At 42.5% G+C, this 57,671-nt stretch carries 54 protein-coding genes and 3 rRNA genes (1 of these 57 running past the window's edge); 41 read left to right on the forward strand and 16 right to left on the reverse strand.

Going from position 1 to position 57,671, the window contains the following annotated elements; all coding sequences use genetic code 11:
* The 8 genes from BGP78_RS12765 to BGP78_RS12800 form a co-directional block, all read left to right on the forward strand.
* A 23S ribosomal RNA gene (locus BGP78_RS12765) occupies window positions 1–174 on the forward strand; the annotation flags it as partial.
* 143 nt (window positions 175–317) lie between these two features.
* Window positions 318–432 (forward strand): 5S ribosomal RNA (rrf, locus tag BGP78_RS12770).
* Between the two features lie 53 nt (window positions 433–485).
* Window positions 486–600 (forward strand): 5S ribosomal RNA (gene rrf, locus BGP78_RS12775).
* 444 nt (window positions 601–1,044) lie between these two features.
* Entirely contained in the window at window positions 1,045–1,662 is a 618-nt protein-coding gene (gene lexA / locus BGP78_RS12780) for a transcriptional repressor LexA (protein ID WP_119861728.1), read from the forward strand.
* Window positions 1,663–1,997: 335 nt separating this feature from the next.
* Window positions 1,998–3,101, forward strand: coding sequence for a cytochrome c oxidase subunit II (gene coxB, locus BGP78_RS12785; RefSeq protein ID WP_404936044.1), 1,104 nt, complete (start codon window positions 1,998–2,000; stop codon window positions 3,099–3,101).
* A complete protein-coding gene (gene ctaD, locus BGP78_RS12790) occupies window positions 3,098–4,684 on the forward strand; it encodes a cytochrome c oxidase subunit I (protein ID WP_119861730.1) in 1,587 nt (528 codons plus the stop codon). Before coxB ends, ctaD begins: the two co-directional genes overlap by 4 nt.
* Complete coding sequence (locus BGP78_RS12795) at window positions 4,684–5,241, forward strand: cytochrome c oxidase assembly protein (RefSeq protein WP_119861731.1); 558 nt, start codon at window positions 4,684–4,686, stop codon at window positions 5,239–5,241. Before ctaD ends, BGP78_RS12795 begins: the two co-directional genes overlap by 1 nt.
* 9 nt (window positions 5,242–5,250) lie before the next feature.
* Window positions 5,251–6,126 (forward strand): cytochrome c oxidase subunit 3, encoded by an 876-nt coding sequence (locus BGP78_RS12800; protein WP_119861732.1) that lies wholly within the window; start codon window positions 5,251–5,253, stop codon window positions 6,124–6,126.
* On the opposite strand, the gene BGP78_RS12805 is transcribed toward BGP78_RS12800, so the two are convergent.
* Window positions 6,014–6,334 carry a DUF2909 domain-containing protein gene (locus BGP78_RS12805; RefSeq protein ID WP_119861733.1) on the reverse strand — a complete coding sequence of 107 codons (321 nt, stop codon included), beginning with the start codon at window positions 6,332–6,334 and terminating at the stop codon, window positions 6,014–6,016. The genes BGP78_RS12800 and BGP78_RS12805 overlap by 113 nt on opposite strands.
* Window positions 6,335–6,346: 12 nt before the next feature.
* On the opposite strand from BGP78_RS12805, the gene BGP78_RS12810 reads away from it, so the two are divergent.
* The 13 genes from BGP78_RS12810 (at window position 6,347) to BGP78_RS12870 (ending at window position 18,731) form a co-directional block, all read left to right on the forward strand.
* Complete coding sequence (locus BGP78_RS12810) at window positions 6,347–7,069, forward strand: SURF1 family protein (RefSeq protein WP_119861734.1); 723 nt, start codon at window positions 6,347–6,349, stop codon at window positions 7,067–7,069.
* Between the two features lie 5 nt (window positions 7,070–7,074).
* Window positions 7,075–7,566 carry a transmembrane cytochrome oxidase associated protein gene (locus BGP78_RS12815; protein ID WP_119861786.1) on the forward strand — a complete coding sequence of 164 codons (492 nt, stop codon included), beginning with the start codon at window positions 7,075–7,077 and terminating at the stop codon, window positions 7,564–7,566.
* A gap of 11 nt (window positions 7,567–7,577) precedes the next feature.
* The gene (locus BGP78_RS12820; RefSeq protein ID WP_404936045.1) at window positions 7,578–8,570 is read left to right on the forward strand and encodes a COX15/CtaA family protein; all 993 of its coding nucleotides are present in this window, start codon (window positions 7,578–7,580) and stop codon (window positions 8,568–8,570) included.
* Window positions 8,567–9,469 (forward strand): heme o synthase, encoded by a 903-nt coding sequence (gene cyoE / locus BGP78_RS12825; RefSeq protein ID WP_119861736.1) that lies wholly within the window; start codon window positions 8,567–8,569, stop codon window positions 9,467–9,469. The genes BGP78_RS12820 and cyoE overlap by 4 nt, the downstream gene beginning before the upstream one ends.
* Window positions 9,469–10,062 (forward strand): SCO family protein, encoded by a 594-nt coding sequence (locus BGP78_RS12830; protein WP_119861737.1) that lies wholly within the window; start codon window positions 9,469–9,471, stop codon window positions 10,060–10,062. Before cyoE ends, BGP78_RS12830 begins: the two co-directional genes overlap by 1 nt.
* Before the next feature lie 171 nt (window positions 10,063–10,233).
* Window positions 10,234–10,506, forward strand: a complete 273-nt coding sequence (locus BGP78_RS12835) for a lipid asymmetry maintenance protein MlaB (protein ID WP_119861738.1) — start codon at window positions 10,234–10,236, stop codon at window positions 10,504–10,506.
* Window positions 10,507–10,515: 9 nt separating this feature from the next.
* The gene (locus tag BGP78_RS12840; RefSeq protein WP_010366363.1) at window positions 10,516–10,878 is read left to right on the forward strand and encodes a response regulator; all 363 of its coding nucleotides are present in this window, start codon (window positions 10,516–10,518) and stop codon (window positions 10,876–10,878) included.
* A 14-nt stretch (window positions 10,879–10,892) separates the two neighbouring features.
* The gene (locus BGP78_RS12845) at window positions 10,893–12,974 is read left to right on the forward strand and encodes a chemotaxis protein CheA (RefSeq protein WP_119861739.1); all 2,082 of its coding nucleotides are present in this window, start codon (window positions 10,893–10,895) and stop codon (window positions 12,972–12,974) included.
* Window positions 12,971–13,480 (forward strand): chemotaxis protein CheW, encoded by a 510-nt coding sequence (locus tag BGP78_RS12850; RefSeq protein ID WP_119861740.1) that lies wholly within the window; start codon window positions 12,971–12,973, stop codon window positions 13,478–13,480. Before BGP78_RS12845 ends, BGP78_RS12850 begins: the two co-directional genes overlap by 4 nt.
* Window positions 13,481–13,492: 12 nt before the next feature.
* Window positions 13,493–16,201, forward strand: coding sequence for a methyl-accepting chemotaxis protein (locus BGP78_RS12855; RefSeq protein ID WP_119861741.1), 2,709 nt, complete (start codon window positions 13,493–13,495; stop codon window positions 16,199–16,201).
* A gap of 46 nt (window positions 16,202–16,247) precedes the next feature.
* Window positions 16,248–17,069: a protein-glutamate O-methyltransferase CheR gene (locus BGP78_RS12860; protein ID WP_119861742.1), complete on the forward strand. Its 822-nt coding sequence runs from the start codon at window positions 16,248–16,250 to the stop codon at window positions 17,067–17,069.
* Entirely contained in the window at window positions 17,062–17,679 is a 618-nt protein-coding gene (gene cheD / locus BGP78_RS12865) for a chemoreceptor glutamine deamidase CheD (RefSeq protein ID WP_119861743.1), read from the forward strand. The genes BGP78_RS12860 and cheD overlap by 8 nt, the downstream gene beginning before the upstream one ends.
* An 8-nt stretch (window positions 17,680–17,687) precedes the next feature.
* Window positions 17,688–18,731: a chemotaxis response regulator protein-glutamate methylesterase gene (locus BGP78_RS12870; protein WP_119861744.1), complete on the forward strand. Its 1,044-nt coding sequence runs from the start codon at window positions 17,688–17,690 to the stop codon at window positions 18,729–18,731.
* 12 nt (window positions 18,732–18,743) lie between these two features.
* Here BGP78_RS12870 and BGP78_RS12875 read toward each other — a convergent pair whose 3' ends face one another.
* Complete coding sequence (locus tag BGP78_RS12875; RefSeq protein WP_119861745.1) at window positions 18,744–19,793, reverse strand: polysaccharide deacetylase family protein; 1,050 nt, start codon at window positions 19,791–19,793, stop codon at window positions 18,744–18,746.
* 39 nt (window positions 19,794–19,832) lie between these two features.
* On the opposite strand from BGP78_RS12875, the gene BGP78_RS12880 reads away from it, so the two are divergent.
* On the forward strand, window positions 19,833–21,101 hold the full coding sequence (locus BGP78_RS12880) for an MATE family efflux transporter (protein WP_119861746.1): 1,269 nt from the start codon (window positions 19,833–19,835) through the stop codon (window positions 21,099–21,101).
* Here the strand turns inward: BGP78_RS12880 and BGP78_RS12885 are convergent.
* Together BGP78_RS12885 and nfuA are read right to left on the reverse strand one after the other, a co-directional pair.
* Window positions 21,046–21,321 (reverse strand): hypothetical protein, encoded by a 276-nt coding sequence (locus tag BGP78_RS12885; protein WP_119861747.1) that lies wholly within the window; start codon window positions 21,319–21,321, stop codon window positions 21,046–21,048. The two genes, BGP78_RS12880 and BGP78_RS12885, sit on opposite strands and share 56 nt — an antisense overlap.
* 7 nt (window positions 21,322–21,328) lie before the next feature.
* Window positions 21,329–21,904 carry a Fe-S biogenesis protein NfuA gene (nfuA, locus tag BGP78_RS12890; RefSeq protein WP_119861748.1) on the reverse strand — a complete coding sequence of 192 codons (576 nt, stop codon included), beginning with the start codon at window positions 21,902–21,904 and terminating at the stop codon, window positions 21,329–21,331.
* A 146-nt stretch (window positions 21,905–22,050) separates the two neighbouring features.
* Between nfuA and BGP78_RS12895 the strand changes: the two genes are divergently transcribed.
* Window positions 22,051–24,603, forward strand: a complete 2,553-nt coding sequence (locus tag BGP78_RS12895; RefSeq protein WP_119861749.1) for a M14 metallopeptidase family protein — start codon at window positions 22,051–22,053, stop codon at window positions 24,601–24,603.
* Here the strand turns inward: BGP78_RS12895 and BGP78_RS12900 are convergent.
* Window positions 24,583–25,263, reverse strand: coding sequence for a ComF family protein (locus tag BGP78_RS12900; RefSeq protein WP_119861750.1), 681 nt, complete (start codon window positions 25,261–25,263; stop codon window positions 24,583–24,585). The genes BGP78_RS12895 and BGP78_RS12900 overlap by 21 nt on opposite strands.
* 63 nt (window positions 25,264–25,326) lie before the next feature.
* Here BGP78_RS12900 and bioH point away from each other — a divergent pair, with 63 nt between their 5' ends.
* The 3 genes from bioH (at window position 25,327) to BGP78_RS12915 (ending at window position 27,393) form a co-directional block, all read left to right on the forward strand.
* Entirely contained in the window at window positions 25,327–26,064 is a 738-nt protein-coding gene (gene bioH, locus BGP78_RS12905) for a pimeloyl-ACP methyl ester esterase BioH (RefSeq protein WP_119861751.1), read from the forward strand.
* A 101-nt stretch (window positions 26,065–26,165) separates the two neighbouring features.
* A complete protein-coding gene (locus tag BGP78_RS12910; protein ID WP_119861752.1) occupies window positions 26,166–26,474 on the forward strand; it encodes a hypothetical protein in 309 nt (102 codons plus the stop codon).
* Window positions 26,475–26,490: 16 nt separating this feature from the next.
* Window positions 26,491–27,393, forward strand: a complete 903-nt coding sequence (locus BGP78_RS12915) for a putative metalloprotease CJM1_0395 family protein (RefSeq protein WP_119861753.1) — start codon at window positions 26,491–26,493, stop codon at window positions 27,391–27,393.
* A gap of 100 nt (window positions 27,394–27,493) precedes the next feature.
* Here the strand turns inward: BGP78_RS12915 and BGP78_RS12920 are convergent, their stop codons facing one another.
* Window positions 27,494–29,815 carry a Tex family protein gene (locus tag BGP78_RS12920; protein ID WP_119861754.1) on the reverse strand — a complete coding sequence of 774 codons (2,322 nt, stop codon included), beginning with the start codon at window positions 29,813–29,815 and terminating at the stop codon, window positions 27,494–27,496.
* Between the two features lie 90 nt (window positions 29,816–29,905).
* Window positions 29,906–30,382 carry a transcription elongation factor GreB gene (greB, locus tag BGP78_RS12925; protein ID WP_119861755.1) on the reverse strand — a complete coding sequence of 159 codons (477 nt, stop codon included), beginning with the start codon at window positions 30,380–30,382 and terminating at the stop codon, window positions 29,906–29,908.
* A 194-nt stretch (window positions 30,383–30,576) separates the two neighbouring features.
* Here greB and ompR point away from each other — a divergent pair, with 194 nt between their 5' ends.
* From ompR to BGP78_RS12940, 3 genes are all read left to right on the forward strand, one after another.
* Window positions 30,577–31,296 carry a two-component system response regulator OmpR gene (gene ompR / locus BGP78_RS12930; RefSeq protein WP_119861756.1) on the forward strand — a complete coding sequence of 240 codons (720 nt, stop codon included), beginning with the start codon at window positions 30,577–30,579 and terminating at the stop codon, window positions 31,294–31,296.
* Window positions 31,297–31,304: 8 nt separating this feature from the next.
* Window positions 31,305–32,618 carry a two-component system sensor histidine kinase EnvZ gene (gene envZ / locus BGP78_RS12935; RefSeq protein ID WP_119861757.1) on the forward strand — a complete coding sequence of 438 codons (1,314 nt, stop codon included), beginning with the start codon at window positions 31,305–31,307 and terminating at the stop codon, window positions 32,616–32,618.
* A 121-nt stretch (window positions 32,619–32,739) separates the two neighbouring features.
* Complete coding sequence (locus BGP78_RS12940) at window positions 32,740–33,498, forward strand: NADP-binding protein (protein WP_119861758.1); 759 nt, start codon at window positions 32,740–32,742, stop codon at window positions 33,496–33,498.
* Here the strand turns inward: BGP78_RS12940 and hutC are convergent.
* The gene (gene hutC, locus BGP78_RS12945) at window positions 33,495–34,208 is read right to left on the reverse strand and encodes a histidine utilization repressor (protein ID WP_119861759.1); all 714 of its coding nucleotides are present in this window, start codon (window positions 34,206–34,208) and stop codon (window positions 33,495–33,497) included. The genes BGP78_RS12940 and hutC overlap by 4 nt on opposite strands.
* A 109-nt stretch (window positions 34,209–34,317) precedes the next feature.
* Here hutC and hutI point away from each other — a divergent pair, with 109 nt between their 5' ends.
* Both hutI and BGP78_RS12955 read left to right on the forward strand, forming a co-directional pair.
* Window positions 34,318–35,544, forward strand: a complete 1,227-nt coding sequence (hutI, locus tag BGP78_RS12950) for an imidazolonepropionase (RefSeq protein WP_119861760.1) — start codon at window positions 34,318–34,320, stop codon at window positions 35,542–35,544.
* A gap of 128 nt (window positions 35,545–35,672) precedes the next feature.
* Window positions 35,673–37,334 (forward strand): GGDEF domain-containing phosphodiesterase, encoded by a 1,662-nt coding sequence (locus BGP78_RS12955; protein ID WP_119861787.1) that lies wholly within the window; start codon window positions 35,673–35,675, stop codon window positions 37,332–37,334.
* Window positions 37,335–37,339: 5 nt separating this feature from the next.
* Here BGP78_RS12955 and BGP78_RS12960 read toward each other — a convergent pair whose 3' ends face one another.
* Both BGP78_RS12960 and rraA read right to left on the reverse strand, forming a co-directional pair.
* The gene (locus BGP78_RS12960; protein WP_119861761.1) at window positions 37,340–38,398 is read right to left on the reverse strand and encodes a formimidoylglutamase; all 1,059 of its coding nucleotides are present in this window, start codon (window positions 38,396–38,398) and stop codon (window positions 37,340–37,342) included.
* 3 nt (window positions 38,399–38,401) lie between these two features.
* A complete protein-coding gene (rraA, locus tag BGP78_RS12965; RefSeq protein WP_119861762.1) occupies window positions 38,402–38,908 on the reverse strand; it encodes a ribonuclease E activity regulator RraA in 507 nt (168 codons plus the stop codon).
* Window positions 38,909–39,074: 166 nt separating this feature from the next.
* On the opposite strand from rraA, the gene BGP78_RS12970 reads away from it, so the two are divergent.
* The 3 genes from BGP78_RS12970 (at window position 39,075) to BGP78_RS12980 (ending at window position 42,658) form a co-directional block, all read left to right on the forward strand.
* Window positions 39,075–39,596, forward strand: a complete 522-nt coding sequence (locus BGP78_RS12970) for a phosphatase PAP2 family protein (RefSeq protein ID WP_119861763.1) — start codon at window positions 39,075–39,077, stop codon at window positions 39,594–39,596.
* A complete protein-coding gene (locus BGP78_RS12975; RefSeq protein ID WP_119861764.1) occupies window positions 39,593–40,645 on the forward strand; it encodes an MJ1255/VC2487 family glycosyltransferase in 1,053 nt (350 codons plus the stop codon). Before BGP78_RS12970 ends, BGP78_RS12975 begins: the two co-directional genes overlap by 4 nt.
* 132 nt (window positions 40,646–40,777) lie before the next feature.
* Complete coding sequence (locus BGP78_RS12980) at window positions 40,778–42,658, forward strand: methyl-accepting chemotaxis protein (RefSeq protein ID WP_119861765.1); 1,881 nt, start codon at window positions 40,778–40,780, stop codon at window positions 42,656–42,658.
* Window positions 42,659–43,060: 402 nt separating this feature from the next.
* Here BGP78_RS12980 and BGP78_RS12985 read toward each other — a convergent pair whose 3' ends face one another.
* The 5 genes from BGP78_RS12985 to priA form a co-directional block, all read right to left on the reverse strand.
* Window positions 43,061–43,435 carry a gamma-butyrobetaine hydroxylase-like domain-containing protein gene (locus BGP78_RS12985; protein ID WP_119861766.1) on the reverse strand — a complete coding sequence of 125 codons (375 nt, stop codon included), beginning with the start codon at window positions 43,433–43,435 and terminating at the stop codon, window positions 43,061–43,063.
* A gap of 56 nt (window positions 43,436–43,491) precedes the next feature.
* Window positions 43,492–44,820: an HslU--HslV peptidase ATPase subunit gene (gene hslU, locus BGP78_RS12990; RefSeq protein ID WP_119861767.1), complete on the reverse strand. Its 1,329-nt coding sequence runs from the start codon at window positions 44,818–44,820 to the stop codon at window positions 43,492–43,494.
* An 11-nt stretch (window positions 44,821–44,831) separates the two neighbouring features.
* Window positions 44,832–45,350 (reverse strand): ATP-dependent protease subunit HslV, encoded by a 519-nt coding sequence (gene hslV, locus BGP78_RS12995; RefSeq protein ID WP_119861768.1) that lies wholly within the window; start codon window positions 45,348–45,350, stop codon window positions 44,832–44,834.
* Between the two features lie 78 nt (window positions 45,351–45,428).
* Complete coding sequence (locus BGP78_RS13000; RefSeq protein WP_119861769.1) at window positions 45,429–45,971, reverse strand: SPOR domain-containing protein; 543 nt, start codon at window positions 45,969–45,971, stop codon at window positions 45,429–45,431.
* Window positions 45,972–45,977: 6 nt separating this feature from the next.
* Window positions 45,978–48,149 carry a primosomal protein N' gene (gene priA, locus BGP78_RS13005; RefSeq protein WP_119861770.1) on the reverse strand — a complete coding sequence of 724 codons (2,172 nt, stop codon included), beginning with the start codon at window positions 48,147–48,149 and terminating at the stop codon, window positions 45,978–45,980.
* Between the two features lie 228 nt (window positions 48,150–48,377).
* On the opposite strand from priA, the gene rpmE reads away from it, so the two are divergent.
* The gene (gene rpmE / locus BGP78_RS13010) at window positions 48,378–48,590 is read left to right on the forward strand and encodes a 50S ribosomal protein L31 (protein ID WP_010366427.1); all 213 of its coding nucleotides are present in this window, start codon (window positions 48,378–48,380) and stop codon (window positions 48,588–48,590) included.
* 558 nt (window positions 48,591–49,148) lie between these two features.
* Window positions 49,149–50,396, forward strand: a complete 1,248-nt coding sequence (locus tag BGP78_RS13015; RefSeq protein WP_119861771.1) for a malic enzyme-like NAD(P)-binding protein — start codon at window positions 49,149–49,151, stop codon at window positions 50,394–50,396.
* Between the two features lie 114 nt (window positions 50,397–50,510).
* Here BGP78_RS13015 and BGP78_RS13020 read toward each other — a convergent pair whose 3' ends face one another.
* The gene (locus BGP78_RS13020) at window positions 50,511–52,961 is read right to left on the reverse strand and encodes a penicillin-binding protein 1A (protein WP_119861772.1); all 2,451 of its coding nucleotides are present in this window, start codon (window positions 52,959–52,961) and stop codon (window positions 50,511–50,513) included.
* 134 nt (window positions 52,962–53,095) lie between these two features.
* Here BGP78_RS13020 and BGP78_RS13025 point away from each other — a divergent pair, with 134 nt between their 5' ends.
* The 5 genes in view from BGP78_RS13025 to BGP78_RS13045 are tightly spaced (at most 19 nt apart) and all read left to right on the forward strand, a layout consistent with a single transcriptional unit that may run on beyond the window.
* A complete protein-coding gene (locus tag BGP78_RS13025; protein ID WP_119861773.1) occupies window positions 53,096–54,175 on the forward strand; it encodes a pilus assembly protein PilM in 1,080 nt (359 codons plus the stop codon).
* On the forward strand, window positions 54,163–54,735 hold the full coding sequence (locus BGP78_RS13030) for a PilN domain-containing protein (protein WP_119861774.1): 573 nt from the start codon (window positions 54,163–54,165) through the stop codon (window positions 54,733–54,735). Before BGP78_RS13025 ends, BGP78_RS13030 begins: the two co-directional genes overlap by 13 nt.
* Before the next feature lie 19 nt (window positions 54,736–54,754).
* Window positions 54,755–55,360 (forward strand): type 4a pilus biogenesis protein PilO, encoded by a 606-nt coding sequence (locus tag BGP78_RS13035; RefSeq protein WP_119861775.1) that lies wholly within the window; start codon window positions 54,755–54,757, stop codon window positions 55,358–55,360.
* Complete coding sequence (locus tag BGP78_RS13040) at window positions 55,360–55,899, forward strand: pilus assembly protein PilP (RefSeq protein WP_119861776.1); 540 nt, start codon at window positions 55,360–55,362, stop codon at window positions 55,897–55,899. The genes BGP78_RS13035 and BGP78_RS13040 overlap by 1 nt, the downstream gene beginning before the upstream one ends.
* A gap of 19 nt (window positions 55,900–55,918) precedes the next feature.
* On the forward strand, window positions 55,919–57,671 hold the 5' portion of the coding sequence (locus BGP78_RS13045; protein ID WP_119861777.1) for a type IV pilus secretin PilQ. It continues 293 nt past the right edge of the window; 1,753 of the gene's 2,046 nt are visible here — the first part of the coding sequence; its start codon is at window positions 55,919–55,921; its stop codon lies beyond the right edge, outside the window.

A 57,671-nucleotide genomic window follows, 5' to 3' on the forward strand; every position in this document is an offset into this window, starting at 1 on the left:
GGAACTGATAAGCGCTGAAAGCATCTAAGCGCGAAGCAGGCCTCGAGATGAGTTCTCACTAGAGCTATAAGCTCTCTGAAGGGCCGTTGGAGACTACAACGTTGATAGGCTGGGTGTGGAAGCATGGTGACATGTTAAGCTAACCAGTACTAATTACCCGTGAGGCTTAACCATACAACGCCAAAGTGGTTTTTTAAGCGACAGAAGTTAGTGTTTACTAAAGTAGCGTTTTACAAGAATTGGTCATAGATTGACTAATATTTATCAGAATTCCAGATTTAGTTGGCTTGCAGTAGCGAGTTAACACACCAGATTTGCTTGGTGACAATAGCGTTTTGGACCCACCTGACCCCATGCCGAACTCAGAAGTGAAACGAAACAGCGTCGATGATAGTGTGGCAGTTGCCATGTGAAAGTAGAACATTGCCAGGCACCTAATTTAGAAAATATATAAAAATAAAAATAAAAACAAAGCAAAGAATTTGCTTGGTGATAATAGCGTTTTGGACCCACCTGACCCCATGCCGAACTCAGAAGTGAAACGAAACAGCGTCGATGATAGTGTGGCAGTTGCCATGTGAAAGTAGAACATTGCCAGGCTCCTATTAAGAAAACCCGTTGCAGAAATGCAACGGGTTTTTTGCTATCTGGGGCTTGGATAAGCGGATTTAGAAAGGGTGTTTCAGGCCGTCATTAAAGAACAGTGAAGGGTAATGGACCCTGAAATGAATTCAGGGAGATGGAGGTTTTTATTTAGGGGCTGAGTTTTTATTTAGGGACTGAGTTTTGATTACGCTCACCTTGTTGTCTTCCTGACGCAGGTCAGGATCCAAGACACTCATGCTTACCGTTGTTATGATCACAGGTTTTTAGTTACTTCAAAATGTATTTTCTATTAAGGCCAGCCCGGTTCAAGGTAGCGACATAAGCAGAATAGCATCAACAGGTACTTTGTTATAAATATAGTTTTATGTGTGAAACGTTTGCGATTTTTATGTAACTGTATATACTCACAGTAAATGTACTGTATGGAAAACCAGTTGTATGCGACCTCTGACAAAGCGACAAGAACAAGTATTTGAACTAGTTAAAGTTTTTATTAAAGATACGGGTATGCCCCCAACGCGAGCAGAAATTGCAGATGCGTTAGGGTTTAAAAGTGCTAATGCAGCTGAAGAGCACTTGAAAGCCTTAGCAAAAAAAGGTGTCATCGAGATGGTACCTGGTGCTAGCAGAGGGATCCGTTTACCTGCAGAAGAAGAACCCGAACAATTAGGCTTACCTTTGATTGGTCGTGTGGCTGCTGGCGAGCCTATTTTGGCTGAGCAACATATTGAAAGCCACTGTCAGGTAGATGCTTCATTATTTAAACCTGCTGCTGATTATTTATTGCGTGTAAACGGTATGAGTATGAGAGATATTGGGATCATCGACGGAGATTTGTTAGCTGTACACCGTACTCAAGTCGCAGAAAATGGGCAAGTTGTTGTTGCCCGTGTCGAAGAAGATGTCACAGTTAAACGGTTAGAAAAAGCAGGTAAGCGTGTTTTTCTGCATGCCGAAAATGAAGAGTTTTCAGCAATCGAAGTAGACTTAGAACATGAGTCGTTTGCGATAGAAGGCTTAGCTGTCGGTGTGATCAGAAATGGTAACTGGATGTAATTATCCTGATTAGGCGCAACTTCATATAGTTAAAGGGCAAGTTCACGCATGAATTTGCCCTTTTCATTTTTAACATACCTAAATTCACTTACCTAAATTCAAGAACTTCCCCCCAATTCGTTTAAAAACACCCCAAAACTTGCTAATTGTTCAATTATTGACTAATTGGTTAATAGTCACGCAGTGTAGTGTTCGACCAAGGTCGTAGCTCATGACAGTCATCCGATAATAAAAACATGATGCGTAATTTTAGTGAAAGGGTCATTTGCTAGCGCAAAATAAAGGGGCGTCACATGAAAGCATACCATGCTGTTGTAAGCTTATTTGTCTTGTTTATGTCTTTTGGGGCAGCAAGTAACAGCGATTACAATATGCGTAAAGGAGTTACAGACATTAGTCAAAATGTCTACCAACTCCATATGACGATATTTCTGATTTGTTGTGTCATTGGCGTCATCGTTTTCGCGGTGATGTTTTGGGCGCTTATTCACCACCGAAAATCCAAGGGCGCGATTGCTGCCCAATTCCACGAAAGTACGAAAGTAGAAATTCTCTGGACGGCGATTCCATTCATCATTTTAGTCGTTATGGCTATCCCTGCAACGAAGACATTAATTGCGATGGAAGATGCAAGTAAGGCAGATCTCACTATCAAAGTGACGGGATCACAATGGAAGTGGCACTATGAATATATGGGACATGATGTAGATTTTTATTCTGTCCTGTCGACACCCCGTGAACAAATGAATGATCAAGAAGCGAAGGGTGAGCATTACTTACTCGAAGTGGATAGGGCATTGGTTATTCCGACTGGAAAAAAAGTGCGGTTTTTGATGACGTCAGATGATGTGATTCACTCATGGTGGGTGCCTGATTTCGCCGTTAAAAAAGATGCTAACCCTGGTTTCATTAATGAGGCTTGGACCAATGTTAATGAAGTTGGCATTTACCGTGGTCAGTGTGCTGAACTATGTGGCAAAGATCATGGCTTTATGCCAATTGTTGTTGATGCCAGATCTCCAGAGGCATTTGAATTATGGCTTACTGAGGCGAAAAAGGAAAAGCAACAGCAGGCAGAAGCCAGTGCGGCATTATTAGACAAAACATTGACTAAAGAGGAGTTAATGGCTGTAGGTGAACAGGTTTATATGGGGTACTGCGCAGCATGTCATCAGCCTACAGGGCTAGGCTTACCAGGCGTGTTTCCTGCGATGAAGGGGAGTGCGCTAGTTCAAGGTGATTTGAAGCCACACATTGACATTTTACTGAATGGCCGGCCCGGGACTGCGATGCAAGCCTTTGGTAAACAGCTGTCAATTAAACAAATTGCCGGTGTGATCACCTACAAGCGTAATAGCTGGGGTAATAATACTGGTGAAGTAATTCAACCTAGTCAAATACAAGCAGAAATAGACGCGACTAAGGAGAAAGAGCAATGAGTACATTGGTTGATTCTCAAGAACAAAATCACGAACATCATCATACTCCGAAAGGGTTTAAACGCTGGTTATATACAACAAATCATAAAGACATCGGTTCACTGTATTTAATATTTTCTTTAACGATGTTTATTGTTGGCGGAGCTATGGCAATGGTGATCCGCGCAGAGTTATTTCAGCCCGGGTTACAGCTAGTCGACCCACACTTCTTCAATCAGATGACAACTGTACATGGCTTAATCATGGTTTTTGGTGCTGTTATGCCAGCCTTTACTGGGTTGGCCAACTGGATGATACCTATGATGATAGGTGCACCAGATATGGCATTGCCTAGAATGAACAATTGGAGTTTTTGGATTTTACCATTCGCGTTTTCAATCTTGCTCATGTCGTTATTCATGGAAGGAGGGGGTCCTGCTTTTGGCTGGACATTTTATGCACCTTTATCCACTACTTACAGTAACGATAACACTGCCTTATTTGTATTTGCAGTCCATATTATGGGGATCAGTTCAATAATGGGTGCAATTAACGTGATTGTGACCATCGTGAATCTTAGGGCGCCGGGCATGACTTGGATGAAACTTCCGTTGTTTGTATGGACGTGGTTGATCACTGCTTTTCTATTAATTGCCGTGATGCCCGTACTGGCCGGCGCGGTGACGATGGTATTAACTGACAAATATTTTGGCACCAGCTTTTTCGATGCCGCCGGAGGGGGAGACCCCGTGATGTTTCAACATATATTCTGGTTCTTCGGACATCCAGAGGTATACATCATGATTTTGCCGGCTTTTGGTATCATTTCAACTATTGTCCCTACCTTTTCTCGCAAAAAACTATTTGGCTATGCCTCTATGGTCTATGCTACCTCTTCGATTGCATTGTTGTCTTTCGTTGTATGGGCACATCATATGTTTACGACGGGTATGCCATTGGCCGGTGAACTCTTTTTTATGTATGCGACGATGCTGATATCGGTGCCTACTGGAGTTAAAGTCTTTAACTGGGTGGCGACGATGTGGCGAGGCTCCATAACCTTTGAGATCCCCATGTTGTTTTCTATCGCTTTTATTGTGTTGTTCACCCTAGGCGGCTTTTCTGGGTTGATGTTGGCTATTACCCCTGCCGATTTCCAATATCATGATACGTATTTCGTGGTGGCACACTTTCACTATGTTTTGGTCACAGGCGCTGTCTTTTCAATTATGGCGGGTGCGTATTATTGGCTGCCTAAATGGACAGGGCATATGTTTAATATCACTTTGGCTAAATGGCACTTTTGGTTGTCGCTAGTGAGTGTGAATATTTTATTTTTCCCTATGCACTTTGTTGGCCTTGCGGGCATGCCGCGCCGAATTCCTGATTATGCTTTGCAGTTTGCTGACTTTAACGCAATTATCAGTATTGGCGGTTTTGCTTTTGGGTTATCGCAGTTGTTATTTGTGGTAGTGGTTTATAAATGTGCCCGTGGTGGTGAATCGGTTCCAAACAAGGTTTGGGATGGAGCTGAAGGTCTGGAGTGGGAGGTTGCTTCTCCTGCCCCGTATCATACGTTTAGCACACCGCCAGAGGTTAAGTAATGGAACACCATGCGTTGTTAAAGAAGTTGCTATTGAGTGCTGTCGCAATGTTTGCTTTTGCTTTCGCATTGGTACCCCTTTACGACGTTTTTTGTGATGTAACTGGACTTAATGGTAAACCAAGCATGGAAGCGGCCGAACAAAGCCAAGCAGTCATTAATTCAAGAACGGTTGATGTGAGTTTTACAACTCACGCTCAACAAAGTGCCCCTTTTGCTGTGAAATCGCAGCAATACATGGTGCAAGTGAAACCAGGTGAAATGACAGAAGTCACATTTTTTGCTCAAAATTTAAGTGGTAGTGCGCGAGTGATGCAAGCTGTCCCGTCGGTATCACCAGGGAAAGCTGCCAAGTATTTGCATAAAATGGCTTGCTTTTGTTTTGATAAACAAGCGTTTGCTCCCAGTGAACAACTTGAATTCAAGCTGTTGTTTTATGTAGATACTGAGCTGCCTGCTGATGTTAAAGAATTAACCCTGTCATATACCGTATTCGATATCAGTGATTCAGTACAAGCCAATATAAATGCTGCTACCGCAAACATCGGGGCAAGTTAGGAGAAAGTCGTGGAACAAAAATATGAAAACTACTTTGTGCCAGAGCAGAGCCAATGGCCAATCATAGGCGCAGTCGCCATGTTCTTCATTGCTGTAGGTGCGGGCTTAACGGTGATGCAAGTTGATTCTACAGCTTCAAGTGGCAGCTACATTTTGTATGGTGGTATTGGTATTTTGATATACATGTTATTTGGTTGGTTCAAACATGTGATTGAAGAGTCTCAAAAAGGATTGTATTCAGCGCAAATGGATCGCTCGTTTCGGCAAGGCATGAGTTGGTTTATTTTTTCTGAGGTTATGTTTTTTTTGGCATTTTTTGGCGCGCTATTTTACGCCAGAGTGCTATCGGTGCCATGGTTAGGTGGTGCTAGTAATAATGCTATGACTTACGAAGTGCTTTGGCCAAATTTTGAAGCTGTTTGGCCGCTCCTGACAACACCAGGCGGTGATACGACTAATGCTATGGGATGGCAGGGTTTACCACTAATTAATACCATTATTTTATTAACGTCTTCAGTGACAATGCATTTTGCACATGTGGCTATGGAGCGTGATGAACGTTTAAAGCTGAAAATGTTTTTAAGCCTAACTGTTTTGTTGGGGGTTGTGTTTTTGGGTTTGCAGGTTGAAGAATACAGACATGCCTACAACGATTTAAATTTAACGTTACAGTCCGGCCTTTATGGTAACACTTTTTATTTACTAACAGGCTTTCATGGCATGCATGTAACGCTAGGAACTCTAATGCTACTTATTGTGCTCCTACGTATTTTCAAAGGGCATTTGGACTCAAAGCAGCACTTTGCTTTTCAGGCGGCTGCGTGGTACTGGCATTTTGTAGATGTTGTTTGGCTGTGTTTGTTTGTATTTGTGTATGTTTTGTAATGACATGGCTGCTATTGAGGGGAATAAATCCAAGAAATGCGCTGGTTAAAATAAGCGCAATGACCAAGGCAGAGTAAAGTACTCTGCGGCCCAAATAATGTGACATTGGTTTGCCTGATTGGTTATTAGAAACCATTAAGTAAAGCGCTCTAAATAAGTTGAATAAGATAAATAACAATAAAAAAACGATAATAAATTTGATCAACATTTAGGAGCCTATATGCGAGAAGTAAGTAAATACAAGCTTAGTTCACTTTTGGCAATTATGGCTGTTTTTGTCATTGTTACCGTGTGTTTACTATTGGCGATGTGGCAATGGCAACGAGCTGAGAATAAAGCACTTTTGCTCGGTCAAGAAGGGATTATTTTGACGCAAGAAACGGCAAGCCTAGAGTCGGTATTTGCTGATTCAATCGATACTATCCATAGTGCTAAGTTCAAAGTGTCAGGGGCTTTTCTGACTGATCAAGTATGGTTTTTAGACAATAAAATAGTTGAAGGGAGACCGGGATATGACCTGATCACCCTGTTTCAAGCAAATCGGTTAGATGATGTACTGTTGGTGAATCTAGGCTTTATCGCCGCACCAGCACTGCGAACGCTACCGAGTATACGCTTGCCTGAAGAAGACGTTGAGCTTGAGCTACAAATCAAAAGTAAAGATATTAAAGGGTTCACGCTAGCCTCTGAGCCAGCAATGAATGCGAACTCTCATAATCTGCTGCAATACTTAGATTTATCCTACTTTACAACACTAACGGGTCTCACTATTTATCCGTTTGTAACTTATCAACTCGATAACACGATAACTGTGGCAATGCCTCATTATAAAGCCGTTGTAATGTCGCCGCAAAAACATCGCGCTTATGCATTACAGTGGTTACTCATAGGGCTATCGGCGGCAGTTATAGGGTACTTTTTATACCAAAGAAAGGAGCTGTAGTGATGATGAAAAATAAACCTATGTGGTTATTCCTCTTGTGTTGTGGGGTACCTCTCATACTTGCATACACTGCACTTTCTTTTAATTGGTTACCGCAAAGTGCAACAAATAGCGGCAAATTTGTTGATGAAGAAGTTACGATTTCTGATTGGCAGCAAACGCCGGGCGTTTTGTGGACTATTGCTTTAAATGCCCCAGTTTATTGCCAAGCAACATGTGAGCGGCAGTTGAACGATTTATCTAATATCCATACTGCTTTGGGCAAGAACCAAAGGCGTGTCAATTTAGCTGTATTTGGCAGGGAGTTTAAGTCTGGAAATACAGTGAGCTATCCAAATCAGCAGAACTTAGAACCAGGTAATTTATATTTGATTGATCATAGAGGATTAGTCGTACTTGAATACCAACCGAGCTTGGATGTTCAGGAAAATAGAATGCGTCACAAGGGAATGTTGAAAGATTTAAAGAAATTACTTAACTATGCGCGTAGTAGCTAAGGGGCAGGATGATGAACTATAGAAGAATTGCATTGTTTAGTTGTTTGCTGGCTGCACTTGTGGTCACTTTAGGTGCATATACACGTTTGAGTAACTCAGGACTTGGTTGCCCAGATTGGCCTGGTTGTTATGGTTTTATCTCGGTGCCTACACATGCGACAGATGTTTTACTTGCTGAGTCATTGTTTCCAGATAGCCAATTAGAGCCAAAGAAAGCGTGGATAGAAATGGTGCATCGCTATTTTGCTGGTTGTTTGGGGTTACTTATCGCGTTTCTTTGTATTATTGCTGTACGTAATAAAAAGCAAAGTGTGCTACCTGTGAGATTGGTGGTTCTTCTTGCTGTATTGATTGTGTTTCAGGGCGCTTTAGGTATGTGGACTGTGACACTGAATTTACAGCCGTTCGTTGTAATGGGGCACTTACTCGGCGGCTTTAGTATCTTAGCACTCTTGTCATTAATGTATTTTAGAGTGACGAATAGCCAAGAACGGCTTGAGGATCGAGTATCTCACTATTTTAATTTGGCGCTTGGGGTCTTGGTGATCTTGAGTATACAAATTGCGTTTGGAGGGTGGGTTGCCGCGAATTATGCTGCTCCTCACTGCACTGGCCTTCCTGTGTGTAACAATATAGAGCTGTTTTCTTTAGAGAGCTTGTTTCATTTACCTCTGGGTAAAGAAAACTATGAATATGGCGTACTACCATTTGATACTAGGCTGTCGATACACTTTGTTCATAGGCTGTGGGCACTCGTTACTGCGTTAGCCATTTTTGCAATGGCATGGAAGCTCTATCGAGTCGCAGTGAGTAAAACGTTTAAAAGTGCAGTGTTATGGGTGGTTATTCTCTTGCTCATTCAGTTAACTGTTGGCTCAGCCATTGTGCATTTACAATTTCCTTTGTTATTAACTCTCTTTCATAATTTTATGGCCGCGATGCTACTGGTGAGTATGGTTAGACTTTGCTTTTTAATAAAATATCGATGTCAGGAGGCTCTATGAAAACACTATCAATAAATCACATTGCCCCAGTTTCTTTATGGAGTATAACGCGTAACTATATTGCTATTTGTAAAGCAAAAGTAGTGTTAATGCTTGTGATCACCGCTTGGGTTGGAATAGCTCTTGCGCCAGAGACTGAAAGAACATGGTTTGCGCAGATTATGAGCCTGATTGGAATTGGGAGTTTGGCGGCAGCGGCGGCGGCGATTAATCATGTGGTCGATAGAGAGATAGATCAAAAAATGGCGCGAACACGACATCGACCTGTAGCAACCGAACGTTTATCAGTGAGGCATGCTTTGGTGTTTGCGTGTGTGTTGACGGTGGCAGGCATATCCGTATTGCTTGTTTGGAGTAATGTTTTATGTACGGTACTTACTTTTATGGCATTACTTGGGTATGCGGTTGTTTATACATTATTTCTTAAACGAGCAACGCCACAAAATATTGTTATTGGTGGGTTAGCTGGCGCTATGCCGCCATTATTGGGTTGGGTGAGTGAAACAGGTCAACTTGATGCCGAACCACTATTATTGGTGATGATTATTTTTGCTTGGACCCCCCCTCATTTTTGGGCGCTTGCCATTGCTCGTCGAAACGACTACAAACGCGCCAATGTTCCGATGTTACCAGTGACGCATGGTATTGAATTTACTCAGATTTGCATGATTGTGTATACCGTTATTTTGGCTCTCATTTGTGTTGTGCCTTATCTGATATCAATGTCAGGTTGGTTTTATTTAGTGTGTTCAAGCATTTTGAATATTTGGTTTATCATAAAGAGCTTAAGTTTGTATTTTTGGCCTTCTGATGAGAAAGCGATGGCACTTTTTCGTTTTTCAATTAGCCATTTACTGTTACTCTTTATCGCTCTTTTTGCTGATAAATGGATTGTTTAATGCGCTCTTTTTTATTGATTTCTATTATGTACTTGATGCTAGGGTGCGCTGAAGAGCCGCAAATATCGGATCTAGTGGTACAGTATCAAAATCCTAAAATAATTAAGCCGTTTGCATTAAATGATGAGAATGGCGAAATAACAACTGAACAAAGCTTACATGACCAATGGACGCTTCTTTTTTTGGGCTACACCAGCTGCCCAGATATATGCCCGATGACATTGGTTAAATTATCACAAGTTTATCAGCAACTCGAAAAAGATTACCCAATATCAGTATGGTTTGTGTCTGTTGATCCGCAACGAGATACACCCGCCAAGCGTCAAGCGTACATCAATTACTTTAATCATGAGTTTAAAGCATTAAGTGGTCCACATGCTCAGTTATTTCCATTTGTCCGAGATATTGGGCTGATATATGCGATCAATAACAGTACGGAGCAAGAGTATTATGTTGACCATAGCGCTTCTGTGGCTTTAATTAACCCTCGAGGTGAATTGGCTGCTATTTTTAAAGCAAAATATACGGCAAATGAAATCCCGCTAATCGACATTACTACCTTGGTACGCGATTTTAAAATAATCGCAATTTAGTGACCCGCCTGCTGGTATTTACACTTTAGATTAGCTGGTTATTTTCTTTCGAATTAACCTCTAACACGCTAATTATTTTTACCTTTTTTGTCTTAAGTTTTATGGCATTTTTTATATCTACGTCTAAGCTAAATTTATAAATATAAAATTTACAAGGACAGTGCTGCGCACATGTTAAAGCTTTCACCCGAATTGACAATCAGTCAAGTTGAAGATTTACATCAACAGCTTCGTCAAGAACTGCATGTGGAGCATGATATTTGTATTGATATATCGGAGGTAAGTAGAGCAGATACTGCCTCAATACAATTGCTATGTGCATTACAAAAGCATCTTCTGAATATTAATCATCAAATAGTTTGGCATGGGCAAAGTACTGCGTTTCGTAATGCGGTTGATGAGTTAGGTCTAGTAAAGTTTTTAGCCCTAGATAGCGTTAATTAAGAGGTCTGTATGAAAAAGATTTTGGCTGTAGACGATTCAGCATCTATGCGACAAATGGTCGGGTTTACATTAAAAAAGGCAGGGTTTGATGTCACTGAGGCAAAGGATGGCAGTGAAGCATTGGCAATTGCAAAACAGCAAGGGTTTGATGCAGTCATTTCTGATGTAAATATGCCGGTGATGGATGGGATTACCCTGATCCGTGAATTGCGTTCATTACCCAATTACAAGTTTACCCCATTATTGATGCTGACGACTGAATCTGGTTTAGATAAGAAAACAGAAGGCAAAGCCGCAGGCGCAACGGGTTGGATTGTTAAACCCTTTAATCCTGAGCAGTTACTCGCCGTGTTGAAAAAGGTTATTCGTTGAGCTAGGAGTGCCTTATGAGTATTGATTTAAGCCAATTTTTTGAGGTTTTCTTTGAGGAAAGCTTTGAAGGATTAGACGCAATGGAAGCTGAGCTGCTGAACTTAGAGCCAGGCACCGAAGACTCGGAAACAATCAATACCATTTTCAGAGCTGCGCACTCTATTAAAGGCGGCAGTGGTACATTTGGTTTCACGTCTGTTTCCGATTTTACGCATGTGCTTGAGACGTTATTAGATCAGATAAGAGACGGGCAGCGTCAGCTTACCGCAGAACATGTTAATTTATTATTGAAGTCAGTTGATTGTTTACGAGCCCTCTTAAGTGCACTTCAAGCAGAACAGACACCAGATCTGAGCGATGCGAATGATTTGCGACAAAAGTTTGAAGTTATTCTTGGTATGAGTGAAGGTTCTGACAGTCAAAATATACAAGAAACTGTGCAAGTAGAAAGCGAATCTACCTTTCAAATCGATTTTAAACCCCATCCCCATTTGTTTAAAACGGGTAACGAACCACTCTATATGATCAGTGAATTGGCAGAGCTTGGGGAATTAGAAACCAATGTATTTTATGATGCGATCCCTGACTTTGAAAATTTAAGCCCAGATGAGTGCTTTTTAAGTTGGCGGTTTTTCTTAACAACAGCTCGCCCTGAAAGCGCAATCAAAGAAATATTTGAATGGGTAGAAGATGATGCGCATATTGAAATTACTGTGTGTGGCGGACTGTTTGAATCTGAAGGGCGCAGTGGTATAAATTTAACCGAAGAGAGTTCAAGCGCTAATACGGCGGCTAGCGTGCCTTCTTCCTCACCTGCTCCAAAGGCAGCAACCTCTGTAAAAAAAGTCGAAACTAAAAAGCCTGCTGAGCAAAGCACAACATCAATTCGGGTTGGAATTGATAAAGTTGACTCTTTGATCAATATGGTTGGCGAGCTGGTCATAACGCAAGCAATGCTTAGTCAAATTGGCGAGCAAGAGATAAGCGAAACTACAATTACTTCTTTACAAGAAGGGCTTGCGCAGTTGGCGCATAATACGCGTGATTTACAAGAAAATGTCATGCGGATCAGAATGCTCCCTATCAGTTTTGTATTTAGTCGGTTCCCAAGGTTAGTGAGAGACATATCACAAAAGTTAAATAAGCAAGTTGAACTTAAACTAGTTGGAGAGCAAACCGAGTTAGATAAAACTGTGATGGAGAAAATTTCAGATCCTATGGTGCACTTGGTTAGGAACTCATTGGATCATGGTTTAGAAACTCCGGAAGAACGTGTTGCTGCAGGTAAAGACCCTGTAGGTATTGTTACGCTTAACGCTTTTCACCAAGGTGGCAACATTGTGATTGAGATTATGGATGATGGACAAGGGCTCAATACACAGAGAATAAAAGAAAAAGCCATTGCTAATGGGTTGGTACAGCCTGGAGATGAACTAACTGCCGATGAAATTAATGAGCTTATTTTTATGCCGGGTTTTTCAACCGCCGATGAAGTGAGTGATATTTCAGGGCGTGGCGTAGGGATGGACGTTGTACGACGTAATATTCAGGCACTAAACGGTTCGGTGGAAGTGTCCTCTGCACCTGGGGTTGGCTCTACGTTTACTATTCGTTTGCCATTAACATTGGCAATACTGGATGGTCAATTAGTTAAAGTTGCGCAGCATACCTATATTATTCCTTTGATTTCAATTGTCGAATCGTTACAGATTGATATTACTAAAGTGAGCAGAGTAGGCAAAGACCTAGATGTGCTGCGGCTGCGAGATGAATATATTCCTATCTTAAGACTTTACGACATCTTTACCCACCAAGGAGCAATAGAAGAGCTCGACAAAACGCTGCTAGTGGTTGTCGAAAGTGATAATCATAAAGTTGGTTTACTGGTTGATGATTTACTGGCACAGCAGCAAGTGGTGATCAAAAGCTTAGAAGCGAATTATCAAAAGGTGGATGGCATTTCTGGCGCGACAATTTTGGGTGATGGGCGGGTATCGTTGATCATTGATATAAGCGGTCTTATAAAGCTCAGTGGCCTCAAGCGCCCTGGCTCTCAAGAGCTGTTAGTTGAAGCTAAAGCGATAGAGGTTGCATGATGAGTAAGCAAGCAGAGCTAAATCAGCAATTGATATTAGGTGGGCAGCAAGACGAAAATCAATATCTCACGTTCATGATGGCTGGTGAAGAATATGGCATGGATATTTTAGCGGTGCAGGAAATTCGAGGATGGGAAGATGCCACGGTGATCCCGAACGCGCCAACCTTTGTTAAAGGTGCTATTAATTTACGGGGCACCATAGTCCCCATTGTGGATTTACGGCTAAGGTTTGGTATTGATAGTGTCGCTTACAGTCCTTTGACGGTTGTAATAGTGGTGTCTGTTGAGATTAAAGAACAGCATAAAGTGATGGGGCTAGTCGTAGATGCTGTTTCTGATGTTTATAGTATTTCTGAGGAAACTGCGAAAGATGTGCCTGACTTTCAAGATTCAGATAATGCGCAGTATGTGCATGGTTTGGTGAATGTGGGTGAAAAAATGGTCGTGTTATTAAATTTGGCTAGGGTGTTAGATTTAAGCGCAAATTATATGCATCATGGGTAAACTGGAGAAGATATGAGTAGTCATAACCTACAAAGTGCGATAAGCAATAAGCTAATTTATGTTGGTATCGCTCAAGTGGCCTGTATTGCTTTGGCATTTAAGTTTATTGGGATTGAGTTGTCATTACTCACGAGCTTACTCATGTTATTGCCTATCGTCGTGACCTTACTAGGGGTTTTATATTTAAAGCAAAATTTAAGTCATTATGCCGCCAGATTAGATTGTGTTGAATTGTTGATGCCACAGCTTAAAGTGGATGAACTCGATGCGATAGCCCAGGTAGATTTCAGTTATTATCCGCAGTTAAAGCAAGCTTTGCATATGCAATCTGACAATCAAACTCGTGCTGAACAAAGTCATCTAGATGGGTTACTTCGGGCATTACAGGTGTGCCAAGCAAACATTATGGTAGCCGATGCGGATTTGAACATTACATATTTGAATGACTCTGTGACCCGTATGTTCAGAGAGAATCAAATTAAACTGAGGGATGATTTACCAGGTTTTAATGTTGATGATTTGGTCGGTCGAAATATTGATGCTTTTCATAAAAACCCAGCTCACCAACGAGGCTTGTTAAGCACGTTAACTCAGGTGTATACAACCACGATAAAAGTGGCTGGGCTAACGTTTGAGTTAATCGCTACACCGGTATTTAATGGTGACAATGAACGGATCGCTACGCTGGTGGAGTGGAAAGATATTACCGCTAAGTTAGAGGCTGAACAAAAACAGCAGAAATTGTCGGCACATAACGCAAGAATCTCTAGTGCATTAGATGTATGCCAAGCGAATGTGATGTTAGCCGATCCAGATTTAAATATTGTCTATGCTAATCATTCAGTCTTAGAAATGCTCAGTGCAAATCAAGCGCAACTCAAAACGTCACTGCCCAACTTTGATGCGAACAACTTAATCGGAGAGTGTATTGATGTTTTCCATGTTAACCCCAGTCACCAAAGACATTTGTTGGCTAAATTAACCCAAACGTACAAGACTGATATTCAGGTCGCTGGGTTTACGTTTGGGCTGATCGCAACGCCCGTATACGGTGACAATAATGAGCGTTTAGGGACCGTTGTCGAATGGGATGATAAGACCAAGCGACTGGTGAGAGAGCGAAAAGAGCAAGAACAAGCGAATGAGAATTTACGTGTGAAACGTGCGCTTGATAATGTTGCCACCAACACCATGATTGCGAATCATGAGCATAACATTGTGTATATGAATAAGTCGGTTGTGCAAATGATGAGTAATGCAGAAGGTGATATTAAAAAAGACTTACCGCATTTTGATAGCCGAGCGTTATTAGGCGCAAATATCGATATATTCCATAAAGACCCGTCACATCAACGCAGTATGTTAGAGCGACTCACATCGGTATATAAAACAGAAATCTTGGTCGGTGGTAGAACATTTGGTTTAGTTGCCAATCCGATCATCGATGGTGACGGCGTACGGATAGGCACCGTTGTTGAATGGTCAGACCGTACCGCCGAAGTCGCTATTGAGTCTGAGGTGAATGAACTTGTTATGTCTGCAGGGCAAGGTGATTTGAGTGTACGACTGCAAGAAGCGAATAAAGAAGGGTTTTACTTACGCCTAACACAAGGCTTAAACGAACTAGTCAGTATTGTTGACGGTGCTGTGTCTGATACTGCACAGATGTTAGATGGACTTGCGAATGGAGATCTTACTCGTAGGGTTACAACAGAATACCAAGGAGCATTTGATAAGCTAAAACAAGATGCGAATGCGACGGCGAATAAGTTAACTGAAGTGCTTAATAGAATAAATTCGTCAGCGTCTTTGGTGGCCAGTGGGGCCGAAGAAATATCGCAAGGAAATACTGATCTAAGTCAAAGAACAGAAGAGCAAGCTTCGTCTTTAGAAGAAACTGCGTCTAGTATGGAAGAGATGACAAGTACCGTAAGGCAAAATGCGGATAATGCAAAAATTGCTAACGGGCTGGCTGAAGAAACCTGTGATAAAGCCATGCTGGGTGGTGAAGTGGTAAATAGAGCAGTCTCTAGTATGTCGGCTATTAACGAATCGAGTAAAAAAATATCCGACATTATAGGTGTGATTGATGAAATTGCTTTCCAAACTAATTTGCTAGCATTGAATGCAGCCGTTGAAGCGGCAAGGGCTGGGGAGCAAGGTCGTGGCTTTGCGGTCGTTGCAGGTGAGGTTCGTAATCTTGCACAGCGTTCTGCTGGCGCAGCAAAAGAAATAAAAGACTTGATCCGTGACAGTGTTGGTAAAGTAGAAGATGGCACGATTTTAGTGAATGAGTCAGGCGAAACACTCAAAGATATTGTGGCGTCAGTTAAACGTGTAACACAAATGATTTCTGATATAGCGGAAGCGTCAGTTGAACAAAGTTCGGGGATTGAACAAGTAAATAAAGCTGTGGCGCAAATGGATGAAATGACGCAACAAAATGCTGCGTTAGTGGAAGAAGCTTCAGCTGCTGGTGAGTCAATGTCAGAACAAGCCAACGATATGAAGCGGTTACTTAATTTCTTTTCATTAAGTGAAAATATGCAGGTCTCGAATTCAGAGTCGCCTGCGCAAGCAAGCCAAGCACAGCGAACATTGGCAACTCGCACGCCACAGCCTACAGAGCGTATGGAATTGTCAGCCCCTTCTGCATCTGCCAGCCCTGTTGCAACGGGAAATCAATTTTCTGATGGTTCAGAAGAGTGGGAAGAGTTTTAACAGTAGTATGGCTTTTTCCTCTCTGTAATATTATGGAGAGTGAAGGATGCGAGAGTTTGCATTTACAGATACTGATTTTAAAGTAATTTCGGAGCGGGTATACCAAGCATGTGGCATTGTGCTTGGCCCGCATAAAAGGGAAATGGTGTACTCGCGTCTAGCACGGCGTATACGTACGAATGAGCTAACGTCTTTTGCGGCTTATTTGGATTATTTAGATACACATAGCGACGCTGAATTTAGCCACTTTATAAATGCAATTACGACAAACTTAACGTCTTTTTTTCGCGAAAACCATCACTTCGAACATGTGAGTGACACGATAATTCCTGCCTTATTAGAGTCCAATAAGACGTCTAAACGGGTTCGAATTTGGTCTGCTGGCTGCTCCACCGGTGAGGAACCTTACAGTATTGCAATGACATTAGTCGGGCGTTTTCCTGCCTCTTGGGATGTAAAAATTCTGGCGACTGACTTGGACTCAAATGTATTGGCAAAAGCACAGCAAGGCATTTATGAACCGGTGACGATTACAGGGCTTAGCCCAGCTCAGTTAAAGCAGTTCTTTTTAAAAAGTGCAGATGGCAACGCGTATCGGGTGAAGCCTCAATTACAACAAATGATTTCGTTTAAGCGCCTAAATTTACTTGAGAAGTGGCCAATGAAAGGACCGTTTGACGTTATATTTTGTCGTAATGTACTGATTTATTTTGATAAAAAAACAAAAGACAATTTATTTAAAGGTTACCATCGAATGTTAGCACAGGATGGGCATTTATTCATTGGGCATTCTGAAACTATGGGAAAAGAGCATAGTGAATTCAAGAACCTAGGCAAGACTATGTATAAGAAAATGAATAATGAATAATGAATTTAAACCGGTAATAAGTGGATTTGAACACGTAAAACGGTTTTGGGATTCAAGTCGCTCTATGGTTGTTGCAAAGGTTTTACCAGGTGAGTTTTATGTGTCTAAACACAATGAGCTGATTTCAACGGTATTGGGCTCATGCATTGCGGCGTGTATTTATGACGAACAACTGGGTCTTGGTGGGATGAATCACTTTATGTTACCCGGAGTTAAGGGCATGGAAGACATTAATGCAGATGACTTGAATTGTAGATATGGAAATTGGGCAATGGAATATTTGATAAATGAGTTACTCAAAAATGGCGCGTGTAGACATAATCTAAAAATAAAGTTGTTTGGTGGTGGAAAAATCATTCGTTCGATGACTGATATTGGCATTGGCAATATCCGTTTTGCTAATGCTTATATCCAAGATGAGGCCTTGGAATTGGTCTCTCATGATGTAGGGGGACCATGGCCGCGTAAAGTAGTTTTTAACCCTCAGACTGGTAAAGCACAGGTTAAAAAGTTACGTCAAATGCACAACGATACGATTGAAAAACGTGAAGTTCGTTACTTACATGATATTGAAGCACAAGATGCGAAAACCAATATAGAACTCTTTTAGGGGGCACCATGATAAAAGTATTAGTGATTGATGATTCTCCTCTCATTAGAGGGATATTAACCGAAGTTTTGCAACAAGCGCGCGACATTACCGTAGTGGGATGTGCTGAAGACCCTTATCAAGCAAGAGAAATGATAAAAACACTTAACCCTGATGTGTTAACCCTCGATATAGAAATGCCGAAAATGGATGGGCTAAGTTTTTTACGCAATTTAATGCGGTTAAGGCCTATGCCCGTGGTGATGATCTCGACGCTAACACAGCAGGGCTCACCAGCTACATTAGAGGCTTTGGAGATTGGTGCGATTGATTTTATTGCAAAACCTACGGTAAATGTAGCAGATCAACTGCAAGCGTATGCGTATATGCTACAAGAGAAAATAAGAGTGGCATCGCAAGCGCGGATCCGCGCTTTTAAGTCTGCAGTAAATGCATCATCTCAGATACAGGGAGAGGCAGAACAGTTTGACCGTAATGCCATTATCGCAATTGGTGCATCGACTGGTGGAACGGAAGCAATTAAAGAAGTACTCATGACATTTCCAAAGCATGCGCCGCCAACTGTTATTACACAGCATATTCCCCCAGTGTTTAGTGCTTCATTTGCTCAACGCATGGATCGCTGTTGTATTGTTGCGGTAAAAGAGGCTGAACATGGTGATGTATTAGCATCGGGTCAAGTATTCATTGCACCAGGTGATAAACACTTAAAAATTGTAAAACGCGGCTCACTTACTGTGTGTGAACTAGATGACACAGCCCCTGTAAATAGGCATAAGCCTGCGGTAGATGTGTTGTTTGATTCTTTAGTACCTATGGCTAAATCAGTCAGCGCTGTGCTCTTAACTGGTATGGGCAGTGATGGTGCAAAAGGCATGTTAAAACTGCGTCAAAGCGGAGCTAAGACCGCTGCGCAGGATGAAAAAAGTTGTGTTGTTTGGGGTATGCCGAGAGCGGCTGTGCAGCTAGATGCTGCACAAAAAGTGATCCCTTTGAGTAAAGTAACTCAAACTTTATTGTCTTCCGTGGCAAAGCCATGTCGTAAAGTTTAAATTGCTGGGAATTTAGTTATCAGCCAGTGAGTTTTGTATGACAACCCATGGCTGAGAGTACCAGTAATACGTACCTGGTAGACTTTTCACGGGTGCCGTGCAGTTATATCTAGAGCGACCTACGGGTAGTTTTTTAGGTGAAGTGACAGATACGGTGCTGTCATTTATCCACTTCAATGTAGCCGCTCCAACGCCGGATACAAAGCATGCAAATTGCGTATTCTGAAAAGGCTTTTCGGCAAAACTGAGGGTCACATTGGGTTGTGTTTGCGTGGTGACTGAATCACTATATTTTACGGTGTCGATAGCAAACGGGTGAGCGTGTATTTTGGTTTTTAGAGTATTTAAATTGCTATAAATACCTGATGCAGGGAAGCGAGGCAGACGGGTAAAGTCTGATGTCACCCCAACCGCCCCAGAGTGTTGCCCGATACCGGTATACCCCAAATCAGACACCAGGCGCTGTAAGGCATTGTTAAACTCGCCATAAGGGTAGGCCAATAATTTCGCATGGTGACCTATTTCTTTGTGAATTCGCTGCTCTGACCAAGTAATGTCGTGACTAATGCGGCGATACCATTGTGCTTGGCTTTCACCTTGTAAGCGTTTGTGCAGATAATCATGCTTAGCACTGTGGTTTGCGATGAGTGCACCACGTTTAGCGAGAGTTCTTAATTGATCCCATGTCATAACATAGCTTTGTTGCTCGTCGATGAGTTGTGGGTTAACGAAAATTGTATAGGGATAATTAAAAGCTTCAAGGATCGGGGCTGCATCGGTAATATTGTTATCGTAGCCATCATCAAAGGTGATCGCCACGGTATTGGCATTGACTGTTTTTCCCTCCTTAAGATGATTTAATAGCGTGTCGAGAGGGACAACATTAAAGTTGTTGGTTTTTAAATACTGCAAATGAGACTTAAATGTCTCGCTACTTACCGAGGTTACGGCAGGCAGCTTTTCGCTCACGTGATGATACTGTAAGATCACGGCTGCAAATACATTGTGTGTCATTAATACTAAGGCCAACCAAATAATATGGGTCATTTTTTTAGCAAACATAAGTCCTACCACTTCGCTTTACTCCTACTTGCGGGACCAATGATTTTATCAAATATTTCAGTGCCGTTACTAGGGCTGGTTGATACTGCTGTGATTGGTCACCTATCAAGTGCACATTATTTAGCTGGTATAGCATTAGGTTCTAGCAGTATTGCGGTATTATTTTGGCTAGCCAGTTTTTTGCGTATGAGTACCACTGGCGTAATAGCTCAGGCGTTTGGTGCCAAAGACTTTGATAGAATTAAGCAATTGCTAGTCAGTAGTTTACTGTTGTCTTTGCTATTCGCATTAACTTTAATTGCACTGAGTCCGACGTTACTTTCGGTGATAGCTTCCTTATCTCAATCATCTGAGCAAGTTATGGTGCAAGCGAGTACTTACTTTTCTATTCGTATTTGGAGTGCACCAGCTGCTTTAGGCAATTTAGTGCTGCTGGGTTTGATGCTGGGTATGCATTATGGCAAAGGACCCTTTTACCTGGTGCTATTTACTAATTTGGTGAATATCGTACTTGATGTTGTCTTTGTGTTAGTGCTTGACTTAGGGGTTGCTGGCGCGGCGAGCGCTTCTGTAATTGCTGATTATAGTGCGTTGATCCTGGCCATTTATTTAGTCAAAAAATTATTTAGACGTTATGGCGTTATTTGGAACATTCAGTTTCCATCAAGAGATAGTGTTGCGCGGTTATTAACTTTAAACCGTGATATTTTCATTCGATCTTTGTTATTACAGTTGTGCTTTAGCTTTATGACCTTTTACGGTGCACGTTTAGGGGAAGTGACACTTGCAGCCAACGCGGTGTTGTTAAATTTTCTGATGTTGGTCAGTTTTGCATTAGATGGTATTGCCTATGCAGCAGAAGCGAAAGTAGGCGCAGCTAAAGGGGAAGGTGATCCTGCACAAGTTAGATTGTGGGTTAATGTCAGTGTTTTTTGGGGGGCGGTATTTGCTTTGGGTTACTGTGCCTTTTTTGCCTTATTAGGGTCATCAATAATTACTTTACTGACAAATATCCCTGAAGTTATCACTGAGGCAAGTCTGTATTTACCTTGGCTAATAGTGCTCCCAGTTATTGCTATGGGCTGTTTTTTATTTGACGGTGTATTTGTGGGCTTGACTCGGGCTAAGGAAATGCGTAACTCAATGTTTATTGCGGTTGTGCTTGGTTTTTTTACACCAGTCGTGCTGACATTAGAGTGGGGTAATCATGGCTTATGGTTCGCAATGAGCTGCTTTATGGCAATGCGTGGTGCTACTTTGTTTTATCGTTATCGGCAGATCTGTCATCAGGGTGCATTGTTACAATGACTTGGGAAAAGCGGTTAGCAAATATGCCAACATAGCCCCAGCCGGAAAAAAAAAGCGCTGGGGCGAGTAGCCCCAACCCAATAAGCTGTACCCAAGCATGGTGGTAATAACCATAGGCAATGGCGACTAAACTCAGTGCGAATAGCCCTAAACCAATAAAAAAGCGTTTAAGGCTGAGCTTGGGGTGCTGGCCCAATTTATAAATGACGGATTTTAACATCGAGCGTTTAGTAGTATGAGTGATCGCCAGCTTGGTGTTCAGTAATATCACGTACTCCAGTGATTTCATCAAACTTAGCCACCATTTCTTTTTCGATCCCTTCTTTGAGGGTGACATCAATCATTGAGCAGCCATTACACCCGCCACCAAATTGTAAGATTGCAACACCTTCCGCTGTGATCTCAACCAAGCTAACTTGACCGCCGTGATTGGCAAGTTGCGGGTTTACTTCTGATACCAACATATGCTCAACACGTTCGTTTAAATCAGCATTTTTACTGAGCTTTTTCGCTTTGGCATTCGGTGCTTTTAGCGTCAGTTGAGTTCCCATCTTATCTGTGACGAAATCAATTTCTGCTTCTTCTAAAAACGGTGCGCTTTCAGCATCGACAACGGCATCGAAGCCATTAAATGGTAAGCGAATATCGCTTTCTTCTACGGCATCTGCTGGGCAATAAGAGACCCCACACTCTGCCTGTGACGTACCTGGGTTTACCACAAACACGCGGATATTGGTCTTTTCTGCTTGATCGGAAAGCAGTTTAGCAAAATGGGATTGAGCTGTTTCTGAAATGGTTATCATAACTGTGACTATTACTTGACTAAATTACTCGGATACTTCGTATGATACTCCCCTCATCGTATTGTCGCTAGTGTTGGACGTAAAAATTTGGCAACTTATGATTAGACTGTTAGCGTTTAAACAATCATCAGTATTAAGGTCTTGATATGCGGCTTGTATTATTATGTTTGGCAATGGTTATTTATTTGCCCCTTACAGTAGTGGCAAAACCACTGAGTTATTATTTTTCTGAGGATGTTCAGTTTGATCCGACTATTCCTACACCCAGTGATGTTTTGGGGTATGAGGTTGGGCAGTGGCATGTACGACATGATCAATTAGTGCAGTATATGCGCGTCCTGGCAGATAAAAGTGATCGTGTTGACATAAAAACCATTGGTTATAGCCATGAGCAGCGCCCTTTATTGCTTTTAACGATTACGGCACCAGATAAACTACAACGTATTGAGCAGATCAGAGCACAGCATCTAGCACGACTTTCGTCTTCAGAGGTAAAGACAGAGACACCTGCAGTGGCGTGGATGGGGTATAGCGTACACGGTAATGAACCCTCAGGCAGCAATGCCGCACTGCTGGTAGCCTATTATTTGGCTGCGGCTCAAGGAGACGCGGTACAGACGTTACTTAACAATACGATAGTGTTGTTAGATCCTTCTTTAAACCCCGATGGCTTAGCGCGTTTTGCGCAATGGGCTAATAGTAATCGAGGTATGAATTTGTCTGCTGATCCGCAGCACAGAGAGCATGTTGAAGCTTGGCCTTCTGGGCGCACCAATCATTATATGTTTGACTTAAATAGGGACTGGCTGTTGCTGCAACATCCAGAATCACAAGCAAGAGTGGCGCAGTTTCATCATTGGAAGCCTAATGTATTAACAGACTTTCATGAAATGGGATCCAATAGCAGTTATTTCTTTCAACCTGGTATTGCGTCACGTACCCACCCTTTGACGCCAAAAATGAATGTTACATTGACAGAAATATTAGCGACATTTCATGCTAAGTCATTAGATAAAGATAAACAGTTATACTTTACCCAAGAGAGTTTTGATGATTTCTACTATGGTAAAGGATCTACCTACCCAGATGCTAACGGCGCGATTGGCATTTTGTTTGAACAGGCGAGTAGCCGTGGGCATGTTCAAGATACCGTTAACGGCCGGTTGAATTTTTCTCAGACCATAAAAAACCAGTTAACGACCAGTTTATCGACGTTTGAAGGCGTTATAAAAAATAAGGCGAAGTTACAAGCATACCAACAGCAGTTTTATACGGGGGCGAGCGCACTCGCAGAGAAAGAAAAATTTGAAGGGTATGTGGTGGCAGCAGGCCACGATAAACAAAAATTTGAACAATTTTTGTCAGTGTTGTCACAGCATCAAATTGAGGTATTTGAACTCACAAAAGAGTACAAAGTGGGTAAATATCAGTATCAAAAAGGCGATATTTATGTGCCTTTATCACAATCTCAGTATCGTTTAATCAAAGCGATATTTTCAGAACAGCAGTCCTTTCAAGATAATACCTTTTATGATGTATCAGGATGGACTTTGGCACATGCGTTTAACCTACAGTTTGCTCAGGCAGCTAGCACATGGGGACTTAAGGTTGCAGATGAGCCATGGCGGTCGCCTATAAAAGAGCAATTCTCAAAATTATCAGAAACCTATGCATATGGGTTTTCATGGCAAGCATGGAATGCACCAAAAATGCTGAATTACCTACTGAGTAATGACATTGAAGCACGTGTTGCGATGAAATCATTTACAGCGGAAACAGCGGGCTTACAACATGATTTTTCAGCGGGTAGCATCATTGTTCCAGCAGGGTTACAACGTAATGCACAATGGTTATCAGTGCTCAATAATGCTCAATCGAAGTTTGCTGTAAAAGTTCACCCAATAGACACGGGTTTGACGAGTAAAGGTATCGATCTTGGTTCACGTAATATGAGAGCGTTGTCTCTACCTAAAGTTTTACTGGTAGGCGGGCAAGGGAGTAGCCAATATGAAGTCGGAGAGGTTTGGTATCACTTAGACAAGCATCTAGGTATCGCACCGACGTTAATAGAACAACATAGATTAGGTAAAGTCGATTTAGCACGTTATAGCCATGTGATATTGACGGATGGCCGCTTCAATAAGCTTTCTGATCGAGCTAAAGTTGCGCTGACTGGATGGGTTAATAAGGGCGGTGTTATTTGGGGCCATAAGCGGGGAGCAAAGTGGCTGATGGATAGCCAGCTTTTAAATGCACAAAGCATCACTCGCAAAGAGATGGCTGAGCAGTTTAATACTGAGGGGTTACAATATGGAACGCGTGATGCGCTAGCTGCAAAGCAGCGTATTGCAGGGGCAATATTTGCGACTGAATTAGACTTATCTCACCCATTGTCTTTTGGCTTTCAACGCCGCTTGCTGCCCATGTTTAAAAACAGTACATGGTTACTTAAGGCCCCTGAACAGCCATTTCTACTGGTGAATAAATATACCAAGGACCCTCTGTTATCAGGGTATGCTGCAAAAGAGAATGTCGCGAAAATCAGTGAAAGTGCAGCAGTGGTTGCACACAGGTATGGCCAAGGGAGTGTGATTGCAAGCTCCGATAACCCCGTATTTAGAGGTTACTGGTATGGTAGTAGTCGGTTATTAACTAACGCACTCTTTTTTGGCCATACGCTATCTGTGCAAGGGCGTTAGTGCCGTTGCAATAGCATCAACTTGCAGCGCACCAGCATCTAAACATGCTTGCGCTGCGGCATTCATCGTCGCCCCAGTGGTTATAACATCGTCAACGATGGCGACTTTTAGGCCGGTCATTACGCCTTTGACCTCAAAGGCATCGTGTGTATTTTTTCTTCGTTGTATACCTGTTAGGTTGCTTTGTGCCTTAGTGTTATGGATGCGAAGTAAGCTTATTTTTGAGGCTAAATAGGTGTCGATACAGCATTGCCATGTTTGGTTGACTTGATTGAATCCCCGATTAACTAACCGAGTGGTGTGTAGTGGCATGAGCACGGCGATATCAGGAGCCGTGTCCTCATGTAACAAGTACTGCGTCCATTGGTGCACAATCACTTGTTGTAGCGCTGCTTGGTAACGAGTTTGATGATGGAACTTGTAGCCACTCAGCCAACTTTTAAGCTGGCCTTCATACCAGCCACAAGCCATTAACCTTGTTATATTGTCTAACTTAAAATCCCGACAAATATCTGGCCGATTGAGGAGGTTTCCTTGTGAGGGGGCAAATAAACTCAGTTCATCGAAACAGTATTGGCATATTGCTTGGTGCTCAATAAGGGGGTTTTGGCAACAAATACAATAATTGGGCACGAGCCAATTAGCTACTTTCCTTAGCATGTTGGTTACTTTCCTTGGTCTTGTCGGTATCATTGTTGTAAGTTTGGTTGAGGACCTAAAAGAATGCAAAAAGAGTTAGTACTGTTGCACGGCTGGGGAATGAATGCCCAAGTGTGGCAGATGGTAAAGCCTGAGATTGAGCAGGTTTTTAGTGGTGACGTACGGAGTATTAATTTACCAGGTTTTGGCGGTGCCCCGAGTCCTAAACTGGACTACACGTTAGAAACGGCGGCTAAGTTAGTGGCTGAACAATTAAAACCAGAAAGTATCATTATTGGCTGGTCGTTAGGTGGCTTGTTTGCATTGTATTTGGCGCGTAATTTTCCTGATAAAGTCAGTAAGGTTATCTTAATTGCGGCTACGCCCTATTTTAATGAAGTAACGCAGTGGCCAGGTATACAGGCAAATGTATTAGATGCTTTTCAGGTGCAACTTGAAAAGAACGCAACTAAGACTATTGAACGTTTTCTCGCTATTCAAGCGATGGGGAGTGAGCATGCCAAAGAGGACATTAAAAGCTTACGGGCTTTATTAGCGCAGGCCCCAGCTCCAGATCCTATTGCATTAAAAGCTGGTTTAGATATTTTGAAAACACAGGATTTGCGTACTGATATGGCTATGGTAGAGCAACCTATTTATGGTTTATTTGGTCGCTTGGACGCTTTGGTGCCAAAAGCTGTAATAGATAAGATACGTGGTTTAAATTCGAATTTTCATTGTGAAATTTTACCAAAAGCATCCCATGCGCCTTTTATTTCTCATCGTTCTGAATTTATAACTTTCCTAAAATCAGTACTTTAAAATTATGGTATCACGCCACGTGAAAAAGACGTAAATCATGCTTTATTTTTATGACTTTTTGCGCAATAATTAACCATATATAAAAGTTTTTGGAGCATGCTATGCCAATCGGTGATGTACTCAACAATGGGATAGAAGGCTTTAACAGAGCAACACAGGGTATTGAGCGCGCGAGCGCTGAAATAAACCGTGCGACAATTGAAACACAAGATGAAAACCAGCAGGCACAGCAGCGTCAGTTGCAAGGTGCACGCCCGGAGGAGTCTGTGACGGCACCTGTGTCTCAACCTGCGAAAATTGATGAAGCATTGGTTAATTTAAAAGTAGAAGAATTTAATGCGAAAGCAAATGTGCAAACTATTCGCACTGCTGACGAAGCATTAGGTACTTTAATTGATATAAAGGTATAAGTTTTACAAAAATGGTATGAGTATTGTAACGTCCTCTCCGGCGATGAATTTAAATACTGCCAACGTCTACACTGAAACAGCTAGGCGCGATAATCAGCTGCGTGAAGTGATCCCAAAAACGGCCCCTCCCACTGCAGCTTTCACTGAGAACAAAGCGGTCAACGACGGTGATAAAGCAAAAGCGAACTCACCAGACGATAATGCTTTGTACGATAGTTCTGGCAAATTAGCACAGAACAAAACAATTGATGAAAAAGGGGCTCAAGACGGCGACGAACGCCAACCTAAATCTGATGAAGATGCACGCAGCGAGCAAGAACAGGCTGATGAGCAGGTTGAGCAAAAGCAAATACAAGAGCTTAAAGCGAGAGACACCGAAGTACGTTTGCATGAGCAAGCACATGCTCGCGTAGGTGGGCAGTATGCCGGTTCTCCGAGCTATGAATACCAACGTGGCCCAGATGGTAATAACTATGCGGTAGGTGGGCAGGTAATGATTGATGTGGCAGAGATCCCAGGGGATCCTGCAGGCACAATCGATAAAATGCAAACTGTACGCGCTGCTGCATTAGCACCAGCTGAACCCTCTGGTGCTGACCGAGCGATTGCAGCCGACGCCACACAAAAGCAAGCAGCTGCGCAAGCTGAATTAGCCACACAAACCATTAGTAGAAGTAATGATGAAGAGCAGCAGGGTACGACTCGAGTTGCTGGCTATGAGACGCGACGACTGGCCGAAGATGATGAAGAAATTGTTGAGCGCGATTCTGCTGCATTAAAAACAGACGGTGGGCCTTACTCTGTTGCGTTACCAATAGAGCGAGATCCTCAAATACAAGCGCGGTCTTTGCGCATTAGTGACTTCTACCAGCAAGCGGTACAACCTGAGGGCGCTGCTTCTTTATCACTGCAAGCGTAATTCGATGATAAAGCGCGTGCAGTGAGTGCGGGTAGATACCATAATAATCAGTCACAAAAAAGCCCATTCAACGATGGGCTTTTTTATTTAACTTGATTAATTACTTTTTCATTTTGGCGAAGGCTTCGGCAAATGCATTCCCCATGGCTGCATTACCTGAGTCTTTTTTAGGTTTTGCGCTGCGGTTGTGCTGCTTAGGCGCTGCCGATTTTTGCGTACTTGGCTTGCTCTTAGCTTGTGTATCTTGTGGTGTAATTTCATCATTCAAGCGCATAGTAAAGCTAATACGTTTGCGCGCAACGTCAACTTCAATCACTTTTACTTTTACAATATCACCCGCTTTAACTACTTCACGAGGATCAGAAATAAACTTATTGGTGATGGCTGAAATATGCACTAATCCATCTTGATGAACCCCTACATCAACGAACGCACCAAAATTAGCAACATTGGAGACAACCCCCTCGAGGATCATACCAACTTCTAAGTCTGATATTTTTTCAACACCGGCTTTAAACTCTGCTGTTTTAAACTCTGGGCGAGGATCTCGGCCAGGTTTATCAAGTTCTTTAATAATGTCGGTGACCGTTGGCAAACCAAACTTTTCGCTGGTAAAGTCATTGGCTGCTAATTGATTCAATAATGTGCTGTTACCGATAAGCTCTGTGACAGGAAGTGCTTTTTGTTGTGCAATTTGTTTTACGACTGGATAAGCTTCAGGGTGCACAGATGAGGCATCTAGTGGGTCTTTACCGTCGAGTATGCGCAAGAAACCTGCAGCTTGTTCAAACGCCTTTGGCCCCAACCGTTCCACTTTTTTCAGCTGGTTACGTGCAGTGAATGAGCCGTGCTCGTCACGATATTTAACAATATTGTTAGCCAGTGTTTTATTTAAACCTGACACACGTGTTAATAGGGGGGCAGAAGCCATATTGACGTCGACACCAACAGAGTTAACACAATCTTCTACGACCGACGTCAGTGTTTGACCAAGCTGACTTTGCGATACATCATGTTGGTATTGACCTACACCGATAGATTTAGGCTCAATTTTTACTAATTCAGCCAGCGGGTCTTGCAAACGGCGTGCTATGGAGACAGCCCCACGTAGTGACACGTCTAAGTCAGGAAATTCATTCGCGGCAAATTCGGAAGCTGAGTATACAGATGCGCCAGCTTCACTGACCATGATTTTACTCAGGGTAAGTTCTGGGGCTGCTTTTAATAGCTCAGAAGCCAATTTATCAGACTCACGAGAGGCGGTTCCATTGCCAATGGCAATTAATTGCACTTTATGCTGACGGCATAATTGTTCTAGTGTGCGTAGCGATTTGTCCCAATGGTTTTGAGGTGCATGTGGGAAAATAGTATTCGTGGAGAGTAATTTCCCCGTGCTGTCGACCACAGCGATTTTACACCCTGTTCTAAGGCCTGGGTCAATCCCTAAGGTAACACGAGGTCCCGCCGGTGCAGCCATCAGCAAATCTTTTAAGTTTTTAGCAAATACGTCAATGGCACCTGTTTCAGCGGTTTCACGTAGCGACCCGAGAAATTCGTTTTCTAAATGCAGTGATAATTTTATTTTCCAGGCCCATTGCACAACGGTCATTAACCATGCACTGGCATTGGCGGATGTAACATTGAGTTGGTAGTGATCTGCTATCATTTGCGCGCAAAACTGTTGGGGCTCTGCAACGTCTGGTTCTGGGTTAATAACCAATTGTAAAATACCTTCGTTACGCGCTCTTAGCATTGCTAATGCTCTGTGAGAAGGGACTTTGGTTAATTTTTCACTGTGCTCGAAATAGTCTCGGTATTTGTTTCCTGAGTCTTCTTTTCCTTTAACGACTTGTGCCTCAAGTTGACCATTTTGTTGAATATGTCGACGAAATTTGGCAAGTAGCTTGGCATCCTCAGCAAAGCGTTCCATTAGAATGAACTTGGCTCCATCTAATGCCGCTTTACTATCACTGATCCCATTCTGGTCATTCACATAATCTTGCGCTAGTTGCTCAGGAGATAACGTGGCATCATTAAATAATGCCTCAGCGAGTGGTTCTAACCCAGCTTCAATCGCGATTTGGCCTTTTGTACGGCGCTTTGGCTTGAACGGTAAATATAAATCTTCTAACTCAGTTTTACTTTGTACGTTATGAATGTCGGCTGAGAGTGAGTCAGATAACTTACCTTGTTCTTTAATGGTAGAGAGAATAAAGCTTCTACGTTCCTCTAACTCTCGTAAATAGCCTAAACGTTGTTCTAATAAACGTAGCTGCGTATCGTCTAGTCCACCAGTGACTTCTTTACGATAACGGGCGATAAACGGTACCGTTGCCCCTTCATCAAGTAATGCCGTTGCAGCGATAACTTGCTGCTCTTTTGCGTTTAGCTCGTGTGCTAAACGTGCAGAGATATTGCTCATGCAAAATCCTTATAAAGTTCAATGCTATACGCGTTTTTATTGGCGTATGTCTATGGTCTAACTATATCACAGCAAAAGGGAATAAGAAGCTTAGCTGATCACGTAATCTATTTTGTTAACAAACCAAGTTTTTTCGCCCTCTGGGGTGTTAACGGTAAAGTCATCATCCACTTCTTTTCCGAGTAAAGCCCGCGCCATGGGAGAGTCGATGGAGATGTAATCGTTGCGCTCATATATTTCATCTGGCCCAACAATTCTAAATTTTTTGCACTCTTGCGCGTCATTTTCAATTTCGACCCATGCACCAAAAAACACTTTGCCAGCCTGTTGCTGGGAATATTCAATAATTTTTAGATCGGGTAGTCGTTTTCTCAGATACCTAACTCGCCTATCTATTTGCCTTAAAACACGTTTATTAAATGTATAGTCGGCATTCTCAGAGCGATCGCCTAAGCTCGCAGCCCACGATACAATTTTGGTGATTTCAGGGCGTTTTTCATGCCATAAGTGGTCATGTTCTTGCTGTAATTTTCGGTACCCTTCAGGGGTGATCAGATTGGTTTTCATTTACTTGATATGCTCTGAGTTAGTGCTGTGACAACTTAAATAAAAAATAAATATATGTCGAGCTTTCTAGATTAAACTACCTAATTTTTTTGTTTGTAACGTTCCGTAACAAAACTTCTTTCAAGGTATGGTGTCTAGATGGCATTTTTTCAATTATATTAAGCCAAGGTATTCAATAAAAAGAAGAATCAACAATGGGTAATGAAACGACCAAAGTGTTAGTCGTAGATGATGATATGCGTTTACGTAGCTTGTTAGAGAGATACTTGGTTGAACAAGGTTTTATTGTTCGTACTGCAGCCAATAGTGAGCAGATGGATCGTTTACTAGAGCGTGAAAATTTTCACTTGATGGTGCTTGATCTGATGCTGCCAGGTGAAGATGGGTTATCTATTTGTCGCCGTTTAAGACAAAAAGAAAATGAGATCCCCATTGTGATGTTGACGGCAAAAGGCGATGAAGTAGATCGAATTATTGGTCTTGAGTTGGGAGCTGATGATTACATACCAAAGCCGTTTAACCCCAGAGAGCTGTTAGCAAGAATTAAAGCGATTTTACGTCGCAGGGCAAAAGAAGTGCCTGGAGCGCCTGCTGCTCAAGAGAATGAAGTGGTATTTGGTATTTTTAAACTCAATCTAGCAACACGCGAAATGCAAAAGGGGAATGAAGTGATTTCGTTGACTAGCGGTGAGTTTGCTGTCCTTAAAGCATTGGTTAATCACCCTCGTGAGCCACTTAGCCGAGACAAGCTAATGAATCTGGCTAGAGGGCGCGATTATAGTGCGTTGGAAAGAAGCATTGATGTACAAGTCTCCCGACTTCGTCGCATGATTGAAGAAGATGCCACCAACCCTCGCTATATTCAAACAGTTTGGGGACTCGGCTATGTCTTTGTGCCTGACGGTCAAGGCTAGTTGTATTTATGAGTTTATTTCCAAAAAGTGCATTCGGACAAACCGTTTTTTTTGTTGGGGCGTTATTACTCGTAAATCAAATAATGTCTTACATCACGGTGACCCTTTACGTTATTAAACCAACATTTGAGCAAGCGAATTTAATGCTCGCAAAGCAAGTGAAAACAGTCTTTATTGATTGGGAAGATGGCGCTGAGGTGTCTTCAGAGTTGTCTGATGTGTTTTTTGAGATAACGGGTATAGAGGTGATGACGCAAAGAGAGGCCTATATTAATGGTCTTGGTGACGCCAAGGAGTACACATTATTGTCTCAGAGCATGTCTGAGCAATTAAATGGTTCAGCACGAGTGAGGATAAGCCAAGGCGACCCGATTGTGTATTGGGTTGAGGCGCCACAAGCTCCAGGATATTGGGTGCGGGTGCCCTTAACAGGTTTTAGTGAAGCAAAGCTCGAATTTTTGGTTTTTTATCTTTCCAGTATCGGTTTTTTAAGTGTGCTTGGTGGATGGTGGTTTGCTCGGCATCTTAATCGACCGCTAAGAGCATTACAAACAGCGGCTGGGCGAGTCGGTGTTGGGGATTTTTCTACCCGTCTGGTAGAAAGTGGTGCGACTGAAGTTATTGAAGTGACGAAGGCATTTAATCAAATGTCAAAAGGGATTGCTGAGCTTGAAAGTGACCGTCGTTTGCTGATGGCGGGGGTGTCGCATGATCTACGCACACCGTTAACTCGTATACGGCTGGCAACAGAGATGATGTCAGATGAAGAGGATTACCTCAAAGAAGGGATCATTGACGATATCGAGGATATGAATGCGATTATCGATCAATTTATTGAATATTTACGGCATCATAACTCCAGTGAGATGGTACTAGAAGATATTAATACTGTGGTAGAAGATGTGGTCAATGTGGAGCAAAAGCATAAACGAACGATACAGCTTTCAACGCAAGCATCTTTACCGTCGGTATTGTTAAACACTGTTGCATTAAAGCGGGTGTTAACGAATATGATTGAAAATGCAATTCGTTATTCAGACGGCGCTATTTCAGTGTCTACGGAGTTCAGTAAAGAGCACAGATCAGTCCTAATTAAAGTACAAGATAGAGGCCCAGGTATTCCAGAGAGTGAATTGGAAACGGTGTTTGAGCCGTTTAAGCAAGGAGATCAAGCTCGCGGTAGTGAAGGGAGTGGGTTAGGGCTTGCGATCATTAAACGCATTGTAACCACGCATGGGGGAACAGTGAGGTTACGCAATCGCAAGCAAGGCGGGTTAAGTGCAGAAGTGTTGTTGCCAGTGATGAATGTAAACCAAAACTAGCATCGTGGATGTATCACCTTACTTGTTTAAGCAAAATAATCGTGAAGGCCTATTAAAGGCCTTTTTTAAGGCCATGACAGCACCATGCTGAAGGTCGATACCTGTTTTTGGAATTAAAGTTATGACGCAGTTAGTGGTAGTAGGCGCAGGTTGGTTAGGGCACCCTTTATGTCAACAAGCCAGTGAGTTAGGTTGGCAGGTTGAAGGTACTCGCCGTAGTCCTAATGATGCGGTCTCGTTTGAGCGTTATCTCGCTATGCCAAATGAACAAATAGAGCATACGTTATCATTACGCGATGCTTGGTGGGTCTGTGCTTTGCCACCAAGAGCAAGGCATGCTGATAGTAATTACTTGCCAATGTTGCAGCAGACTTTAGCACTCAGTAAAAAAATGTCGGCACGGGGGTTTTTGCTCTGTTCAAGCACTGGGGTATATAGCAATGAGAATGGTCACTATCATGAACTAAGCGCACTGGATACCAGTACCGAGCGCCAGCAATTATTGGTCAGTGCAGAAGAGCATGTTACAAAGCAAGGTGGCAAAGTGTTACGTTTAGCAGGGCTAGTTGGCCCGGGTCGAGAACCGGGTAATTTTGTCGCAGGAAAAACATTAAAAAGCTCTTCGCAAAGCTTGGTAAACATGGTTCATCAGCAAGATGTGATTAATGCTATCTTTACGGTGTTGTCTCAGTGGCAAGTAGCCCAGCCAATATATAATGTGTGTCATGAGTGGCACCCGACGCGCGCGCAGTACTATCAACAAAAATGTCATGCACTTAATACCGCAGCCCCTGAGTTTAGCTCTGCCGAGAAAGTGGAACGTATTATCGATGGTTCGGCTATTTGTCAGCTGGGATTTGCATACAATTACGCCATTTAATGGCGTTTAAAGGTTAAATGCCCACCTAATCGGTATTTACTCCCAGGAGAAATAAGGCGTGCAAAACTAACGATCCCCTCTGATGACCATGTGCGTCTTATGACCTGTAAACAAGGCTCTTCATTGTATAAACTTAACCATTGGCAAACCTCACTGGTGGGCATTATGGCTTCCACTGTGTGACGAGCTTCAGTTAAGGGGGCAACCTGTGACAGGTATTCATGCGGAGTAACGTGATTAAAATCTTGCTGTAAATAGTGTATCGCAAGTGCTGGATTGACAAACCTTTCCTCTACTTGAAGCGGTTGTTCGTTTTCATTATGTACAAGTACGCTTCGATAGACTTGGCTGTTGATCTCTACGCCCAGAGCAATTGCAATTGGTGCGACGGCCGAGATTGATTCTAACGATAAAACACTACAAGAGTAGACCCCATTGCGTGCCTGTACTTCATCAGCTATGTTTTTTATTTCCAGTAAAGAGGATTGCGACTTAAGGCTAGCAACAAAAGTCCCTAAGCCTTGACTTCTAGTGAGGATGCCTGCTTCTGTCAGCTCACTTAGCGCACGTCGAGCGGTCATTCGACTAACAGCAAATTGCTCTGCGAGTTCATTTTCAGAGGGGACACGCTGATTCTCTACCCATTTTGCTGCTTGAATATTATCAATGATATGCTGTTTTATAAGGGCAAACTTGGGTGTTTGTGTCATGGCGAGACTACCAATTTTTATGAAGATATGAATAAAGGTGGCACAGATGTCTTGTATATACAAGCAAGCTTGTTAAACTCGAACCAGATATTTTTTCGGAGTAGTAGCAATGATTGAGCCTGATTTAGTAATTACAGATGTTAACCTTGCGACAATGGATGGAGAGCGCTCAGCCCCCTATGGCATGATAGAGCAAGGGGCAATTATGATTAAAGAGGGCATGATCAGTTGGTTAGGTCGACAGGATGATATGCCTGAATTTGATGCATTGGCAACACCCGTTCACAGTGCCAAAGGGGCTTGGCTGACACCTGGACTCATTGATTGCCATACCCATATCTTGTTTGCAGGGGATAGAGCTACTGAGTTTGAGCAGCGGCTGCAAGGTGTTTCGTACCAACAAATTGCGCAGCAAGGCGGTGGTATCGCAAGTACGGTTAGAGCAACTCGAGAAGCCGATCATGAAACGTTATTTGTTAACGCCAAAGGACGTTTAAACAGTTTATTACGTGAGGGCGTCACGACTGTTGAAAGCAAAACAGGCTATGGATTAGACACCGAAAATGAATTGAAGTTATTGGAAGTGAATAAGCTACTTGCTGAGCATCATCCAATTGATATACATAGTACGTTTTTAGGCGCACACGCATTACCGCCTGAATATAAGGGTCAAGCTGATGCGTATATTGATATCGTATGTGACGAAATGTTACCTCGGGTTGCAGAGCTAAATCTGGCCAGTGCAGTAGATGTGTTTTGCGAAAATGTGGGATTTAGTTACGAACAAACTCGTCGAGTCTTTGATGCTGCGACCAAGTTAGGGTTGAAAGTGAAATGTCACGCTGAACAGTTATCTAACCAAAAGGGCACTGAGCTGGTAGCTGAGTTTGCTGGGTTGTCTGCGGACCATATTGAATACTTAGATGAATCAGGTGTGGTGGCAATGGCAAATGCAGGCACTGTTGCAGTGCTGTTACCGGGGGCATTTTATTTTTTACGAGAGACACAGTTACCCCCGTTAGAGTTGCTGCGTAAACACAAGGTACCCATGGCGATTGCGAGTGACTTTAACCCTGGTACCGCACCCCTATGCTCATTACGTTTAATGTTGAATATGGGGTGTACGCTATTTAGAATGACGCCGGAAGAAACCTTGCAGGGCGTGACATGTCATGCGGCAAAAGCACTTGGTTTATCAGATAGAGGGGTACTTAAAGTGGGAATGCGAGCTGACTTTGCCTTGTGGGATATTAGTCACCCAGCACAATTAAGTTACCAATTTGGCGTAAATGATCTGTTAAATCTCTGGATATTAGGTAAACTTACTCAGAATTAATTATTTATATTGGGGTGTTGATGTCGGTTTTCACATATGTGTGGTCCGTCACAACTATTCCTGTAATCAACGGAATGCAACAGGGGGGGATCCCCCTTCTAGCGGCGCTGCTAGCGGGTGTAGTATTGATGGGCAGCCTCGCTGTTATCGTAGTAACTAAAGCCGCAAATTTACGTATACTACATGCGTTGACTGCTAGCATAAGTCTGGCAATATTAGCGCTGAACCTAGAATGGTTACAGTATCTTTTAGGGCTTTCTCTACTTGGCCATATCCTATTTAGCCTGCGTCATAATGACGATAATTACTTATTCTTGGCCTGTTTTGCCAGTGTGATCTTTATTGTATTACTGGGTGGGCAGATTTTATGGTCTTGGCCAGGTATATTAACCGTATCAGTGGTCACTATTCTCTACTTAGGGCAATTATTGGCCTTAAATCATATTCCAGAAACGGCCCCAGCCCAACACGAAGTAGTGAGCGATCAAGCCCATGATATTCTTGGTTTACCCGATAGAGCCAGTTTAAGAGCCGCATTTACAGACTACAGAGTCACAGAACCAGGGCCTGCTATGTTAGTGATGGTTCGCCTTGAAGGCTTTGAGCAAGTGAATCTGCATTTGGGTCGAGAATTCGGCGATTTACTTTTAGCGCAGTCGGCCAATCGAATAAAGCAACAATTACAAAGCCATGATGTCGTTGCCATTGCTAATGGGAATGACATGTCACGGGTGGCGCATTTAGGTGGGCTTCACTTTGTCTTTGTCTGTGGGCTGAGTAACCAAAAACACCTGCATGAGCAGCTAATAGACGATATCATTCGCAGTACACTGAAACCTTTCAATGTGGGTAACTGTACATTGGAAGTAAGTGCGCGAGCCAGTTACGTGAATTGCGACGAAGAACTCGGCCAATTTGATAACCTGATCACCTGTGCATTCTTGGCGTTAGATAGCCAGCCTAATCGCTCGGTGTGTGCTTATCAACAGCAAATGCAAATTACGAAATTAGAACAACAAGCACGTCTTGCCGAGCTGGCACACATTGATTTTCGCAGTGAATTTGAATTGTATTTTCAGCCAGTGATCCGTCACAAAGATGGCGAAATAGAATTTTTAGAGTTGTTATTACGCTGGCAACACCCAAAGCAAGGTATTCTGGCTGCGGGTCAATTTATAGAAGATATTCGACTGGCAGGGTTGGCTGTTCCTGTTGCGTATTATGTGATTGAACGTGCAGCAGAGATTGCGATGGCATTGAGAATGGATAACATTCATATGCCACTGAGTGTGAATGTTTTTGGTCCAGAGATGTTACATGAAGAGTTCATTGAATTTCTAGATAGAATATTGCTTGAGCATCATTTGCTACCTGGGGATTTGATCATTGAATGTCCATCCGCGTTATTTATGTCATTAGATGCGCAAGGCGTGGCAATGGTCGCGCGGCTGAGAAGCATTGGTGTACGTTTGTGTGTTGATGGATTTGGCGAAGCGCCACTCATATTAGCAAAATTGCCAAAATTGAGTGTCGATTATGTGAAAGTGGGTCGCTCTTTGACCGCAGAACACCAGCAGCAGGGCCAGTTTAAAAGTGTGGTGCGTGGTATGGTAGAGATGCAGCAGCAATTGAACAGTAAAGTGATCTGCGAAGGGGTTGAAACACAAGAGCAGCTCAATTTTGTGCAAAATCTTGATACCTTTGCTGCTCAGGGTTACTTTTTTGCAAGGCCTCTGAGCAGTGTAGGTATGATCAGTTGGTTAAAACAATGGAAAATAGAACACGAGTAGATAAGTTATTGCTCAACCCGGGCTCGACTTGATAAGTAACTACATACTAAACCACTGAGCACTTGCCCTGCTTCTATCATACCTTGTGCAAGGCCCTGTGGATGATTCGCTGGAGCAGCTTCACACAGATGTAAATAAGCCACACTGCGTTGTTCTGCTGATAACGACACAAAATGTTCAGCATCATTCGTACTAAAGCCACAATTGGTAAACGCACTGACTGGCATACCGCTAATACTGTCAACGTCTACTTCAATACCCAATGGTTTATCATCGTTGAAACGCTTTAATCCGGTGGTAATTGCTTGGGTTAATGTTGCCCTTCGCGTGACTAAAATATCTTGATAGCTAGTATAAGTGAACTGCGCTTTGTGCAAAGCGTCTATGATTGCCTTGTTATTTTTTTGTTCATGCAAACCGACCACATGATAGTCATTGAGCATATTGCGCTGGTAAGCATAGTTAAATCCATTGCCACTGTGCCGACCTTCTATTGCTCTAAAGTCAGCATGTGGATCAAAGTTAATAGCATTACATGATTTACCACTTACTCTGTGCAATGCCTGTAAAATACCAAAACAATTATTGTGACCACCCCCAATAATAATGGGTTCCAATCCTGCTGAAAATATTAAGCTTAGGATATCATTGACACGCTGATCTATTTCGGCGCATAAATCTCGTAACTGTACTAGCTGATCAGGGTGCGTGTTGCACAAGTCCGCACTGGCTGTTTGTAAGTCGTCACAAACTATTTCACCTAATAGCAAGACGTTTTTTGGGTCTAAAAATTGGTTACACGGGAGGTTTAAGAAACGTTTTAAAAAAGCCTGCCACCCAAGGGTCGCACCACCTTGGCCGCAATTTGCTCTAGGGCCGATATCTTCGTTTACGCCAATAAGTACGTACTTTATGCCAAAAGCAGCGGCATCTTTTAGTGCCTGTAAGGTGGCACTGTTAGTATCTAGGAAGGTGAGTGATTGCCAAAATTTACGCTCATTCTCACGTTCTGTGACGAGGCTGCTAATGTCAGCCTCATGGTAAATATGTAGGTATTCTGTCATGGTTTACGCGTCTAGGGTGTCATCTACTTCAAGGAGTAATTCTTCAGCTGAGATAATAATCCCAGTACTGTCAGCATATAAATAGTCGTCGTCGAAAAAGGAGACTCCTGCAAAATTCACGGGAATACCTTGCTCACCAGCCCCTGAGCTGTCGGCCGATACAGGAATTGACGTAATAGCTTGAATACCGATATTACATTCTTCAAGTTCGTCCACATGACGCACTGCGCCATAGACAACAATGCCTTGCCAGTTATTTTCAACAGCCAGTTCAGCAAGGTCAATATCAATAAGGGCACGTCTCGTTGAGCCACCGCCATCTATTAGCAATATGCTATCGCTCCCATCTTGCTCTAACATTGACCTGATCAATTCGTTATTTTCAAAACATTTTACAGTTTGAATACGGCCACTAAAGGCGGTTTGTCCACCAAAGTTAATAAACATAGGTTCGAGAACATCAACCACGTCAGCAAAATGATCACACAGGTCGGAAGTGCTGTAATCCATACTTTAAATCCTCTGAAAAATAACAAAAGTCAGTTTCAGTATACTCCCATAAATGGTCATAGCAATGCTAAACAGTAACTTACATATTAGTGTCGCAAAACTGTCACCGCTTTGTTATTTAGCTCTTCTATGCTGAAAATGTAGGCAAATAACAGGTGCACATACTATGAAAGGCAAATTAGCACAGTTAGACACAGTATTATATTTTGCGGTGTTTACACCGAGCCCAAAGCATTGGTGGAGAGTCGTTGCATTGGCTTTTTCCAAAAGTGGCAATGGCGGCTTATATATTTTATTGGCATTAGTCTGTGCGTTGTTTTTTGAGCAACTGGGGCAGCAGTTTGCATTGACGGCTATTTTGGCGTTTGCGATTGAGCGCCCGCTGTATTTTTATCTGAAAAAGCGTATTGCCCGAGTGCGGCCCTGCGACTGTTACGCGTTAAAAGCACTATTAACACCTGCGGATAAATTTAGCTTACCTTCTGGGCATAGTGCAGGGGCATGGCTTTACGCCGTGTGCATTGTGGAGCATTTGTCGGTGCATTGGTGGTTATTGTTTACATGGGCAGCAGGGGTTTCTTTGTCCCGTGTCGTGGTCGGGGTACATTACCCACTAGACGTTGTGGTGGGAGCTTTGATGGGGATCGGCTGCGCGAGTTTATCTATTTTTCTAGTAGGGATGTTATGAAAATATTATATGGCGTACAAGGCACTGGCAATGGCCACATTACCCGCGCCCGAGTTATGGCGGAGTGTTTTGCAAGAAAGAATGTGGATGTTGACTATATATTTTCAGGTCGTGACAGCAACAAGTATTTTGATATGGCATCTTTTGGTGATTATCAAACTAAAACTGGGCTGAGTTTCAGTACGCGTAACGGCCAAGTGAGTCAGATTGACACTCTAAAAAACATTAAGCTAGGGCAGTTTGTTAAAGACGTACGTCGTTTAGAAATAGACCAATATGATCTAGTGTTCAATGATTTCGAACCTGTCAGTGCATGGGCTGCTAAGCTTGCTAAAATTCCTGTCATTGCGATGAGCCATCAAGCTGCGTTTCTTAGCCCAGAAGTACCCATGCATAGTAATGGCTTTTTAAAGCGTACTTTTCTAAAGCAATTTGCGCCGGCAGATATTCATCTTGGCGTACATTGGCAGCCCTTCTCTAAAAATATAATTCCGCCTTTCATTCCTTATGAAAAACCGATTAACACTTGTCGTTCGATTGAAAATAAAGTCTTGGTTTACTTGCCGTTTGAAGATTTAAATCGGGTCTTGGAGTTGTTACGAGATTTTCCTGACAAGGAGTTTTATTGTTATCACCCGGATGCGAAAGATTGCTCAAAAACACACATTCATTTACGAGCGCCAAGTAGAGAGGGGTTTCTTAAAGACTTAGCCAATACCAGTGGGGTTGTAGGTAATGCCGGGTTTGAGCTCTCAAGTGAGGCACTGAAATTTGGGAAAAAATTATTGCTCAAGCCGTTAGAGGGGCAATTTGAACAGCATGCGAACGCACAGACACTACAAGACATGGGGTTTGCGCGTGTCATGCACTACTTAAGTTCAGATGCACTTGAAGAATTTTTGGCTGAGCCCAGTGGGAAGAGTATCGATTTTCCAGCTGATCCGTGTGTTCTGGTTGATTGGCTGCTTTCTAAGCAGTGGCATGACTTAGACACATTACATCAATCACTTTGGCAAGGGTTGTTAGTGCAACCTCACAAAGCTGCTTAACCTGCTGCTTTACCCTGTATTTTTGCAATAGTTAGGCTGGCTTTTTTCTTTAATGTAATGCATTTCTAATACGCATTGGCACATATTCTCGGCTATACTGTCCGTTAGGTAGCAAAAAATATAGGTAACAGTATGGCCTTATTGGAAAATTTAACCATTAAACGACGCTTGCAACTGAATGCCCTTGTTGTGGGTATCGCAATGTTAGTGATGCTATTCGTGATAATTCTAGAAGCAAAAACAATGCTTAGACTCAATGAAACCATTGAATATGCTGAAGAATTAGACATTCATGAATTGGCTATGCGTAAGTATGAGAAAAATTTCCTGTTTTATAAGGACACGGACGCCCTAGAGAAATTTGAAGCAGAGTATGCAAAATTACAGCAAAAAACCGTGTACTTAGCGGAAATATTCACTGAGTTTGATATCGACGCAACACAACTCAATGAATTCAAACGCCTGGCAGCGGCCTATAATCAAGATTTTCATGCTGTTGTGGAACTGCAAAAAGTCATTGGTTTACACCCTAAAGATGCGCTATACGGGGAGTTAAGGGGGGCAGTACATAAAGTTGAGACATTATTAAAACAACGCAAAAACTTTGAGTTACTGACCACAATGCTGCAGTTAAGGCGAGCAGAAAAAGACTTTATGCTGCGATTTAACCTTAAGTACTTAACTAAGTTTGATAAGTTGATTGCCACTTTTAACACACAAATTACACAGGCTGGATTTGATCGGTCATACCAAGATAATTTGCTGGCGTTAGTGGCTGAGTATCAACAAAAGTTTGGGGCTTTAGTCAGTGCACAGCAAACATTAGGGCTAAGCCTTGACGACGGTGCGTTGGGTAAAATGAAAGTTAATGTACAAAAAAGCGACCAAGTGGTTGCCGATATTGTAGAGCAAACCAAACTAGAAATTAAACTCAATGCTGATCAAACCCAATTTATGGGTATCTCAATATTTGTTGTTGCTGCCGTCATCGTAATGATTTTAGTGCTATTAACGAGCCGCTCAATCATTCACCCAGTAGAGCGTGTTTATCAAACTATTGAGCGAATTCGCCGTGAAAATAATTTGGGTGTAACGATTGAGCAATCTGGCAATGATGAAATAACGGTGATGACGCGTGATTTTAATAGCTTAGTGGGAGATTTTAGGATCCTCATTTCAGAGGTTAATTCAGCACTCGGGACGATTAATGATGCAACGCAGCATTTAACAGAAACAACGGCACAAACTAGCTCTGGTATGCATGAGCAGCTACATGAGGCTGATATGGTGGCTACCGCAGCGACTGAAATGCAGGCAACCATTCAGGATATTTCTCACAATACAGAAGCTGCTGCGCAAAAAGCTGAATCAACTAATAATAACGCCCAACAAGGTCGTAATGAAGTAGATGCGACCATTAAGCACATTATGGTTTTATCTGACTCACTTGCGGGTGCGTCGGATGTGGTTTCTCAGTTAGAAAAAGACGGTGAAACGATTGGTTCTGTTTTGGATGTTATTCGCGGTATTGCGGAGCAAACTAACTTACTTGCATTAAACGCGGCGATAGAAGCAGCGCGAGCAGGTGAGCAGGGTCGCGGATTCGCAGTGGTAGCAGACGAAGTTCGTTCATTGGCACAGCGCACACAAGACTCTACACAAGAGATTGAAAGTATCATCTCGACATTGCAACAACGCACGAGAGAGGTTGTAAATATTATGGAGCAATGCCGAGTACAGGGTAGTGAAAGTGTCTCGCAGGCTGAGAAAGCGGGTGAGTTACTGACATCTATAACAACAGATGTACAAACTATTATGGATATGAGCACGCATATCGCCACTGCCATTGATGAGCAAAATCAAGTTGCCTCTGAAGTGAATAAGAATGTAGTGCGCATTAGAGATATTGCACAAGTTGCGTCTGAACATGCGCAATCTAACGCACAAAGTAGTGAAGAAGTCTCAGAACAGGCGAGTGTGCTTCATCAGGCAGTTGCAAAATATAAAGTGTAAACGATTTATAGAGGATAAAAAACGCAGCATAAGGCTGCGTTTTTTTATACCTAAAATAGAAGGATATATCCGAGCCTTCGATGGGTAGAGCACTGCTTTGGCAGGAAACCAACGATGTTAAGTCAAGTAAATAACCTCAGCTCTGGGTAAGCGAATTTGCCCAATAAAGCTATTTTTCTCACTCTCGGCGTTGCTTTCATTTGCAATAGCTCGCTATTACTGCATAAAAGCGCCTTGATATTGAGAAAAATATCATCATTGGATTGTAGTTAAGTTTGTTTTCAAAACATTTTCTATTCCAAAACCCTTATCCAAGCCTGAGGTTAAATATGTTTTAACTCACACGGAATGCGTGAAGATTACCGTAATATATTTTCAGAACCGGATGTTTAGGTGTTAAGACTACGGCATGAACTTAATGGGAACGCTGTGAGCTTGTTCGTTATGCTGAGCGACTCTATCGCAGTAGGTTTGCCAGTAAGTTGTGTGGTTTACCCCTAGCTCTCGTAAGTATTGCCAACTAAATAGGCCTGAATTATGGCTATCATCAAAGCTGAGCCTGACGGCATAATGACCCACCGGATCGAGCGCGGTAATTGTGACAGCATCTTTATTTAACACGAGCTTACTTTGCTCAGCGCCATGGCCTTGCACTTCAGCAGAAGGTGAGTGGGTGCGCAGGTACTCACAGGGTAATGTGTAAATAACATCGTCGTCAAAGTGAACATCTAGTTTTTTACTTTTACGATGAAAATGTAGTTTCGTAACTAAATACATAACAATGAGTCCATAAAAAACGGAGCAGAAGCTCCGTTTTATCATACTTGTACTGCTTATAAAATAAAGCGGCTTAAGTCTTCGTCTTGCACTAATGCATCTAGATGCTGTTCAACATACTGTGCATTAATTTCAAGTGCTTCGCCATTGCGCTCCGAAGCATCAAATGAGACTTCTTCCATCAACTTTTCCATGACCGTATGTAAACGACGGGCGCCGATGTTTTCCGTTTTTTCGTTTACATGCCATGCAGCTTCGGCAATACGAGTCAGTGCATCTTCTGTGAAATTAATATCCACTTGCTCTGTTTTCAATAGCGCTTGCTGTTGCTCTGTTAAAGAGGCATGTGGCTCAGTAAGAATACGTTCAAAGTCTTTTGCCGTTAGGGCTTCAAGCTCAACTCGGATTGGTAATCGACCTTGTAACTCTGGGATCAAATCAGATGGCTTTGACATCTGAAATGCACCAGATGCAATAAATAAAATATGGTCAGTTTTTACCATACCGTGTTTTGTACTGACGGTTGAGCCTTCAATCAGAGGGAGTAAGTCGCGTTGTACACCTTCACGGCTCACATCTGGGCCTTGTGCTTCACCGCGTTTACAGATTTTGTCAATTTCATCGATGAAGACAATACCATTTTGCTCAACAGCAAAAATAGCTTGCTCTTTAAGCTCTTCAGGATTCACCATTTTAGTAGCTTCTTCTTCGATGAGTAGCTTAAAAGCATCTTTGATTTTTAGTTTGCGACTTTTCTTTTTCTCACCGGTCATGTTCTGGAACATGCCCTGTAGCTGATTGGTCATTTCTTCCATGCCAGGAGGGGCCATGATCTCAACTTGAGGTTGGGTTTCAGCAATATCAATGTCGATTTCTTTGTCGTCTAGCTGACCTTCACGTAGCTTTTTACGGAAAACTTGGCGCGTAGAACTGTTTTCTGCGGGCTGTGATTCGCCCCACGCATCTTTAGCTGGAGGTAATAATGCATCAAGGATACGTTCTTCAGCCGCTTCCTCAGCCCTATGTTGATGCTTTTTAGATTGCTGCTCTCGTGTCATTTTAATTGAGATATCAACTAAATCACGGATGATGGTTTCAACTTCTTTACCAACATAACCGACTTCGGTGAACTTAGTTGCTTCTACTTTCAAAAAAGGTGCATTAGCCAGTTTTGCTAAGCGACGTGCAATTTCAGTTTTACCAACACCAGTTGGGCCAATCATTAAAATGTTTTTTGGTGTTACTTCAGCACGTAAGTCGTCGTTTAACTGCATACGACGCCAGCGATTACGTAGCGCAATTGCCACGGCTTTTTTCGCTTTATTTTGACCAATAATATGTTGATCTAGTTCGTGAACAATTTCTCTTGGGGTCATTGCGGTCATGGCAATTCCTCTTACAATTCTTCGATAGTTTGGAAGTTGTTGGTAAATACGCAGATATCGCCTGCGATCGTAAGGCTTTTCTCAACAATTTCAACGGCGCTTAAATCGGTATTCTCTAATAATGCAGTGGCTGCTGATTGGGCAAAGTTACCACCGCTACCAATTGCGATTAAGTCGTTTTCAGGTTGCACAACATCACCGTTACCGGTGATGATCAAGGAAGCGGTTTCATCTGCCACAGCAAGCAATGCTTCTAATTTACGCAGAGCTCGGTCACTACGCCAATCTTTGGCCATTTCTACAGCCGCTTTGGTGAGGTGTCCTTGATGCATTTCAAGTTTACTTTCAAAGCGTTCAAATAGAGTAAAAGCATCTGCGGTACCGCCGGCGAATCCAGCAAGTACTTTGCCGTTATATAAACGGCGTACTTTGCGGGCGTTGCCTTTCATTACGGTATTACCAAGTGACACTTGGCCATCTCCGCCAATAACAACTTTATTGTCACGACGGACGCTTACGATGGTAGTCATAGTATTCCTTAATAGAGAGGCTGTGTGTGCCTCGTATTAAATTTAATTACAACATAGATGAGGGCGGTTGGACTAAAATCAAGTCCAACCCCAAATAGCACAGCCAACAATGTGGATCCGCTTTAATTTGTTTTTGTCACTTTCTGCTTTTCGCTTACTATCATAAGGCCCTAAGCGAACGCGATACCATACTCCGTTACTGCCCTCTGTACGGCGAATTTCTGCAACCAGTCCTGCAAAGGCGATTTTGGCTTTTAGCGCTTCGGCTTCAGAATATTTTCTGAGTGAAGCACATTGCATTTGATAGGGTCCTTTGCGTTTTATTTCTTTTACATCAACCTTTATCTCATGATTTTTAATTTCTTCTAAAAACTCAGGAGGGCGAGGTTTCTCAAGTGCGGTTTCTACAGGCTGAGTGATGGGCGCTTGTTTTTGAACTTGTTTCACGTGAACAGGGTCGGCATTAGTTTTGATGTACCAAAGCCCATATACGAATCCGGAAATTAAAACGAGTGCAGCGATCGCTAAAAACACAGGGAACGGTTTACGTTGTGAAACCTGCTTATTGTTTTTGCCTTTATTGCTGTTCGGCTTTCTATTTATATAATCGTGCTGTGCCATAAATTACTAATAGGTATCCGTGGGGTCTACGTCAATGCTCCATCGAATCCTATTTGCTAACTTATGCTCGTTAATATAGTTCATTAGCTGAGCAAGGTAGCTATGCAAAGTAGGTCGTTCTGAGGCTTGAATGTGTAATTGGTATCTGTATTTTCCAGCTACGCGCTCCATAGGGGCAGGCACCGGCCCGAGTAATTGTATACCAGAGTATGGGTTTACAGGAACCAAATCTGCTAAAAAGTCGATTACTATTTTAGAATTAGTCCCTTCAACTCGTACTAATGCTAAATGCGTGTAGGGAGGAAGCGCGGCTTCTTGACGTTCTTGTAAGGCATATCGGGCGAAATCTTGGTATCCGTTATTGACCAGATCTTGTAATAAAGGGTGTTCTGGGAAGTGAGTTTGCAGGAGAACCGTCCCAGGTTCGCCACTTCGTCCAGCACGCCCCGCAACTTGGGTTATCAATTGTGCCATGTGCTCTGTTGCTCTAAAGTCACTCGAGTAGAGCCCGCCATCTACATCTAACATAATAACCAAACTAACATCCGCAAAGTGATGGCCTTTGGCGAGCATTTGTGTTCCGACTAAGATGCGCTTGCCTCCAGCGTTGATGTCTGCAAGAGCGCTTTCTAACGCGCCTTTTTTACGGGTTGAGTCTCTATCGATACGACTGATAGGTGTATCTGGGTAGTGTTGTTGTAAAAAATCTTCTAATTGCTCTGTGCCAAGCCCAACGGGCATAATTTGGGTGCTGCCGCAGTCAGGGCATTGGGCTGGTACGTAGCTTTGCTGTGCACAATGATGACAAACTAAACGTGCCATGGCTTTGTGAAAGGTTGTACTGGCTGAGCAGTGAGAACACTCACTCAACCAACCGCATTCATGGCATAGCAATGTAGGGGCATAGCCACGACGGTTTAAAAACACCATGACTTGTTTACCGCGCGCCAGTGTGTGCTCGATGTTTTTAAGAGTGGCAGGCGCAAAACCGCTTTGTTCAGCTTGGCCCTTCATATCGACAAGTAAAAATTGGTTATCTGCTTTTGTTTGCGCTCTTTTTGATAGGGTCAGTAACTGAAACTTTTTATCAATGGCTTTATGCAACGTTTCTAAGGCGGGGGTCGCTGTGCCCAAAATAAGAGGAATATTTGCACGAGCGCATCGATATACCGCCAAATCGCGAGCATGATAGCGTAAACCGTCTTGTTGTTTGAAAGAACTATCATGTTCTTCATCAACGATGACCATGCCCAAATTTTTGAATGGGAGGAAAATACTCGATCGGGTGCCAATGACTAAGGCGCAGCTGCCTTGCTCTGATCTGCGCCATACGTGTAGGCGTTCATTGTCAGTTAAATTTGAGTGCCATAAATCTATGGGGGTATCAGGGAAGCGACGACGAAAGCGGTTAACGGTTTGAGGCGTTAAGCCGATTTCAGGCACCAAGATTAATGCTTGTTGCCCTGAGTTAATGATGTCTTCGAGACACTGTAAATAAACCTCAGTTTTACCACTTCCTGTGATCCCTTCTAACAAAAATGATTGGTAACCCTGATGTTGGTTAATGACGCTGCAAGCGGCAGCTTGCTCTTCGTTTAAGCGGGGCTTAGAGGATATTGCCCTTGGTGAAAGCGCCCATTGGGTATCATGTGCTAAATATTGTTTGATAAGGGCCTTTTCTTGTAAGCCATCAATTTGTTGCTTGGTAAAACCTAATGCTTTTAGCTCTGTAATGCTTGAAGCGCCAGATGCATGCAATTGCGCTAATAGCGCTTGTTGCTTTTTTGAACGAAGCTTAGGCGCGTTTAAGCCTGCATCAGTTAAAGTAACGGTGGCAACGGTCGTTTTGTCGGGGTGTTCCCCACTGCGCAGCGCACCAGGCAAAGCGGTAAATAGGGTTTCGCCTAATGGGTGACAGTAGTACTGTGCTGTGAAGCGCAAAAAGGCAATATGCTGCGCGGATAACACTGGCTCATTATCAATAATATGTGTGATGGGCTTTATTTTATTTTCAGGTACTTGTGAGTCGCTTTTCAATGCAACCACCATTGCGACTAAACGTCTATTCGCAAAAGACACTTCGACTCTAGAGCCAACAGATACAGATTGCCCATCGTCTAATTTATAATCAAACGTACGGGGCAGAGGGACCTTAATAGCAACTTCAACAAAAGACATTAAAAACTCACATTCACTCGGATATGATCAATTTACTAGAGGGGCGTCTAAAAACCCAGTTTAAACTGCTTATATAAAAGCAGGTTGGATGAATTTTAGCTAAATAGTGTATTTAGTGCTTGTAGATTGGGCTGTAGTTACATAAAATACGCGTCCAATTATTTGTATAACTACGTATGGTGCCAAACTTCGGGTTTGGAGAGCGATACGGCCTAACCAGAGGTTGCTATGAAAGAAGGTATTCACCCTAAGTACGAAACGATTAACGCATCTTGTTCATGTGGTAATAAATTTGCGACTCGTTCAACACTATGTAAAGATATTCACCTAGACGTATGTTCTGAGTGTCACCCATTCTATACTGGTAAGCAGAAAATCTTAGACACAGGTGGTCGTGTTGATCGCTTTAACAAGCGTTTTGGTTCTCTTAGCAGTAAGTAAGACCACACGTTTGATGAAAGCACCTACGGGTGCTTTTTTTGTGCCTTTAATTTAATAATTTTTCAGTCGAGTTAAAGCTCTAATTTATATTATCTATATTCAATATTGAATTTACCTCATTTCACTTTTCCTCAAGAGCTTCTATAGTCGTAGAGAGTACAAGACGGATTTTTTGCGTACCTTTGTTAGTTTTATGCATAAAAATTCGGTGTGCCATTATGTTACTTGTATGCTTATTGTTTTTAAAATTCATTAAAATCTTTTAAATGCAGAGATTTGCTGACTTTTTTGTTCTATCTCGACGGTTTTGAGTGTGACGGCTAAGTTGGGTTGTTTTTCACTCAGCGAAGATGGAATAAAAGCCGGTTTTGAGTGATTTTAGATGAATAAAAGCAGATAAAATAAGTTAAATAGCCGTAAAAATCTGTGAAAATGCCTTGAATTAGTAAGTACAGGATTGACCTGATATTGCTTGAATATATTTGCAAACAGGGTATTGTTGACTTAATTGCGGAATTTCACTCTCACTTTTAACTTCTTGCAGGAATATATCGCGTCATGTCAGACTTTCGTGAACAAGCTCTACATTATCATGCTCATCCCGTTCCAGGTAAAATCAGTGTTGAACTGACTAAACCAGCGGAAACCGTTAAAGACTTAGCCTTGGCATATAGCCCGGGTGTTGCAGAACCTGTGCGTGAAATCGCCGCCGATCCTGCCAATGCATATAAATATACCGGTAAAGGTAATATGGTTGCAGTGATCAGTAATGGGACTGCTATTTTAGGTTTGGGTAATCTCGGCCCTCTGGCTTCAAAGCCGGTGATGGAAGGTAAAGCGCTATTATTTAAACGTTTTGCGGGATTAGATTCAATTGATATCGAAGTCAAGCATCGTACTACAGAAGACTTTATCAATACGGTTGCCAATATCGCAGACACATTTGGTGGTATTAATTTAGAAGACATCAAAGCCCCTGAGTGCTTTGAAATAGAGAAAGCGTTGATTGAGCGATGTGAAATCCCCGTTTTCCATGATGACCAACATGGTACTGCGATTGTTACTGCGGCTGGTATGCTCAATGCGTTAGAAATTCAGGGTAAAGACATACAAGATGCGATCATCGTATGTTTGGGAGCCGGCGCTGCGGCCATCGCATGTATGGAACTATTAATTAAGTGTGGCGCACAACGTGAACACATCTATATGCTCGACCGCAAAGGGGTGATTCACACGCGTCGCGACGATTTAAATGAGTATAAACAATTATTTGCTAATAATACGGATAAGCGTACGTTGCAAGATGTGATCTCTGATGCAGATGTATTTGTTGGTGTGTCTGGTCCAGATTTATTGTCTGCAGATGATTTAAAGCTTATGGCAGATAAGCCTGTGGTATTTGCATGCTCTAACCCAGATCCAGAGATCAACCCAGAGCTTGCACATAGCGCACGAACCGATCTGATCATGGCAACGGGTCGTTCTGATTACCCGAATCAGGTGAATAACGTATTATGCTTCCCGTTTATTTTCCGCGGTGCGCTCGATGTGAGGGCGACGGCGATTAATGATGAAATGAAGATTGCTGCGGTTGAAGCCATTCGCAGTATTGCGAAAGAGCCGGTGCCTGAGCAAGTGTTGACTGCAGCTGGCGTTGAGAGCTTGGAGTTTGGTGCACAGTATATTATTCCAAAGCCAATGGACCCACGTTTATTACCGCGTATAGCGAAGGCTGTTGCACATGCTGCAATCGAGTCAGGGGTTGCGAAAATTGAGCTTCCAGCAAACTATATGGCTGATTTATAAGCCTAATTTATTGATAGATTAGCCTCAATTCGCATCAATGACTAAAAAGCCAATCAGATAAATGATTGGCTTTTTTTGTATTCCGCTATCACGAGGGGCTTAATAACAAATGGGTTAAAATAACTCATCCTGTATTGGCAAAGGATCATCAAATGGTGTACTTGCGCCTTTATCTAATACATATTTTGTCGGCACGGTACCTGGCTCAAAATATTCGAAACGACTGGTGTGGTCATTCTTATGACTCAGTAAACCCGTTTTTAAATCAATGCGTACTGAGATTAAACCCGGTGGAGGCTCAATGGGCGCGAGAGGCTGGTTGTTAAGCGCTGTGCGCATAAATTCAATCCATGCAGGTTGTGCAGAAATCGCCCCGGATTCGGCACCTACCAACTGATTTTTGCCTAGGTTGTTATTGTATGATGCACGGCCTAGAGGCTTACTTGCGTCATCAAAGCCAACCCACACCGTAGTTAACACATTTTGATTAAAGCCACTAAACCAGGTATCTATCGATTCGTTAGTGGTTCCTGTTTTACCAGATAAATCTCGGCGTTTTAAATTCTGTGCGCGCCAGCCAGTGCCTGTCCAACCTGTTTTGTGGCGCCAACTGCCTCCACCCCAAATTGCACTGTGCATCGCACTGGATACTAAAAAGGCATTTTGCTCTGAGATCACTTGTGGCGCGCAGGTATGAGAATTTATTTCTAATTGTTCTTCATCACAGGCGATAAGCGGCTGTGCTGAGCCCAATGTATTGCCATAGGCGTCTTGAATTTCACTAATAAAGTACGGATCGATTAAGTGCCCGCCATTAGCAAAAGTACTCATTCCTCTGGCCATCTCCAGTGGCGTCATTGCTGCACTGCCGAGCGCTAGGGATTCACTGCGATTAATGTCTTCATCTTGAAAACCAAATTTAAGTAAGTGATCAGCACTTTGATCTAATCCGACGCCTTGTAATAACCTCACCGATACAACGTTTTTTGATTGAGCAAGTGCACGACGAATTCTGATCGGGCCGCTATAAACATCGGGGCTATTTCTCGGACGCCATGCATAGCGCTGGCTTTTATCCCAATGATTGATCGGGGCGTCGTTAATAATGGTCGCAAGTGAGTAGTCACTTTCCATAGCTGCTGAATAAATAAAAGGTTTTATGTTTGAACCAACTTGTCTTTTTGCTTGCGTAGCTCGATTATATTGGCTCTGTGTGAAGCTATAGCCGCCCACTAAGGCTTTTATTCTGCCATCTTGTGGGTCTAATGAAACCAGTGCACTTGAAGGGGTAGGGTATTGGCTCAATTGCCACTCATTCTGATGCTGTCTCAGCCAAATTTGCATACCGGGTGCTAAGATATCACTGGCTGTTTTGGGTGGTAAGCCTTGGCGAGTTTGTGAAATAAAGGCGCGTGCCCAGCTAAGACCAGCCCACTCTATGGTGTGGTACGCGCCTGATTTAGCCAGTACAGTTGCAGATTGTTCAGAGATACTTGCCACAACTGCGGCATGTAACGGGGCAATTTCTTTAACGGATTTCAAGTGGGCTAATATCGCTTGTTCAGTCCAAGGTGTCTCGTTCTCAAATTGCCACAACGTTTTTTCAGGGCCTCGATAACCATGACGCATATCGTATTTATGTAAGTTATTGACTAGCGCTTGCTGTGCTGCGGCTTGAATATCAGACTCGACGCTGGTAAATACTCTAAACCCACTATTGTAAGCTTTATCCGTCCCATAGCGCTCCACCATATAAGCGCGAACCATTTCGGAAATATAAGGTGCGTAAAGCTCTATTTCTGCACCGTGACGCTGTGCGGTGATAGGCGCATTTTTGGCTTTCTCATAGGTTGATTTATCTATGTATTTTTCTTTATACATTCGACCTAATACAACGTTACGGCGTGCTTTTGCTCGTGTTGCATTACGAATTGGGTTAAGTGCTGAAGGCGCTTTTGGCAGTCCGGCTATCATCGCCATTTGTGGCAATGTGAGTTCATGGAGCTCTTTTCCGTAGTACACCTGCGCGGCTGCACCAATCCCAAATGCCCGATGCCCTAATTCAATCTTATTAAGGTAAAGGGCGAGTATTTCGTCTTTAGAAAGCAGTTGCTCAATATGTAATGCGATAAAGATTTCTTTTACTTTACGGATATAGGCCTTTTCACGTGTAAGGAAAAAGTTTCGAGCGAGCTGCATGGTGATGGTGCTGGCACCTTGCTTCTTTTCACCTGTACTGACTAAGACGATGAAGGAGCGTACAATACCGATAGGATCAATACCAAAATGTTCGTAAAAGCGATTGTCTTCAGTGGCGAGTATGGCATCTATAAGGGGCTGTGGAATGTCTTCAATTTTTACTGGAATACGTCGTTTTTCACCAAATTGATTGATGAGCTTGCCATCTTTGGTAAAAACTTGCATGGGAGTTTGTAATTGTACCTCTTTAAGTACCTTTACACTGGGGATATCAGATTTGACATAATAATAAAGACTGATTAATGTTAACAGACCTAAAATAGTACAAGCGATAAAAAACTGTAAAGCTCTCTTCAATATAGTCACGGAATATTCCCTAGTTAGACTCCCAATTATAGGTAGACACTGCTAGTATATCTTGAATAAAAAATGATTAATAATAATTGTGCGTATAATTATAACTTGTTCATACATAAAACAAAGGATATTAAGCGACAGCCATGCTTAGCAAACTCTTCAAGAAACAGGCACCAATGATGTTCGGTATCGACATTGGCTCTCATTGTGCCAAAGCCGTGCTGCTGTCAAAGTCAAATGCGGGTTATCGTGTAGAAGCAGTGGCGATTGAGCCTATCCCAAAAGGTGCAATATCGGAGCGTGCAATTCAAGATATTGAAGCCATTGGACGAGTTATAAGTAAATTAAAAAAACGTTTACCAAAACATACGCAATATGCTGCGGTTGCTGTGTCTGGCCAGTCGGTGATCACTAAGGTGATTTTTATGGATGTTTCATTAACCGATGCTGAATTAGAGTCGCAAATTGCGATAGAAGCTGACAGTTTGATCCCTTATCCACTTGATGAGGTAAGCTTGGACTTTGAGAAAATCTCGGTGAATGAAGCGGATCCTTCACGGGTCAATGTATTGCTCTCCGCTGCGCGTACCGAAAGTGTTCAAGCTCGTGTTGGTGCGCTAGAAGAAGCAGGTTACAAAGCGAAAGTAGTGGACGTCGAAAGTTATGCGCTGGGTCGCTCGCTCGATGTATTATATGGACAATTGCCATCTGATGCGTTTGATAAGGTTGTTGCTGTCATCGATATTGGTGCGGTGATCACCTTAGTTAGCGTGATCCAATCTGGTAAAGCAATTTATACCAGAGATCAAGTGTTTGGCGGGGAGCAATATACAAATAGTATTGTTGCCTACTACAATAAAAGCTTTGATGAAGCTGAAATTGCAAAAACAACTGGGGATTTACCTCCTAACTATACGTTTGAAGTATTAGCGCCATTTCAAACTGCATTGCTGCAGCAAGTACGCAGAGCGGTGCAGATGTTTATGACGACCAGTGGAAAAGACCACGTAGACTATGTTGTATTAACTGGCGGCACAGCTTTAGTTGAAGGGTTAGATAGATTATTGGTAGATGAGTTAGGCATTCACACGATTGTTGCAGACCCTTTTGTGGACATGGAAGTGTCTCCCAAAGTTGATAGAAATGTATTGCAAAGGCATAAACCGCAATTCGCTATTGCCACAGGGCTCGCATTGAGGAGCTTTACATCATGCCACATATAAATTTATTGCCATGGCGCGAACAGCAGCGTCAGGCTTCACAACAAAAATTCTTAACCATTATTGGTTTAATTGTTGGGGTTGTTTTTTTAGTGATGTACTTTATAGGTGCATTTTATGATGGCTTGACTGCTGGTCAGAACATCAAAAATAATTACTTGAAAACAGAAATTACTAAATTAGACACTCGGATTGTTGCAATTAATGATTTAAATAAGAAAAAAGACAATTTGCAACGTCGTATCCGACTCATTGAAGAACTACAAAGTAACCGAAATTTGGGCACTCAGATTATTGATGAGATCACACGTGTCGTGCCTGCTGGGGTATACCTCACTAGTTTGGAAAGGCAGGGTAACTTATTGAAGGTGATAGGGCGTAGTGAATCTAATAATCGTTTATCACAAATGTTAAGACAAGTAGAAGCATCCTATTTACTTGAGCGTCCGGTAATACAGGGGATTGTCGCTGGAGAGCAGCGCTCAAGATTATTAAGTGATTTCACTATGCATTTTTATGTGAAATCGTTTAAGCAAATTGAAGCATCTCAGCGTGAGCAGTAATTTAAAGGCGGCTTAAAGAGTGAATTTTGATCTTAAATCATTACAAGATATCGATTGGAATGAAATTGAATTAGATAACATAGGTGAATGGCCGTTTGCGGTTAAGGTACTGTGTTGTGTATTGGTGGTGGTGATCACACTCGCGGTGGGGTATAGCTTATTAGTATCGACGTCGATTAGCCGATATGATGGTGCAGTTAATGCTGAGCAGGAATTAAGAACGAGTTATAGAATCAAATATGCGCGAGCGAATAACTTAGATCTATATCGTCAGCAGATGGTTGATATGGAAGGGCAGTTTTCACAACTATTAAGGCGGTTACCGACGTCAAATGAAACTCCTGGGTTACTCGATGATTTAACTTATGTCGGTACATCGAGCGGCCTCACGTTTTTGAAGATTGGCTGGTTACCTGAGATTAAAAAAGAATTTTACACTGAATTACCCATTAAACTTGAAATTGTTGGGACTTATCATGAGTTCGGTGAGTTTGTGAGTAAAGTGGCTGAGTTACCGCGTATTGTGAGTCTGCATGACTTTCAAATTGAAAATGCGGGCAATAATAATTTAGTGTTTAGTGTGGTGGCTAAAACCTATCGCTATGAGCAAGAGGGGCGTAAGTGATGTATCGGCTTGCTTGGATAGTGATAGGAGTGCTGTTGCTGAGTGCATGTAATGACGACACAGCGGAACAAAAAGAGTTTATTGACCAAATACAGGCGAGCGCGACACCTAAGGTAGAACCAATCCCGAAAATGCGTGAATTTACGCATTTTTCCTATGATGCGGTGAATTTAAGGAGTCCATTTGTGGCTCCTGAACCTGAGGTGATTGAAAGTAAAATGGTACAGGTGCGCAACTGTTTGCATCCGGATCCAAACAGGGCAAGAGATCCCTTAGAAAAATACCCGCTAGATAACTTAGAGATGAAAGGGACTATTGCCACGGCGAATGCGATATGGGCGTTAATTAAAGCATCTGATCAAGGGTTACATAGAATAAAGCAAGGCCAATATATGGGTCTTTATCATGGTGAGGTCGTAAGCGTTAATCCTGATCATATCGAACTATTAGAATTAATACCTGACGGTACAGGTTGTTGGAAAGAGCGACTAACAAAAGTCGAAATACACGAATCAGAAGAAACTGGTACAGGTGAATAACAATAAAGGTAACATTATTATGGCTCGTAAGAGTTTGAATTTTGGTTTCAGAGCAACGATTTATGGGGTTTTGTTAGCACTATCAGGGTTAGTTCAGGCTGTGCCTATGCTTTATGATGTGCGTTATAACCCGGTTCCAAATGAAGAAACTGAATTGCAGTTTGTGTTTGACGAACAACTTGATATCGAGCCGACTGTCACAGTGTTAAATTCACCCGCTCGACTTGCGTTATTTTTTCCGAATGCTGAGTTTGAAGAAAGCTTAAAGTCGTTAGCTGTCAATAAGGCTGGCATACAGGTTATTGAAAGCAGAATGGAAGAAAAGGGTTTTACGTTAACTGTCGTTATGGACAAGCTAAAGCTTTATAAAACCAGAGTGAAGAACAATCTCGTTTATTTGCAGGTGTCGGATAATCCAATAGCTGCAGATATGACAAGTGAAGCGACCTCTTCAGTTGCCACTCATATCAACACCATTCAATCTATAGATTTTCGCCGCGGGGAAAAGGGTGAAGCCAAAGTACTGGCTTTTTTGCAAAGTGCCCAAGCAGCAATAAACGTTCAAGAGCGTGGCGGTAAGATCATTGCTGATTTTCACCATACGGCGATTTTAGATGAGTTACTTTATGAATTAGATGTTTTAGATTTTGGTACGGTTGTAAGTAAAATAGAAACATTTAGAGAAGAAAACAGCAGCCGCTTAGTCATTGAACCTAACAGCGCGTTCAAATACACCTATCAGCAACTGGATAATATTTTTACTCTAACGGTCGAGAAGGACACCGAGCAGCAAGTTTTCGGACAGAAAAAAGAATATCAAGGTCAGCCGATAACGCTTAATTTTCAAGATATTCCTGTACGCTCTGTACTGCAAATAATTGCTGATACTAATAATTTCAACTTGGTCACGAGTGATTCTGTCAGTGGTAATATTACCTTACGACTTGATGGCGTGCCCTGGGATCAGGCGTTAGATGTGGTATTGCGAGTAAAAGGGCTTGATAAAAGAATGGAGGGCTCTATTTTAATGGTTGCCCCTTCTGAAGAGTTGGCAGCCCGAGAAGCGAAAGAGTTACAAGCGCGCAAGCAAGTTGAAGAGCTTGAACCTCTGTATAGCGAGTATATTCAATTAAACTATGCTAAAGCAGAAGAGTTCGCTGATTTATTAAAGACAGATATAAATAGCATTGTCAGTGATCGTGGTAGTGTATCGGTCGACAACCGCACCAACACATTATTAATTAAAGACAGTGCACGTAGCATTGAAAGTATTCGCCGCATGGTTGAGACATTAGATGTACCGGTTAAGCAAGTGCGCATTGAATCTCGCATGGTGACGGTTAAAGACAACGTACAGGAAGATATTGGTATACGTTGGGGATTTAGTGATCAGCAGGGTTCTGATGCGATATCAGGATCATTGGAAGGGGCTGATTCTCTATCTAATGGAACCATACCTGATTTTACTAATCGCTTAAATGTTAATTTACCCGTTTCGGGACTATCCGCTGGACGTATTGGTGTACACATAGCAAAGTTAGCAGATGGGACGTTAATAGATCTTGAGTTATCAGCATTAGAGCAAGAGAATAAAGGCGAAATCATTGCTACGCCAAGCATTACTACGGCGAATCAAAAGAAAGCACGGATTGAGCAGGGTACTGAAATCCCATACGTTGAAGCTGCGTCGAGTGGGGCAACGTCAGTCAGCTTTAAAAAAGCGGTGTTAAGTTTAGAAGTAACGCCACAAATCACACCGGATAACAAAATTA

Source organism: Pseudoalteromonas sp. MSK9-3 (assembly GCF_003590335.1).
Lineage (GTDB): Bacteria > Pseudomonadota > Gammaproteobacteria > Enterobacterales > Alteromonadaceae > Pseudoalteromonas.

Excerpts from the sequence above, each read along its gene's own strand:
- lexA (WP_119861728.1), top strand. The coding sequence starts at position 1,045 with ATGCGACCTCTGACAAAGCGACAAGAACAAGTATTTGAACTAGTTAAA.
- coxB (WP_404936044.1), top strand. The coding sequence starts at position 1,998 with ATGTCTTTTGGGGCAGCAAGTAACAGCGATTACAATATGCGTAAAGGA.
- ctaD (WP_119861730.1), top strand. The coding sequence starts at position 3,098 with ATGAGTACATTGGTTGATTCTCAAGAACAAAATCACGAACATCATCAT.
- BGP78_RS12795 (WP_119861731.1), top strand. The coding sequence starts at position 4,684 with ATGGAACACCATGCGTTGTTAAAGAAGTTGCTATTGAGTGCTGTCGCA.
- BGP78_RS12805 (WP_119861733.1), bottom strand. The coding sequence starts at position 6,334 with ATGTTGATCAAATTTATTATCGTTTTTTTATTGTTATTTATCTTATTC.
- BGP78_RS12810 (WP_119861734.1), top strand. The coding sequence starts at position 6,347 with ATGCGAGAAGTAAGTAAATACAAGCTTAGTTCACTTTTGGCAATTATG.
- BGP78_RS12815 (WP_119861786.1), top strand. The coding sequence starts at position 7,075 with ATGAAAAATAAACCTATGTGGTTATTCCTCTTGTGTTGTGGGGTACCT.
- BGP78_RS12820 (WP_404936045.1), top strand. The coding sequence starts at position 7,578 with ATGAACTATAGAAGAATTGCATTGTTTAGTTGTTTGCTGGCTGCACTT.
- cyoE (WP_119861736.1), top strand. The coding sequence starts at position 8,567 with ATGAAAACACTATCAATAAATCACATTGCCCCAGTTTCTTTATGGAGT.
- BGP78_RS12830 (WP_119861737.1), top strand. The coding sequence starts at position 9,469 with ATGCGCTCTTTTTTATTGATTTCTATTATGTACTTGATGCTAGGGTGC.
- BGP78_RS12835 (WP_119861738.1), top strand. The coding sequence starts at position 10,234 with ATGTTAAAGCTTTCACCCGAATTGACAATCAGTCAAGTTGAAGATTTA.
- BGP78_RS12840 (WP_010366363.1), top strand. The coding sequence starts at position 10,516 with ATGAAAAAGATTTTGGCTGTAGACGATTCAGCATCTATGCGACAAATG.
- BGP78_RS12845 (WP_119861739.1), top strand. The coding sequence starts at position 10,893 with ATGAGTATTGATTTAAGCCAATTTTTTGAGGTTTTCTTTGAGGAAAGC.
- BGP78_RS12850 (WP_119861740.1), top strand. The coding sequence starts at position 12,971 with ATGATGAGTAAGCAAGCAGAGCTAAATCAGCAATTGATATTAGGTGGG.
- BGP78_RS12855 (WP_119861741.1), top strand. The coding sequence starts at position 13,493 with ATGAGTAGTCATAACCTACAAAGTGCGATAAGCAATAAGCTAATTTAT.
- BGP78_RS12860 (WP_119861742.1), top strand. The coding sequence starts at position 16,248 with ATGCGAGAGTTTGCATTTACAGATACTGATTTTAAAGTAATTTCGGAG.
- cheD (WP_119861743.1), top strand. The coding sequence starts at position 17,062 with ATGAATAATGAATTTAAACCGGTAATAAGTGGATTTGAACACGTAAAA.
- BGP78_RS12870 (WP_119861744.1), top strand. The coding sequence starts at position 17,688 with ATGATAAAAGTATTAGTGATTGATGATTCTCCTCTCATTAGAGGGATA.
- BGP78_RS12875 (WP_119861745.1), bottom strand. The coding sequence starts at position 19,793 with ATGTTTGCTAAAAAAATGACCCATATTATTTGGTTGGCCTTAGTATTA.
- BGP78_RS12880 (WP_119861746.1), top strand. The coding sequence starts at position 19,833 with ATGATTTTATCAAATATTTCAGTGCCGTTACTAGGGCTGGTTGATACT.
- BGP78_RS12885 (WP_119861747.1), bottom strand. The coding sequence starts at position 21,321 with ATGTTAAAATCCGTCATTTATAAATTGGGCCAGCACCCCAAGCTCAGC.
- nfuA (WP_119861748.1), bottom strand. The coding sequence starts at position 21,904 with ATGATAACCATTTCAGAAACAGCTCAATCCCATTTTGCTAAACTGCTT.
- BGP78_RS12895 (WP_119861749.1), top strand. The coding sequence starts at position 22,051 with ATGCGGCTTGTATTATTATGTTTGGCAATGGTTATTTATTTGCCCCTT.
- BGP78_RS12900 (WP_119861750.1), bottom strand. The coding sequence starts at position 25,263 with ATGCTAAGGAAAGTAGCTAATTGGCTCGTGCCCAATTATTGTATTTGT.
- bioH (WP_119861751.1), top strand. The coding sequence starts at position 25,327 with ATGCAAAAAGAGTTAGTACTGTTGCACGGCTGGGGAATGAATGCCCAA.
- BGP78_RS12910 (WP_119861752.1), top strand. The coding sequence starts at position 26,166 with ATGCCAATCGGTGATGTACTCAACAATGGGATAGAAGGCTTTAACAGA.
- BGP78_RS12915 (WP_119861753.1), top strand. The coding sequence starts at position 26,491 with ATGAGTATTGTAACGTCCTCTCCGGCGATGAATTTAAATACTGCCAAC.
- BGP78_RS12920 (WP_119861754.1), bottom strand. The coding sequence starts at position 29,815 with ATGAGCAATATCTCTGCACGTTTAGCACACGAGCTAAACGCAAAAGAG.
- greB (WP_119861755.1), bottom strand. The coding sequence starts at position 30,382 with ATGAAAACCAATCTGATCACCCCTGAAGGGTACCGAAAATTACAGCAA.
- ompR (WP_119861756.1), top strand. The coding sequence starts at position 30,577 with ATGGGTAATGAAACGACCAAAGTGTTAGTCGTAGATGATGATATGCGT.
- envZ (WP_119861757.1), top strand. The coding sequence starts at position 31,305 with ATGAGTTTATTTCCAAAAAGTGCATTCGGACAAACCGTTTTTTTTGTT.
- BGP78_RS12940 (WP_119861758.1), top strand. The coding sequence starts at position 32,740 with ATGACGCAGTTAGTGGTAGTAGGCGCAGGTTGGTTAGGGCACCCTTTA.
- hutC (WP_119861759.1), bottom strand. The coding sequence starts at position 34,208 with ATGACACAAACACCCAAGTTTGCCCTTATAAAACAGCATATCATTGAT.
- hutI (WP_119861760.1), top strand. The coding sequence starts at position 34,318 with ATGATTGAGCCTGATTTAGTAATTACAGATGTTAACCTTGCGACAATG.
- BGP78_RS12955 (WP_119861787.1), top strand. The coding sequence starts at position 35,673 with ATGGGCAGCCTCGCTGTTATCGTAGTAACTAAAGCCGCAAATTTACGT.
- BGP78_RS12960 (WP_119861761.1), bottom strand. The coding sequence starts at position 38,398 with ATGACAGAATACCTACATATTTACCATGAGGCTGACATTAGCAGCCTC.
- rraA (WP_119861762.1), bottom strand. The coding sequence starts at position 38,908 with ATGGATTACAGCACTTCCGACCTGTGTGATCATTTTGCTGACGTGGTT.
- BGP78_RS12970 (WP_119861763.1), top strand. The coding sequence starts at position 39,075 with ATGAAAGGCAAATTAGCACAGTTAGACACAGTATTATATTTTGCGGTG.
- BGP78_RS12975 (WP_119861764.1), top strand. The coding sequence starts at position 39,593 with ATGAAAATATTATATGGCGTACAAGGCACTGGCAATGGCCACATTACC.
- BGP78_RS12980 (WP_119861765.1), top strand. The coding sequence starts at position 40,778 with ATGGCCTTATTGGAAAATTTAACCATTAAACGACGCTTGCAACTGAAT.
- BGP78_RS12985 (WP_119861766.1), bottom strand. The coding sequence starts at position 43,435 with ATGTATTTAGTTACGAAACTACATTTTCATCGTAAAAGTAAAAAACTA.
- hslU (WP_119861767.1), bottom strand. The coding sequence starts at position 44,820 with ATGACCGCAATGACCCCAAGAGAAATTGTTCACGAACTAGATCAACAT.
- hslV (WP_119861768.1), bottom strand. The coding sequence starts at position 45,350 with ATGACTACCATCGTAAGCGTCCGTCGTGACAATAAAGTTGTTATTGGC.
- BGP78_RS13000 (WP_119861769.1), bottom strand. The coding sequence starts at position 45,971 with ATGGCACAGCACGATTATATAAATAGAAAGCCGAACAGCAATAAAGGC.
- priA (WP_119861770.1), bottom strand. The coding sequence starts at position 48,149 with ATGTCTTTTGTTGAAGTTGCTATTAAGGTCCCTCTGCCCCGTACGTTT.
- rpmE (WP_010366427.1), top strand. The coding sequence starts at position 48,378 with ATGAAAGAAGGTATTCACCCTAAGTACGAAACGATTAACGCATCTTGT.
- BGP78_RS13015 (WP_119861771.1), top strand. The coding sequence starts at position 49,149 with ATGTCAGACTTTCGTGAACAAGCTCTACATTATCATGCTCATCCCGTT.
- BGP78_RS13025 (WP_119861773.1), top strand. The coding sequence starts at position 53,096 with ATGCTTAGCAAACTCTTCAAGAAACAGGCACCAATGATGTTCGGTATC.
- BGP78_RS13030 (WP_119861774.1), top strand. The coding sequence starts at position 54,163 with ATGCCACATATAAATTTATTGCCATGGCGCGAACAGCAGCGTCAGGCT.
- BGP78_RS13040 (WP_119861776.1), top strand. The coding sequence starts at position 55,360 with ATGTATCGGCTTGCTTGGATAGTGATAGGAGTGCTGTTGCTGAGTGCA.